The sequence below is a fragment of the Streptococcus sp. 22.1 genome (assembly GCF_016648645.1).
In the GTDB taxonomy this organism is placed as follows: domain Bacteria; phylum Bacillota; class Bacilli; order Lactobacillales; family Streptococcaceae; genus Streptococcus.
Genome location: NZ_JACLQK010000007.1, coordinates 1 through 57671, shown reverse-complemented (window position 1 = coordinate 57671; position 57671 = coordinate 1). Strand labels below are relative to the sequence as shown.

50 protein-coding genes, 3 tRNA genes, 1 other RNA gene, 2 pseudogenes and 1 riboswitch (1 of these 57 running past the window's edge) are annotated in these 57671 nt (G+C 41.1%); of the genes and pseudogenes, 11 read left to right on the top strand and 45 right to left on the bottom strand.

From position 1 onward, the window contains the following. The 5 genes from H7U04_RS05095 to argF form a co-directional block, all read right to left on the bottom strand. Nucleotides 1-156: the beginning of a ferrous iron transport protein A gene (locus tag H7U04_RS05095; RefSeq protein ID WP_073688455.1), read on the bottom strand. Its footprint begins 321 nt before the window's first position; only the first 156 of its 477 coding nucleotides appear in the window; the start codon lies at nt 154-156; the stop codon falls past the left edge of the window. 171 nt (nt 157-327) lie between these two features. After that, a complete protein-coding gene (locus tag H7U04_RS05090) occupies nt 328-1062 on the bottom strand; it encodes an amino acid ABC transporter ATP-binding protein (protein ID WP_073688456.1) in 735 nt (244 codons plus the stop codon). After that, nucleotides 1062-1742, bottom strand: coding sequence for an amino acid ABC transporter permease (locus H7U04_RS05085; RefSeq protein WP_002890385.1), 681 nt, complete (start codon nt 1740-1742; stop codon nt 1062-1064). Before H7U04_RS05085 ends, H7U04_RS05090 begins: the two co-directional genes overlap by 1 nt. Before the next feature lie 314 nt (nt 1743-2056). Further along, nucleotides 2057-2287, bottom strand: a complete 231-nt coding sequence (locus H7U04_RS05080) for a DUF1797 family protein (RefSeq protein WP_002885970.1) — start codon at nt 2285-2287, stop codon at nt 2057-2059. Between the two features lie 68 nt (nt 2288-2355). After that, nucleotides 2356-3336, bottom strand: a complete 981-nt coding sequence (gene argF / locus H7U04_RS05075; RefSeq protein ID WP_110980878.1) for an ornithine carbamoyltransferase — start codon at nt 3334-3336, stop codon at nt 2356-2358. Nucleotides 3337-3578: 242 nt separating this feature from the next. Here argF and H7U04_RS05070 point away from each other — a divergent pair, with 242 nt between their 5' ends. From H7U04_RS05070 to H7U04_RS05060, 3 genes are all read left to right on the top strand, one after another. Then, on the top strand, nt 3579-5849 hold the full coding sequence (locus H7U04_RS05070; RefSeq protein ID WP_037620401.1) for an ATP-dependent Clp protease ATP-binding subunit: 2271 nt from the start codon (nt 3579-3581) through the stop codon (nt 5847-5849). Between the two features lie 142 nt (nt 5850-5991). Next, a complete protein-coding gene (locus H7U04_RS05065; protein WP_002885978.1) occupies nt 5992-6450 on the top strand; it encodes an NUDIX hydrolase in 459 nt (152 codons plus the stop codon). A gap of 9 nt (nt 6451-6459) precedes the next feature. Next, nucleotides 6460-6762: a DUF1827 family protein gene (locus H7U04_RS05060; RefSeq protein WP_002885967.1), complete on the top strand. Its 303-nt coding sequence runs from the start codon at nt 6460-6462 to the stop codon at nt 6760-6762. Nucleotides 6763-6807: 45 nt separating this feature from the next. Here the strand turns inward: H7U04_RS05060 and H7U04_RS05055 are convergent, their stop codons facing one another. The 14 genes from H7U04_RS05055 to parE all read right to left on the bottom strand — a co-directional run bounded on the left by H7U04_RS05055 (nt 6808) and on the right by parE (nt 20121). Further along, the gene (locus tag H7U04_RS05055; RefSeq protein ID WP_021144497.1) at nt 6808-7770 is read right to left on the bottom strand and encodes a Gfo/Idh/MocA family protein; all 963 of its coding nucleotides are present in this window, start codon (nt 7768-7770) and stop codon (nt 6808-6810) included. A gap of 97 nt (nt 7771-7867) precedes the next feature. Continuing rightward, nucleotides 7868-9103, bottom strand: coding sequence for an aminoacyltransferase (locus H7U04_RS05050; protein WP_201059376.1), 1236 nt, complete (start codon nt 9101-9103; stop codon nt 7868-7870). Continuing rightward, nucleotides 9081-9764: a TVP38/TMEM64 family protein gene (locus H7U04_RS05045; protein WP_073686444.1), complete on the bottom strand. Its 684-nt coding sequence runs from the start codon at nt 9762-9764 to the stop codon at nt 9081-9083. Before H7U04_RS05045 ends, H7U04_RS05050 begins: the two co-directional genes overlap by 23 nt. An 82-nt stretch (nt 9765-9846) precedes the next feature. After that, nucleotides 9847-10467, bottom strand: coding sequence for a DUF3862 domain-containing protein (locus H7U04_RS05040; RefSeq protein ID WP_048675996.1), 621 nt, complete (start codon nt 10465-10467; stop codon nt 9847-9849). Between the two features lie 45 nt (nt 10468-10512). After that, nucleotides 10513-10862: a transfer-messenger RNA gene (gene ssrA / locus H7U04_RS05035) on the bottom strand. A 252-nt stretch (nt 10863-11114) separates the two neighbouring features. Then, nucleotides 11115-11186, bottom strand: a tRNA-Arg gene (locus H7U04_RS05030). Nucleotides 11187-11254: 68 nt separating this feature from the next. Beyond that, nucleotides 11255-12457 carry a 30S ribosomal protein S1 gene (gene rpsA / locus H7U04_RS05025; protein WP_003094841.1) on the bottom strand — a complete coding sequence of 401 codons (1203 nt, stop codon included), beginning with the start codon at nt 12455-12457 and terminating at the stop codon, nt 11255-11257. Nucleotides 12458-12577: 120 nt separating this feature from the next. Next, nucleotides 12578-12649 (bottom strand) — tRNA-Gln (locus H7U04_RS05020). A gap of 68 nt (nt 12650-12717) precedes the next feature. Further along, nucleotides 12718-12798: transfer RNA gene (locus tag H7U04_RS05015), tRNA-Tyr, on the bottom strand. A gap of 60 nt (nt 12799-12858) precedes the next feature. Then, nucleotides 12859-13089, bottom strand: a complete 231-nt coding sequence (locus H7U04_RS05010; protein WP_060775851.1) for a DUF2969 domain-containing protein — start codon at nt 13087-13089, stop codon at nt 12859-12861. Nucleotides 13090-13206: 117 nt separating this feature from the next. Then, entirely contained in the window at nt 13207-14235 is a 1029-nt protein-coding gene (locus H7U04_RS05005) for a branched-chain amino acid aminotransferase (RefSeq protein ID WP_256263069.1), read from the bottom strand. Between the two features lie 159 nt (nt 14236-14394). Next, entirely contained in the window at nt 14395-16851 is a 2457-nt protein-coding gene (gene parC, locus H7U04_RS05000; RefSeq protein ID WP_110980883.1) for a DNA topoisomerase IV subunit A, read from the bottom strand. Between the two features lie 617 nt (nt 16852-17468). Next, complete coding sequence (locus H7U04_RS04995) at nt 17469-18017, bottom strand: hypothetical protein (RefSeq protein WP_110980885.1); 549 nt, start codon at nt 18015-18017, stop codon at nt 17469-17471. Nucleotides 18018-18171: 154 nt separating this feature from the next. Continuing rightward, nucleotides 18172-20121, bottom strand: coding sequence for a DNA topoisomerase IV subunit B (gene parE, locus H7U04_RS04990; RefSeq protein WP_110980886.1), 1950 nt, complete (start codon nt 20119-20121; stop codon nt 18172-18174). A gap of 137 nt (nt 20122-20258) precedes the next feature. On the opposite strand from parE, the gene plsY reads away from it, so the two are divergent. Beyond that, complete coding sequence (gene plsY / locus H7U04_RS04985; protein ID WP_073689886.1) at nt 20259-20900, top strand: glycerol-3-phosphate 1-O-acyltransferase PlsY; 642 nt, start codon at nt 20259-20261, stop codon at nt 20898-20900. 116 nt (nt 20901-21016) lie between these two features. Here the strand turns inward: plsY and H7U04_RS04980 are convergent, their stop codons facing one another. The 9 genes and pseudogenes from H7U04_RS04980 to H7U04_RS04940 all read right to left on the bottom strand — a co-directional run bounded on the left by H7U04_RS04980 (nt 21017) and on the right by H7U04_RS04940 (nt 27793). Continuing rightward, on the bottom strand, nt 21017-21385 hold the full coding sequence (locus tag H7U04_RS04980) for a helix-hairpin-helix domain-containing protein (protein WP_201042695.1): 369 nt from the start codon (nt 21383-21385) through the stop codon (nt 21017-21019). A 74-nt stretch (nt 21386-21459) separates the two neighbouring features. After that, the gene (locus tag H7U04_RS04975) at nt 21460-21714 is read right to left on the bottom strand and encodes a DUF1912 family protein (protein ID WP_002886199.1); all 255 of its coding nucleotides are present in this window, start codon (nt 21712-21714) and stop codon (nt 21460-21462) included. Between the two features lie 112 nt (nt 21715-21826). Further along, nucleotides 21827-22777 (bottom strand): homocysteine S-methyltransferase, encoded by a 951-nt coding sequence (mmuM, locus tag H7U04_RS04970; protein WP_201059374.1) that lies wholly within the window; start codon nt 22775-22777, stop codon nt 21827-21829. An 11-nt stretch (nt 22778-22788) separates the two neighbouring features. After that, nucleotides 22789-24165, bottom strand: a pseudogene (locus H7U04_RS04965) (amino acid permease). A 127-nt stretch (nt 24166-24292) separates the two neighbouring features. Beyond that, on the bottom strand, nt 24293-24892 hold the full coding sequence (gene yihA, locus H7U04_RS04960; RefSeq protein WP_002885996.1) for a ribosome biogenesis GTP-binding protein YihA/YsxC: 600 nt from the start codon (nt 24890-24892) through the stop codon (nt 24293-24295). Nucleotides 24893-24901: 9 nt separating this feature from the next. Further along, nucleotides 24902-26128: an ATP-dependent Clp protease ATP-binding subunit ClpX gene (gene clpX / locus H7U04_RS04955; protein ID WP_002890340.1), complete on the bottom strand. Its 1227-nt coding sequence runs from the start codon at nt 26126-26128 to the stop codon at nt 24902-24904. A 17-nt stretch (nt 26129-26145) separates the two neighbouring features. Continuing rightward, nucleotides 26146-26316 carry a hypothetical protein gene (locus H7U04_RS04950; RefSeq protein ID WP_002886174.1) on the bottom strand — a complete coding sequence of 57 codons (171 nt, stop codon included), beginning with the start codon at nt 26314-26316 and terminating at the stop codon, nt 26146-26148. 4 nt (nt 26317-26320) lie between these two features. Next, nucleotides 26321-26824 carry a dihydrofolate reductase gene (locus tag H7U04_RS04945; RefSeq protein ID WP_073950795.1) on the bottom strand — a complete coding sequence of 168 codons (504 nt, stop codon included), beginning with the start codon at nt 26822-26824 and terminating at the stop codon, nt 26321-26323. A 108-nt stretch (nt 26825-26932) separates the two neighbouring features. Next, entirely contained in the window at nt 26933-27793 is an 861-nt protein-coding gene (locus H7U04_RS04940) for a thymidylate synthase (protein WP_073950793.1), read from the bottom strand. A gap of 463 nt (nt 27794-28256) precedes the next feature. Here H7U04_RS04940 and H7U04_RS04935 point away from each other — a divergent pair, with 463 nt between their 5' ends. The 5 genes from H7U04_RS04935 (at nt 28257) to H7U04_RS04915 (ending at nt 32238) form a co-directional block, all read left to right on the top strand. After that, the gene (locus H7U04_RS04935) at nt 28257-29423 is read left to right on the top strand and encodes a hydroxymethylglutaryl-CoA synthase (protein ID WP_110980888.1); all 1167 of its coding nucleotides are present in this window, start codon (nt 28257-28259) and stop codon (nt 29421-29423) included. A 1-nt stretch (nt 29424) separates the two neighbouring features. After that, on the top strand, nt 29425-30696 hold the full coding sequence (locus H7U04_RS04930; protein WP_110980889.1) for a hydroxymethylglutaryl-CoA reductase, degradative: 1272 nt from the start codon (nt 29425-29427) through the stop codon (nt 30694-30696). 172 nt (nt 30697-30868) lie between these two features. Continuing rightward, entirely contained in the window at nt 30869-31318 is a 450-nt protein-coding gene (locus tag H7U04_RS04925; protein ID WP_002885964.1) for a DUF1836 domain-containing protein, read from the top strand. Continuing rightward, the gene (trhA, locus tag H7U04_RS04920) at nt 31311-31988 is read left to right on the top strand and encodes a PAQR family membrane homeostasis protein TrhA (protein WP_037597545.1); all 678 of its coding nucleotides are present in this window, start codon (nt 31311-31313) and stop codon (nt 31986-31988) included. Before H7U04_RS04925 ends, trhA begins: the two co-directional genes overlap by 8 nt. A gap of 58 nt (nt 31989-32046) precedes the next feature. Continuing rightward, nucleotides 32047-32238, top strand: coding sequence for a PspC domain-containing protein (locus H7U04_RS04915; RefSeq protein WP_064523165.1), 192 nt, complete (start codon nt 32047-32049; stop codon nt 32236-32238). Nucleotides 32239-32310: 72 nt separating this feature from the next. Here H7U04_RS04915 and H7U04_RS04910 read toward each other — a convergent pair whose 3' ends face one another. The 6 genes from H7U04_RS04910 to H7U04_RS04885 all read right to left on the bottom strand — a co-directional run bounded on the left by H7U04_RS04910 (nt 32311) and on the right by H7U04_RS04885 (nt 39551). After that, nucleotides 32311-33369, bottom strand: a complete 1059-nt coding sequence (locus H7U04_RS04910) for a DUF3114 domain-containing protein (protein ID WP_110980890.1) — start codon at nt 33367-33369, stop codon at nt 32311-32313. A 29-nt stretch (nt 33370-33398) separates the two neighbouring features. Then, nucleotides 33399-34337, bottom strand: coding sequence for an alpha/beta fold hydrolase (locus H7U04_RS04905; RefSeq protein WP_110980891.1), 939 nt, complete (start codon nt 34335-34337; stop codon nt 33399-33401). A 47-nt stretch (nt 34338-34384) separates the two neighbouring features. Then, on the bottom strand, nt 34385-36331 hold the full coding sequence (gene thrS / locus H7U04_RS04900) for a threonine--tRNA ligase (protein WP_002890325.1): 1947 nt from the start codon (nt 36329-36331) through the stop codon (nt 34385-34387). A 44-nt stretch (nt 36332-36375) separates the two neighbouring features. Beyond that, entirely contained in the window at nt 36376-36771 is a 396-nt protein-coding gene (locus H7U04_RS04895; RefSeq protein ID WP_013990953.1) for a hypothetical protein, read from the bottom strand. Between the two features lie 458 nt (nt 36772-37229). Beyond that, a complete protein-coding gene (locus H7U04_RS04890) occupies nt 37230-38552 on the bottom strand; it encodes a glycosyltransferase family 4 protein (protein ID WP_013990954.1) in 1323 nt (440 codons plus the stop codon). Beyond that, nucleotides 38553-39551, bottom strand: a complete 999-nt coding sequence (locus tag H7U04_RS04885) for a glycosyltransferase family 4 protein (RefSeq protein ID WP_021144521.1) — start codon at nt 39549-39551, stop codon at nt 38553-38555. It abuts the gene before it with no gap. Nucleotides 39552-39809: 258 nt separating this feature from the next. On the opposite strand from H7U04_RS04885, the pseudogene H7U04_RS04880 reads away from it, so the two are divergent. Beyond that, nucleotides 39810-41059: pseudogene (locus tag H7U04_RS04880) on the top strand (ISL3 family transposase). Between the two features lie 41 nt (nt 41060-41100). Here the strand turns inward: H7U04_RS04880 and H7U04_RS04875 are convergent. The 10 genes from H7U04_RS04875 to mvk form a co-directional block, all read right to left on the bottom strand. Further along, complete coding sequence (locus tag H7U04_RS04875) at nt 41101-44127, bottom strand: Spy0128 family protein (RefSeq protein ID WP_110981142.1); 3027 nt, start codon at nt 44125-44127, stop codon at nt 41101-41103. A gap of 392 nt (nt 44128-44519) precedes the next feature. Continuing rightward, the gene (locus H7U04_RS04870) at nt 44520-45212 is read right to left on the bottom strand and encodes a 5'-methylthioadenosine/adenosylhomocysteine nucleosidase (protein ID WP_002886153.1); all 693 of its coding nucleotides are present in this window, start codon (nt 45210-45212) and stop codon (nt 44520-44522) included. Between the two features lie 66 nt (nt 45213-45278). Next, nucleotides 45279-45539, bottom strand: coding sequence for a cell wall synthase accessory phosphoprotein MacP (gene macP, locus H7U04_RS04865; RefSeq protein ID WP_070654957.1), 261 nt, complete (start codon nt 45537-45539; stop codon nt 45279-45281). Nucleotides 45540-45542: 3 nt separating this feature from the next. Further along, the gene (locus tag H7U04_RS04860; RefSeq protein WP_110981143.1) at nt 45543-46091 is read right to left on the bottom strand and encodes an NUDIX domain-containing protein; all 549 of its coding nucleotides are present in this window, start codon (nt 46089-46091) and stop codon (nt 45543-45545) included. A gap of 75 nt (nt 46092-46166) precedes the next feature. After that, nucleotides 46167-47549: a bifunctional UDP-N-acetylglucosamine diphosphorylase/glucosamine-1-phosphate N-acetyltransferase GlmU gene (glmU, locus tag H7U04_RS04855; RefSeq protein WP_084914859.1), complete on the bottom strand. Its 1383-nt coding sequence runs from the start codon at nt 47547-47549 to the stop codon at nt 46167-46169. Nucleotides 47550-47833: 284 nt separating this feature from the next. Further along, entirely contained in the window at nt 47834-50494 is a 2661-nt protein-coding gene (gene mgtA / locus H7U04_RS04850; RefSeq protein WP_201059372.1) for a magnesium-translocating P-type ATPase, read from the bottom strand. A 224-nt stretch (nt 50495-50718) separates the two neighbouring features. After that, nucleotides 50719-50874, bottom strand: a riboswitch (M-box (ykoK) riboswitch). Between the two features lie 463 nt (nt 50875-51337). Then, entirely contained in the window at nt 51338-52342 is a 1005-nt protein-coding gene (gene fni, locus H7U04_RS04845; protein ID WP_201059370.1) for a type 2 isopentenyl-diphosphate Delta-isomerase, read from the bottom strand. Nucleotides 52343-52390: 48 nt separating this feature from the next. Then, on the bottom strand, nt 52391-53386 hold the full coding sequence (locus H7U04_RS04840) for a phosphomevalonate kinase (RefSeq protein WP_201059367.1): 996 nt from the start codon (nt 53384-53386) through the stop codon (nt 52391-52393). After that, the gene (gene mvaD / locus H7U04_RS04835; protein ID WP_201059365.1) at nt 53379-54323 is read right to left on the bottom strand and encodes a diphosphomevalonate decarboxylase; all 945 of its coding nucleotides are present in this window, start codon (nt 54321-54323) and stop codon (nt 53379-53381) included. The genes H7U04_RS04840 and mvaD overlap by 8 nt, the downstream gene beginning before the upstream one ends. After that, complete coding sequence (gene mvk / locus H7U04_RS04830) at nt 54305-55183, bottom strand: mevalonate kinase (RefSeq protein ID WP_155198083.1); 879 nt, start codon at nt 55181-55183, stop codon at nt 54305-54307. Before mvk ends, mvaD begins: the two co-directional genes overlap by 19 nt. A 262-nt stretch (nt 55184-55445) precedes the next feature. Between mvk and H7U04_RS04825 the strand changes: the two genes are divergently transcribed. Further along, nucleotides 55446-56009, top strand: a complete 564-nt coding sequence (locus tag H7U04_RS04825) for a nucleotidyltransferase family protein (RefSeq protein WP_155198082.1) — start codon at nt 55446-55448, stop codon at nt 56007-56009. A 182-nt stretch (nt 56010-56191) separates the two neighbouring features. On the opposite strand, the gene H7U04_RS04820 is transcribed toward H7U04_RS04825, so the two are convergent. Further along, nucleotides 56192-57508 (bottom strand): FAD-containing oxidoreductase, encoded by a 1317-nt coding sequence (locus H7U04_RS04820; RefSeq protein WP_060972453.1) that lies wholly within the window; start codon nt 57506-57508, stop codon nt 56192-56194. Nucleotides 57509-57671 lie beyond the last annotated feature (163 nt).

Below are 57671 nucleotides of genomic sequence, written 5' to 3'. Positions count from 1 at the left end.
AACAATAATAATAGCACTGTTCTTGGTCTTAGTTACCACCTCAATCATTTCACCGGCAGCCAACCCTAGGTTAGATAAGTGCAAAAGACTATCCTTAGGGAGGTTAATGCCAAGAATCCGGTAAGGCGTTTTTAAGGCCGCATCATATATGAGCATTTTTCTTGACCTACTTTATTATTTTTGATACGGCATCATTATAGCATATTTATCCATCTTTTCCGCAAAATTATCCTAAACAAGAATGATTCTAGAAAAGCAGTACACAAAAAGAAAAGGCCGGAAAAGTTCCAGCCTTCACAAACAATGTATACATACTTAATGAATATCTTACAAAACCTTACTCAAGAAATCCTTGGTACGTTCTTCCTTAGTATTGTCGAAAATCTCTTGTGGGGTGCCTTCTTCGACAATAACACCGCCATCCATAAAGATAACACGATCAGCCACCTCATACGCAAAGCCCATTTCGTGGGTAACGATTGCCATTGTCATCCCTGATTTAGCAAGGTCCTGCATAACGGCAAGAACTTCACCAACCATTTCTGGGTCAAGGGCTGATGTTGGTTCGTCAAACAAGAGAACATCTGGATCCATAGCCAAACCACGTGCGATTGCAATACGTTGTTGCTGACCACCAGATAGACTTGTTGGGTAGGCATCTGCCTTATCTTTCAAGCCAACCTTTTCTAAAAGTTCCATAGCTTTCGCGTCTGCATCAGCTTTTGAAACACCCTTGGTTTTAATCGGTGACAAGGTGATATTTCCCTTAACTGTCATGTTAGGGAAGAGGTTAAATTGTTGGAAAACCATTCCCATTTTTTCACGCATTTTGAAAATGTCGTTATTCTTATCTGTAATATCCACACCTTCAAAAGAAATAACGCCTTTTGTAGGTTTCTCAAGCAAGTTCATTGAGCGTAGGAAGGTTGATTTTCCTGATCCTGAAGGACCAATGATAACCACTACTTCACCCTTTTTAATATCTAGATCAATCCCTTTGAGAACTTCATTCTTACCAAAATACTTGTGAAGATTTTTAATCTCAATAATTGTTTCTGCCATTATTTACGTCCCTCCCCAAGTCGTTGTTCCATTTGTTTCAAGAGTGCCGTCATAGCTGTTGTCACAATCAAATAATAGAAGGCTGCGAACAAGAGCGGCGTCAAAGTCAAGTAGGTCGTTGTTGCAACAGTTTGTGCACCATTCCACAATTCCATAACCCCGATGGTTTGCAAGAGCGAACTATCCTTGATAATAGTGACAAACTCGTTACCTAAGGCAGGCAAGATATTTTTAATAGCTTGAGGCAAGACCACATAACGCATGGTATTCCATGGACGGATACCGAGTGAGTAGGCTGCTTCAATCTGGCCTTTAGGAATAGACTCGATACCTGCACGTACGCTCTCAGAAATATAAGCACCACTGTTCAAAGAAAGGACGATAATACCCGGAACAATACGTGACAAATCAAGGTTTAAAATCCCAAACTGCACAGTTGGAAGGTTCATGTGGATGAGGTTAAAAGCAATCATAATCTGCACAACCATAGGAGTCCCACGGAAAACCCAAACATAAAGGCTTACTAGCCACTCCAAAGGTTTGATTCCAGAACGCTTGGCCAAGGATACCAAAACCCCAAGAATGGTTCCGAAGAAGACCACGCAGACCGAAATCATAATTGTTACTAAGACACCATAGTTAAAGTAAGACCAAAACTGTGGTAGAAATGAAAAATTCATCTAGATACTCCTTACTAATATTCTTCAATATTATATCAGAAGACTGTATAAAAATAAAGTATTTTCTTATAAATGCGATATTTCAGTATAAAAACTAAGTTATAGACATCGCTATCAAATCTCTCAAGCAAGACACCTCAAGTCCTCCTAAGATGACATCTTCCCAAAAGGTTTGTCAATGATTTGAAATACTGCCTATTTTGGTAACCCATACAAGCATTAGCCTATGCTTTCATCCTGATAAAAATGCCTGAAACTCGATAGTTTCAGGCATTCTGAATTTTTGGAACCTTGTAAAGTCCCCAAATGATTTATTAGTAAAGCAAATCGTAGATTTCCATTGCAATCAAGTCGATGCTATCAAATGAATAAGATTCACGTGCTTCAACGTCACGCAATGTGAAAACTGGACCATTTTCAGGATCGTTGCTAAATGATACTTCGGCAACAACCACTCCTTCACGTTCAAAATTACGTTTCAAATTACCACCATCAGCCGCCATCATTTCAAGACGGTTAATGATTCTCACCAAATGTGATTCCATGTTATTTCTCCTATTAATTGTGTATTTCCTACTTATTTTATCACACTTATGGGAAAAATGGGGGAATTTTAAATATTTTTCAAGGAATTGTACATAATGGCCTTAATAGAATGCATACGATTCTCAGCTTCTTGGAAGATGATGTCACTGTATTTTTGGAAGACTTGATCTGTAATTTCTAACTCTGCCAAACCATATTTATCATAGATTTCTTTCCCAATTTGGGTATTGAGATCATGAAAGGCTGGGAGACAATGCATAACGATAACATCTGGATTTTCTGTCTTGGCTAGTAGGTCTGCATTAATTTGATAAGGCAAGAGTAAATCAATACGAGATTTAAAATCTACCTCTTCACCCATAGATACCCAGACATCCGTATAAAGCATATCCACTCCCTTGACCTCTGAAATATCATCTGTAATGGTTAAGTCGGCACCATTATTATGTTTCTGAGCTAAGGCTACAATCTCATCTTCGGGTTGCAGCACCTCTGGGGCAATAATCTTGACATTAACGCCTAAAATAGCCGAAGTGACCAAAAGTGAGTTGGCCATATTATTTCTACCATCTCCAATATAGGCGATGGTCAAGTCTTCCAAACTACCGAAGTGTTCCTTCAAAGTCATGAAATCCGCAATCATTTGAGTTGGATGCCAGGTATCCGTCAAACCATTCCAGACCGGAACTCCTGAGTACTTGGCCAAATCTTCAACATCTTCTTGTTTAAAACCACGGTACTCGATTCCATCAAACATAGAACCAAGCACCTTGGCTGTATCAACTACAGATTCCTTTTTACCTAACTGAATGTCTCCAGCACCAAGGTAGGTCACATTCATACCTAGGTCCTGACCAGCCACTGTAAAAGCTGAGCGAGTTCTTGTGGATGTTTTTTCAAAAATCAAGGCAATATTTAAGCCATCTAAATATTTATGCGGAATTCTCTCCTTCTTTAACTGTTTAAATTTTATAGATAAATCGATCAACTCCTCAAGTTCCTGCTTGGTAAAGTCGATTTCTTTCAAAAATGATTTAGCTTGTGTCATAGGTATCTCTCTTTCGTTCTGAATAATATAAAAACATTATATAATATTTATACATTTTAGACAAGCGTTTTTGAATTAAAATTCAACGTTAGCACTCTTGTTAAGAGAGTGCCAAACCTAGATGCTTTTTACTTGCAATCTACCTTCCGCATGCTATAATGGAGTCATAGATTTGACCTTTTTTGACCAAGATTGTTTTCAATAAAGGTCTTTCCCAATTCAGATAGAAAAGAGGTACTGATATGCTCTGTCAAAACTGTAACCTTAATGAAGCTAGTATTCATTTGTATACCAATGTAAACGGTAATCAGCAACAAGTTGACCTCTGTCAAAATTGTTATAAAATCATGAAATCTGACCCAGAGAACCCCCTCAATCAATTCAATCAAACAGGAGGTTCCAACTTCTTCGATGATTTCTTCAGCGACCTAAATAACTTCCGTTCTTCTAACGGCGATCTTCCCAATACACCTCCAACACAAGAAGGTGGTAACCGAGGAAACGGTGGCAATACACAAGGGCCAGGCCGTCCAGGAGGACCACGCCAACAAGCTCCTCAACAGCCACAAGGTCTTCTTGAAGAGTTCGGCATTAACATCACTGACATCGCTCGTCGTGGAGACATTGATCCTGTTATTGGTCGTGACGAGGAAATCATTCGTGTCATCGAAATTCTTAACCGCCGTACCAAGAACAACCCCGTCCTCATCGGTGAACCCGGTGTCGGTAAGACTGCTGTTGTTGAAGGCCTAGCTCAAAAAATCGTTGACGGTAGCGTGCCACAAAAACTCCAAGGCAAACAAGTCATCCGTCTTGATGTGGTCAGCCTGGTTCAAGGGACTGGTATTCGTGGCCAATTTGAAGAACGCATGCAAAAACTCATGGAAGAAATTCGTCAACGTCAGGATGTTATCCTATTTATTGATGAAATCCATGAAATCGTAGGAGCTGGTAATGCTGGTGATGGCAATATGGATGCTGGAAACATCCTAAAACCTGCTCTTGCTCGTGGAGAACTTCAACTGGTCGGAGCAACAACACTCAACGAATACCGCATCATCGAAAAAGATGCCGCCCTAGAGCGTCGTATGCAACCAGTTAAGGTTGACGAACCAACGGTTGAGGAAACTATCACTATTTTGCGTGGTATTCAACCTAAATATCAGGACTACCACCACGTCAAATATACAGACGAAGCTATTACTGCAGCTGCAGAATTGTCCAACCGCTACATTCAAGACCGTTTCTTGCCAGACAAGGCCATCGACCTTCTCGATGAAGCAGGTTCTAAGATGAACTTGACCCTCAACTTTGTTGATCCTAAAGATATCGACAAACGTTTGATTGAGGCTGAAAACCTCAAGGCTCAAGCTACTCGTGACGAAGACTTTGAAAAAGCTGCCTATTTCCGTGATCAAATTGCCAAATACAAGGAAATGCAAAAACAAACCATCAAAGACCAAGATATGCCTGTCATCACAGAAAAACATATCGAAGCCATTGTGGAACAAAAAACCAATATTCCTGTCGGTGATTTGAAAGAAAAAGAACAATCACAACTTCTTAGTCTTGCTGATGATCTTAAATCACATGTTATCGGACAAGATGCCGCAGTTGATAAGATTGCCAAAGCCATCCGTCGTAATCGTGTTGGATTGGGTGCACCAAATCGCCCAATTGGTAGCTTCCTCTTCGTAGGTCCTACAGGAGTCGGTAAAACTGAACTCTCTAAACAATTAGCTATTGAACTCTTTGGTTCAGCTGACAGTATGATTCGTTTCGACATGTCAGAATACATGGAAAAACACGCCGTTGCCAAATTAGTCGGTGCCCCTCCAGGATATGTCGGTTACGACGAAGCTGGTCAGTTAACTGAAAAAGTCCGCCGTAATCCTTATTCACTCATTCTTCTAGATGAGGTTGAAAAAGCTCACCCAGACGTTCTTCACATGTTCCTCCAAGTTCTTGACGACGGTCGCTTGACTGATGGTCAAGGGCGAACTGTAAGTTTCAAGGATACCATCATCATCATGACTTCAAATGCTGGTACAGGTAAAGTAGAAGCTAGCGTTGGCTTTGGAGCTGCCCGTGAAAATCGTACCAATTCTGTGCTTAACCAGCTTGGAGATTTCTTCAGCCCTGAATTCATGAACCGTTTTGACGGTATTATCGAATTCTCTGCCCTTAGCAAGGAAAATCTCCTCACTATCGTGGACCTCATGCTTGATAATGTCAACCAACGCTTGGCTAATAACGGTATCCACCTCAGTGTAACTGAGAAAGTTAAGGAAAAATTGGTTGACCTTGGTTACGATCCTAAGATGGGTGCTCGACCACTACGTCGTACCATCCAAGATCATATTGAAGACGCTATTACTGACTTCTACCTTGAAAATCCAAACGAAAAAGATCTCAAGGCAGTCATGACTTCAAAAGGCCACATCACCATTAAGTCTGCTAAAAAAGCCGAAAAAACTGCTCAGAAAGCTGAGACAGCAAAAGAAACTGATTAAATAAAGAAACCAAGTCGCAATGGCTTGGTTTCTTTATCTTTTCATTTCCTATTTTCAAATTTATCCCTAATTCTGCCTAAATCAATAGGAAAATGAGCAAAATTTTAGTATAATATAGGCAAATAAACGTAAGGAGCAACTCATGAATCCAACATTTGGTGACAAGGTTGAGGGAGCTCATTATCAAACACGTTACGGTGTTTATGCTGTGATTCCTAACCAAGAAAAGACAAAGATTATTTTAGTCCAGGCTCCTAACGGAGCTTGGTTTCTCCCAGGTGGAGAGATCGAAGCAGGCGAGGATCACTATAGCGCATTAGAACGCGAGTTAATTGAAGAACTTGGGTTTACAGCCACTTTAGGCCAGTACTATGGCCAGGCTGATGAATACTTCTATTCAAGCCACCGTGACACTTACTATTACAATCCAGCCTATATTTATGAAGTTGTAGATTTTTCAAAAATTGGCAAACCTCTCGAAGATTTCAATAACCTGGCCTGGTTTCCAATTGACGAAGCCATTGCTAAACTTAAACGTGGCAGTCATAAATGGGGAATCGAACAATGGAAAGAAACTAACACAACAACTGGCAAATCCTAGGAGGAAACTATGAAACTCATTAATACGACCCGTACACACCAAGAACTTGTTCAAAACCAACTTGACAACACGGATGCCTTTCTCGTAGAGACCTACTCTGCTGGGAATACTGATGTTGTCTTTACACAAGCACCTAAGCATTATGAACTCTTGATTTCAAATAAACACCGTGCTGTTAAAGACAATGAATTAGAAGTTATCCGTGAATTCTTCCTCAAACGAAAAATCGACAAGGATATCGTTTTGATGGACAAACTCAGAACAGTACACACTGACAAATTGATTGAGATCTCATTCCCAACAACTGTATAAGACAAAACAAGCAATGGCTAATACCACTGCTTGTTTTTTTGTATGTTACAAAGCTTTCGAAGCTTGATCCAGAACTTCCATAACCTGACGACTATGTTCCAACTGCTTGGCAACACTGTCAAAATCCTTGGTCGCCACCATCTTTTCAAAAGCCACAAATTCATCATGCATACGATGTTGTAGACTATTGAGATTGACGACTCTCTCTTTCTGACCATTGAGGGTGACGCCAATCTCAGGGAGAGTGTTGGTTGCACCAAAAATGGTAATAGCTCCCTTATCTCCTTGAATAGTTGAACGAATCTCGGCACTACAGTCTTTAGCTCCAATGGCAACAGCCTTAAAGTGACCATAGTCCAAAACTAGAATTCCTGACGTATCCACTCCTCGCTCCACATTAGGTAGATATTCCACACGATTAGGCTTACCAAAGAGACCAACCAGGAGATGGATATTATAGATATTAAGATCTCTAAGTGCTCCCCCACCCATTTCAGGGTTGAAGGCAGGAGCAATCTCTCCTCGCTTAAAGGCATCGTAACGTGAAGAATATTGAGAATAATTGATATTCACAATCTTAATATCTCCAATATCAGACAAGGCTTCCTTAATCGCTGTAAAATTAGCCAAATATTGATTGGTAATAGCCTCCATCAAGAGAAGCTCTTTTTCTTGCGCAAGCTTAGCCAGCTCTTCAAACTCTTCCAAATGTAAGGTGAAAGGTTTCTCACAAATAACATGCTTGCCGGCCAAAAGTGCTTTCTTAGCATAATCATAGTGGGTATGGTTGGGCGTTCCCACATAAATCGTATCAACTTCTGGATTGGACAAAATCTCCTCATAATCACTAGTCGCCTGAGCCAAACCATATTGCTTAGCTAAAGCTTTAGCTTTGTCAAGTGATCGTGGTGTCGACATGATAGCTTTAAGCTCAATTCCTTCAATAGTAGTTAACACAGGAAGAACCTCTGTCACAATCATTCCTGTACCCAATAGTGCAAGTTTCATCAACTTACCTCCTTAATTTCTAATCTCTCTTTACAATGGTCCAAGCCCATATAGAGACTTATAATGAAAGAGGACTCAAATCGAAGTCCTCTAAAATTTAAGAACGTCCAAGCAGTTTCTTAACTCCTTGAATCGCTTTGTATTTAAGCGGTTGTGGATAATAGCGGAAGGTTCCCATCTTGCGAACAATGTAACCATTAAAGTTTTGTTTAAATCGCAAAACTCCATCTGAACCATCAAAAATCCCCATAATCCCAAGGAAATTATAGAAAGTAATACCACGTTTGATAGCTTGTGTCATCACATACTCTTGCAAGAGCGCTGGCGCATAAAACTTATTAAACTCAGGATAAGATCCACTAAAGAGATAAACAGCTTCTTGAGGGGTATAGACGAAAAGACTTCCAGCCAGAACAATGTCTTCCTGACCATACTTATCGATAAAGGCAGTTGCCTCTCCCTTACGAACATCAAAAGTCTCAAACTGACTTGATAGTTCTCTCAATTGGTTTTGCTTTTTCTCAGACTTTGGATTAGCCTCTAAATCAGCCTGGAGTTTAACAATTCTAGCCCCCAATTTAGCTTGATCACTTTCCAAATGGTCATAGTAATCTTGAAAATTCAGGGTAGCAACCATAAAATCAGCATTGTCACCAAAAGCATCATAAAAGTCTTGATAATAATCCAACGATTTATCACTATACTCACGACGATCAGAGGTCGCTGAAGTGATTTCTTTAAAAATGGATAACTCATCACGTTTCAGTTTTTTTAATTTAATCCCGAACGTTTTGGCTTTTTTAACCAGAGGTTTTCCCTTTTTACTAAAAGATTTGATGAGATTTTTTTCTTCAATCCCTGATAAATCCTTCACATAGTGCCAGTCAGGTTCACCACCAGGATAGCCTGTCTGTAAACCATCAAAGCTATAGCCTAAATCAGTCAATTGACTAATCAATTGCTTCTGCTCATCACTAGTTGGTTCACCATTACTATCAAAAGTTTGATAAGTATCATAAGGTTTGATTAATAGTTCAAGAGAACCATTTTCCTTAGCATAATCCTTCAAACCTTGGTAAAAGTCGCTTAGATGAGCTGTATTTAAGTGAATCGGTCCACAATTCACCTCCATACGAAGCCCACCAGTCATAGGCATGCTGTAGACAATTGCTGAGACTTCTAGCTGGTCTCCTTCTTTCCAAGCGACATAGCTAATGCTAAATCCACGTTTTTCAAGAAGCTTAGCCATTTCCTCAGTTTGCATAAAAGAACGCTCAGACACTTGTTGAGCATGTGTGTTAAATTCTTCTTTAGTTACTTGAATGAAGCTCATTTTTTTCCTTCCTAAAATGGATAAAGTAAATGACGAGTGAGATAAAAAGCAAGATGGCAAGTACTGCCACTAATGGCATTCGGATTGGACGGATATTAAGCAACAAATCTCCACTAACTGCATAAACAATCGATACTGGCGTCACTCCAATAAGTATCGCCAAAATCCTCGTCCTTGTGGGTAAATTCATTTGAACACAAGCATAATTGACCAGAGCTGATGGTATAAATGGAATAGAGAAGGCCAGTGAAATCCCAATAAAGCGATGCTTAAAGTTCTCAATATAGTTTAGAAGTTTCTCCATGCGTTTGGACTTCTCTGGCTTTTCAAGTCTTCTCAGAATTTCAAAACTAGTCAAATTCCCAAAAGTATTACCAATAATATTCATCGGAATCGCAAGCAAAGGGCCATAGAGTAGCCCAACAAAAATACAAAAAATAGAACTTGAAACTCCAGGAATAGCCGATGACAGAATCATGAGACTAAGAAGGATCAGTGCATTTTGGAAATTAGCCTGCTTAAAAACTTCTCTTAAAAAGGCTTGATCATGCTTAGCGTTGGTCCATTCCTTGATTAAGGGGATGAAGTTATTTAAAAGAGGCCATAAGAATACCAGTATTAAACCGGCTATCCCTATAAAAAATAGTCTTTTTTTGGTCATTACATCTCCATAATTTTAATCGCTCCTTTTATTATAACAAAAAAAAGCCTTCATTGATTTAGAAAGGCATCTTTTACTGCGATTACTTATTAATCAAATTTGCTTGTGACTTGTTTTCCAAGGCACCATTTTTAAAGTTAAGGGTAAGGCTACCTGTTTCACCCTTCTTAGCAACAAGGTTCGAAGACCAAAGCGCTTGTGTCATTGTTGCATCTGAAGAGACTGCAATCGAATAAACATCAGGTGTACCAAGCGTTTTGACAGCATCGTCATAGCTAGTTCCATTTTTGAGATTTTCGTACATCTTCAGTGTGATTTTAGGATCACGGACGTAAGAAAAGTTTGAAATTGACTTAACCACAGTGCTATTGTTAAAGAGTTTCGCTGTAACAACAACATTGTCATACTGCCAATTATAAACATCAAGCTTAGCATCTCCTGCTTGCTCTTGACCAGTTGATGAGGGTTCACCAAACCAGCCCTTCAAGCTATCAAGATTTGAGCCTCCTGAGAATTCTTGAGAAGCATTTGCCATGGTGATTTTATCAAAGTTCTGGCGAACATTCCCATGCTTAACAGTTAAAATCTTTGAAGCCTCATTATCCAGAGATCCCTTCGACTCAGTTTTAGACGAAGATTTTCCACAAGCAGCTAGAGTAAAAAGTGAGAGACCTAAAACGGTCAAAGACAAAAGTTTTTTCATAATAAATTCCTATATACACAAATAAAAGGCTGACGCCTCAAGTATTTATGGAGCCGGTGGGAATCGAACCCACGTCCAAACACCTGCCAACATATTCGTCTACAACCATAGGTTATGTCTTTCATTTAACAGATAGACGACACATAACTCAAGCCTTCTATCTGCGAGCCTATAAATCTCTTTTCAACCAGCTAGGCAATGGTCAAACGTAGCTTATAAATCAATAAAACCTCTAAACAAACATAAGCAATCTGCTAGAAGTCACGCGAGCAGGTGTTTAGGCTGCTACAGCGTAAGAATTAGTATTTTTTGCAGTTATATTTAACTGAGCGTTTACGTCGCCACACGAGTCGCAGAATATGCCTCATAATGCCTGTCGAATCCGTAACGACCCCAATATGAGATACTGAGTATTATATCAAATTCTTTAATAAATTGCAAAAGATTAGCCAAACTGTCTCCCCCCAATAAATCCACTATAGAGACGCTAATACAGTAGTCAACTTTGATTTTAGGATAAGCTAGTAACCATCCATCTGTATGTTTGCCTTTTTCCTTTCAACACTAAAAGATTTTACATAATAATTTCACTAAAACTTAGCAAGAAAAAAACGTTGAGCGAACAAATCATTCAACGTTTTTCTTTTTGCACCCTAAGGGAATCGAACCCCTATCTCAAGAACCGGAATCTTACGTGATATCCATTACACTAAGGGTGCTAACAGTATACTATTATAGCATACTCTAAAATAGAAAAAAAGACATGTTTCCATGCCTCTTTTTTATCTTACAATTCGATATCTCCGAAAAGATCCGCCATTGAGAATCCAGATTGAGTTTCTGGAAGTTCGTAGTCACGTTTTTCTTGACGTTTTGGACGACGTGGACGTGATTGACGTTTTTCGTTGTTTTCGCCTTCAGCGTTAGCTGGACGTTCTTCAAGAGCTTTGATAGAAAGTGATACACGTTCTGCATCAGCGTTTACTTCAAGAACTTTAACAGTAACGTCTTGACCTACTGAAAGAACATCTTTTGGATTTTCAACACGTTTGTGTGAAATTTGAGAGATGTGAACAAGTCCATCGATACCTGGCAATACTTCAACGAAAGCACCGAAGTCAGTCAAGCGTTTAACTTTACCTTCGATAACATCACCAGCAGCAAGTTTTTGTTCAACGCCATCCCATGGTCCAGGTGTTGTTGCTTTAAGTGAAAGTGATACACGTCCTGCTTCTTCGTCGATAGCAAGAACTTTTACTTCAACTTCATCACCTACAGATACAACTGATTTAGGTGAAACGTTACGTTCGTGAGACAATTCAGTCACGTGAACAAGTCCGTCAACACCACCAAGGTCGATGAAAGCACCGAAGCTTGTCAAACGAGCAACTTTACCAGTTACGATTGAACCAACTTCAAGTTTAGAGAAGACTTCTTTACGAGCTTCTGCAGCTTCAGCTTCAACAACTTCACGACGTGAAAGGATGAAACGGTTTTCAGCTGGATCAACTTCTTTAATTTTAGCGTCAAATTCTTGACCTACAAATTGTTCAGTGTTACGAACAAAACGAGTATCGATCATTGAAGCTGGAATAAATCCACGAAGACCTTCAAATTCAACTGAAAGTCCGCCTTTAACAGCGCGTGTTCCTTTAACAGTAACAACTTCTTCTTCACGACCAACAAGTTTATCCCAAGCTTTGCGAGCTTCCAAGCGTTTTTTAGATACAAGGTAAGTTACAGTATCAGTATCTTTACCAACAACTTGACGAAGAACAAGCACTTCAAGTGTTTCACCAACTTTAACAAGGTCTGCAACGTTTGCGTCACGGTCGTTTGTCAATTCACGACGTGTCAAAACACCTTCGATACCAGTTCCTTCGATAACAACATTTGCTTGATCATTATCTACTGAGATAACTTCAGCTGTTACAACGTCACCTGTGTTAACTTCGCTAACACTGTTTAGCAATTCTTCAAATTCGTTCATTCTAAAAAGATCCTCCAACAAGAGCCAGCCAATTCTGACCCTTGATAACAATATATTTTTAAAGGTACCCGCAAAGACAATGGTTAACATAGACGGTGCCAATGCACCCGATACCTTTTACTGGGGTAGCTGGATTCGAACCAACGCATGAGGGAGTCAAAGTCCCTTGCCTTACCGCTTGGCTATACCCCAATAGCAAAATGCTATAAAAAAACATCTAAGTACTTGACATCGACTATCCCGATTCAGTTTCTTAGACATGGAGAGAGAGGGATTCGAACCCCCGAACCCGAAGGAGCGGATTTACAGTCCGCCGCGTTTAGCCTCTTCGCTATCTCTCCTTAAGAACAAGAAATAGTATATCACAGTTTCTTGACCAAAGCAAGCCTTTACTTTGGATTTTAATGATTAAGATTGTACGATTCAATAATGGCAGCTACTGCATCATCCATTTTTTTGTGGAAACCTGCAACATTTTCCTTATCAACAACGGCAAACTTACTATCAATTTCCACAATTTGTCCAATCACTTTCTTGCCAACAAGAAGTTCAAAACCTTCGATGGTTGCCTTGTTGACGACTACTTTGGCATCATTAATTTGGATTTCAATTTTTTTATCTTTTTTACTCATAGATTTATACCCGATACTTGGCTCGAGCCATCCTTTCTTAATGTATCTCCTTAATTCTACCGAAAAAGAAAAAAGCTTGCAAGAGCAAGCCTTAAAATAATCAATTACTATTAAGAATTAGTCAACTTTGACAATCCAGCCTTCTGGTGCTTCAACATCACCAAATTGGATACCTGTCAACTCATCATAAAGTTTACGTGTTACAGGACCTACTTCTGTTTCTGAGTAAAAGACATGGAAGTCATCACCATGTTGTACCCCACCAATTGGTGAGATAACAGCAGCTGTACCGCAGGCACCTGCTTCAACAAATTTATCCAATTCAGAAATCTTAACATCACCTTGGATAGCTTTCATACCGAAGCGATTTTCAGCCAAGTGAAGCAATGAGAACTTGGTGATAGATGGCAAGATAGATGGGCTGAGTGGTGTAATAAATTCGTTATCAGCTGTGATACCAAAGAAGTTTGCAGAACCCACTTCTTCAATCTTAGTGTGAGTTGCTGGATCAAGGTAGATAACATCAGAGAAGTTACGGTCATGTGCAATCTTACCTGGCAACATACTTGCTGCGTAGTTACCACCAACCTTAGCAGCACCTGTACCATGTGGCGCAGCACGGTCATAATCATCTTGAATAAGGAAGTTTGTTGGAGCCAAACCACCCTTGAAGTAGTTACCTACTGGCATAGCAAAAATAGTAAAGATATACTCATCTGCTGGATGCACACCAATAATATCACCAACCCCAATCAAAAGTGGACGGAGATAAAGTGTAGCACCTGTACCATATGGTGGAACGTATTCTTCATTGGCACGCACAACTTGTTTACATGCATCTACAAATTTGTCGACAGAAACTTGTGGCATCAAAAGACGATCAGCAGTACGTTGCAAACGTTTGGCATTTTCATCTGGACGGAACAATTGAATAGAGCCATCTTTAGTACGGTAAGCCTTGAGTCCTTCGAAAGCTTCTTGACCATAGTGAAGGGCTGGAGATGCTTCTGAAATATGCAAAGTTGCATCCTCAGTCAATTGCCCCTCGTCCCATTTACCGTCTTTGAAATATGAGATATAACGGAATGGAAGTTTACGGTAATTAAATCCTAGATTTTCCCAGTCTAAATCAACTGTCATGTGTATGTCCTCTTTTCTGTTACTATGTGCTTCCTAGTATAGTCCTTTTCATTGAAAATTTCAAGGTTGTGTTGCAAAATTCTGACAATTCTTTTTAAAACAGTTCTTTAGTCTCTTAAAGAAAAAAACTCTGCTCTCTAGTAAGAGAACAAAGCTTTCTTATCATTATTTTTCAATAATTTTAGCAGAAAAGACTTCTTTGTCTGCCAACCCTTCAATAAAACTTCCATTGCTAGTACGATCTGAAAGATTTAGAAGGGACAAATCAACCTCTGCAGTTTCACCTGTCGTGGCTGTCACAAGCAAGGTCTGAGGAGCCTCCTCTACTGGTGTTGCTAGAAGATCTATCTCACCACCAGAATTTTCTGTAAAGACTGGACCAGCCGTAAAGACGCGATGTGGTTTCGTCTTAAGCTCACGAAGAACTTGGAGACCTCGACCAGCTCGCTTAGCCTGCGGGATATCAGCTGTAGCCACACGTTTGAGACTGGCTCTTTGTGTTAAAAGGTAGAAACTTTGAGTATTTGCCACAAAAACAGCCTGAACGCTATCATCATCCTTAAGATTGATTGCCTTAACACCTGCTGCCTTGGCCCCAACTACTGGCACTTCGTCCGCGTTAAAGCAAAGGGCATAACCTCTTTGAGTGATAATCATGATATCATCCAATTGAATTGGAGTGACTGTGACAATAAAATCACTATCATCCTTGAGTTTAGCGTATTTAACCGACTTAGACTTGTAGGTACGCCATGGCGTAAATTCCTTGCGTTCGAAACGTTTAATCTGACCCAGCTTGGTAGCTGCTAGGTAAGTACCAGCTTCAAAATCATCCAGGATTTCGGCGTAAAGCACTTCTTCATCCTTAGATAAATTAGTGATGGTTTGTGATAAATGCTCTCCCAAATCCTTCCAACGAATATCTGGCAACTCATGGATTGGACGATAAATCACATTGGCCTGGTTAGTGAACATCAAGAGATGCTGTGTCGTCTTAGCCTGCTGAACCAGAATCAAATCATCATCATCACGTTTTCCGACTTCATCAATCGTTGAAGCATTGAAAGAACGTGGGCTAGTACGTTTGACATAGCCACCACGAGTGATGCTGACATAGGTTTCTTCCTCAACAATCAAACTTGCAGTATCAATTTCAATGGTCTTGGTTTCTGCTTGCAACTCTGAACGACGGTCATTACCAAATTTCTTCTTGATATCACGAAGTTCACGTTTCATGACATTAAACATGGTACGCTCGTCTCCAATGATGGCAGCCAAGGTCGCAATCTGCTCACGTAAATCGGCTTCCTCATTTTGGAGAGTAACGATATCCGTATTGGTCAAACGATAAAGTTGCAAGGTCACGATAGCTTCGGCCTGTTCTTCTGAAAAATCATAGCTGACTTTAAGATTTTCCTTGGCATCTGCCTTATTTTCAGAAGCTCGGATAAGGGCAATAACCTCATCCAAAATAGAGATGACACGGATCAACCCTTCAACAATATGAAGACGTTTTTCAGCTTTTTCCTTATCAAATTTTGAACGGGCAACGATAATATCGCGACGGTGGGCAATGTAGCTAGACAAAATCTTTTGCAAGCCCACTTGACGTGGGGTGAAATTGTCGATAGCTACCATGTTGAAATTGTAGTTGACCTGAAGATCCGTATATTTCAAAAGGTAGTTAAGAATAGTTTGGCTGTCAGCATCCTTCTTAAGTTCAATAGCAATACGCAACCCTGTACGGTCAGACTCATCACGAACTTCTGCAATACCTGGAACCTTGTTATTAACACGAACATCATCGATTTTTTTAACAAGAACTGCCTTATTGACATCGTAAGGAATTTCAGTAACGATGATTTGTTCCTTACCACCTTTGAGTTGTTCAATTTCAGTACGTGAACGCACAACGACGCGGCCCTTACCAGTTTCGTAGGCCTTACGAATCTCATCCTTGCCCTGAATGATAGCCCCTGTTGGGAAATCTGGACCAGGCAAGAATTCCATCAATTTATCCAGTTTAGCAGATGGGTGATCAATCATGTAGACAACGGCATCGATGACTTCTGACAGATTGTGCGGTGGAATGTCTGTGGCATAACCAGCAGAAATCCCTGTAGCACCATTAACCAAGAGGTTTGGAAAGGCTGCAGGTAAAACGGTTGGTTCCTTCTCTGTATCATCAAAGTTCCAAGCCCAAGGAACGGTGTTTTTATCAATATCTTGAAGAAGGTAGCCAGCAATCTCTGACAAACGTGCCTCTGTATAACGCATAGCCGCTGGTGGATCACCATCCATAGAACCGTTGTTACCGTGCATTTCAACTAAGATTTCACGATTCTTCCAGTCCTGAGACATACGCACCATAGCATCATAAATAGAACTATCGCCATGTGGGTGAAAATTACCCATAATGTTACCCACCGACTTGGCAGATTTACGATAGCCCTTGTCATGGGTATTGCCATCCTTATTCATGGAATAAAGAATACGACGTTGAACGGGTTTCAAACCGTCACGAATATCAGGAAGCGCACGCTCCTGAATAATGTACTTGGAGTAGCGTCCAAAACGCTCCCCCATGATGTCCTCAAGGGACATGTTTTGAATATTAGACATAAGATTTCTCTTTATTTTTAGTTTAAGTAATGATTTGAAATAATGTGAAAGACAAATAGTAACTTTCCCACCTCACTGCCACGCCTCACAATGTCCTGCCTTGATTTTTCAACTGTAGAAGAATGGTTTTCACCTTCCTAATTTCTATTTCACCAACCACAAATTGAACGATTGTACTTATCGCAATTAAAATGAAGAATACACAAGATAGTGTCAATGAAGTAGAAAGTTCACCAAAGAATAAGATAAAGTTTATGAGTGTTAAACAAGTCATTATAGAGGCGTTGATTACGAGAACAGTAGCTAATGGGATACGAAATAATCTATAATGATAGATACTTTTTAAAAGTGATGTGATACTACAAGCAACACTTAAGGGAGTAAAAACATACACATTATAGAAGACAAATAACAAACCCGAGTAGGTTCTATCTGAGAATGGATTATCTATCAAAGATAGAAGGAAGGTTACCACTACTAGTATAGGCAGAAGTAAAAAACGTGTTTTTATTGGTCGCTTTTTATAAACACTTAAATAAGCTATTGCCACTCCACAAACAGGGAGGACTACTTGAGGATAGTAAAGTATGAAACTTAATACCTTAGATAACATAGGTCTACCTCACATTGTCTTTTCCTGACTCAGCCATATAGTCTTTATTTTTTTCGTTTTCCTTTCTTCCTATTATAGTTTGAGCAATACCACTTGCCGCTAGGAGGATAAAAATAAAGTACATGGATGAATTTGGGAGAAATTCCAAAGCCCCTTGTAAAAAAAGCAGGTTGAGGAAAGCCAGTAATGTGGCGAAGAAACTATTAATCGCTAATAAGATTGAATAATTGGTTTGAAAGCGTGTTAAATGTAGAAGACTTTTTATAAAAGCTATTAGTGAGAATGGTACATAAAACACTGAAAAGACCATCAGATAGTAAAAAACAAATAATAAGCCTGAGAATGGACTACCAAAATAAGAATAGAGAGGATTATCCACCACGAAGATTATGAGGGAAACTATAGATAGGAGAAAAAGGATCAAAAAGCGTGTTTTTATAGGTCGTATGCCATAAAAAATTAAGTATATGGTAGAAACAATAACCATAAGAATAATAGCCGGAACAGCTACATCTGCATGGTAAGCTAGGTAATCGATAACATTAAAATCCATTTATCTACCTCCATTGATTTCTAGTCAATGACTCTGCAAATAGTTAATAAACTATGTAAAAAATAATTAACTTAATTTTTATAAACCCTAGTATCTATTGATAGTAAGCGCTCTCCCTAACTCTATCTTATTACATTCCCTTCTGGCCTGCAACTTAAAATGCGCCGCTTTCTTCCAAGGTAAATTTAACGTTATCTTCAATCCATTGACGGCGTGGTGCCGCCTTATCTCCCATAAGAACTGAGACACGACGTTCGGCACGCGCTAGGTCGTCAATAGTTACTCGGATAAGCGTTCTGGTCTCTGGATCCATAGTTGTCTCCCAAAGCTGGTCAGCATTCATCTCACCAAGCCCCTTGTAACGCTGGAGAATAGCTCCACGACCAAATTTTTGACGAAGTTCTTCAAGTTCCCCATCCGTCCAAGCATATTCGACAACTTCCTTCTTACCTTTCCCTTTGGACATCTTGTAAAGAGGAGGCAGAGCGATATAAACGTGTCCTGCTTCCACTAGTGGACGCATATAACGATAGAAGAAAGTAAGAAGCAAGGTCTGGATGTGAGCTCCATCGGTATCGGCATCGGTCATGATGATAATCTTGTCGTAGTTAATATCGTCAAGGTTAAAGTCAGCTCCAACTCCAGCACCGATAGTATAAATCATGGTATTGATTTCTTCGTTTTTGAGAATGTCTGCCATTTTGGCTTTCTCAGTGTTGAGGACCTTCCCTCGAAGAGGAAGAATGGCCTGGAATTTACGATCACGGCCTTGTTTGGCTGAACCGCCGGCAGAATCCCCTTCGACCAGATAAAGCTCATTTTTCTTAGCATTTTTAGACTGGGCTGGCGTCAATTTTCCTGACAAGAGCCCCTTGTCTTTTTTATTTTTCTTGCCATTTCGACTGGCATCACGAGCTTTTCTGGCAGCTTCACGGGCATCACGGGCCTTGATAGCCTTACGCACCAAGTTAGAAGCCAAATCTCCATTTTCCATAAGGAAGTAGGTCAAATGCTCTGAAACGATGCTATCCACAATGGGACGAGCTAAAGGAGATCCAAGTTTGTCCTTGGTTTGGCCCTCAAACTGAAGGTGTTCCTCAGGAACTAAGAGCGAGATAACTGCTGATAAGCCTTCTCGATAATCTGACCCCTCAAGGTTCTTATCCTTCTCTTTGAGAAGACCTGTTTTACGTGCATAGTCATTAAGAGCCTTGGTAATGGCAGATTTGAAGCCCGTTTCGTGGGTACCTCCGTCCTTAGTACGGACATTATTGACAAAGGAAAGGATATTGTCAGAGTAACCGTCATTATACTGAAGGGCTAATTCCAAGTGGAAATCCTGCTGGTCCCCATCAATATAGATGACTGGTGTCAGTGTTTCCTTGTCCTCATTCAAGTAAGATACAAAGTCTTGAACCCCATTTTCATAGTGGAATTCTTCACGAACTTCTTCTTCGCCACGCAAGTCTGTCAATGTCATAGTGACATTCTTAAGAAGGAAGGCTGATTCTTTGAGACGTTCTGAAATGGTGTTAAATTTGAAGTCAGTCGTTGAAAAGATACTAGCATCAGGCATAAAGGTAACTTTTGTACCTGTCTTAGATTTAGGTGCCTTGCCGATTTTTTCAAGTCCTGTTACAGGGTGACCCCCATTTTCAAAACGCTGACGATAAACACTACCGTCACGGGTAATTTCAACCTCAAGCCAGCTAGATAGCGCATTAACAACTGAAGACCCCACACCGTGAAGACCACCAGAAGTCTTATAACCACCCTGTCCAAATTTACCACCCGCGTGGAGAACAGTGAAAATAACTTCAACTGTTGGTTTACCCGTGGCATGCATACCTGTCGGCATCCCACGTCCAGAGTCAGAAACAGAAACGGAACCATCCTTATTTAGAGTGACAGCGATGACATCACCAAAACCAGAAAGAGCTTCATCGACCGCATTGTCGACAATCTCCCAAACTAGGTGGTGAAGTCCTGTTCCATCCGTTGAGCCAATGTACATTCCTGGGCGCTTGCGAACCGCATCCAACCCTTCTAGTACCTGAATGGCATCATCATTATAATTATTTACATTTATTTCTTTTTTAGCCAAGAGTGACCTCCAAAATTTTCATCCTTATTATTTTATAAGTTTTCAGAAGAATTTGCAAAAGAAATCAAGAAAGTCCAAAAGATATCTTAAGGCTGACTGACTTTGTCAATTACTAGGCTGTATGCTATAATTATCTCATGAAAATCTTATTGTTAATCCTAATCGCCTACTTGTTAGGTTCCATTCAGACCGGCCTCTGGATTGGGAAACTATTCTTCCATACCAATCTTCGTGAGCACGGCTCTGGAAATACTGGAACAACCAATACCTTTCGTGTTCTAGGTAAGACTGCTGGTACCATCACCTTCTTGGTTGATATGTTCAAGGGGACCTTGGCTGTTCTTCTACCTATCTGGCTTTGTGTTACAGAGGTTTCACCTCTAATCATTGGTTTCTTTGCTATTATCGGACATGTTTTTCCAATCTTTGCTGGATTTAAAGGCGGGAAGGCTGTAGCGACAAGTGCAGGGGTGCTTCTTGGCTTTGCCCCACTCTACTGTGTATTCCTACTCTTGGTCTTTGCCCTAACACTCTATCTAACCAGCATGATTTCATTTTCAAGTGTCACTGCAGCAATTGTTGGACTTATTACCTTAGCTGTGTTTCCGGCCATCCATTTCTTACTAGATGGCTATGACCTTATTTTCACTGGGGTTCTTACCATCATGGCTTTGCTTATCATCTTCCGCCACACTGAAAATATGGGGCGCATCCGCAGGCATCAAGAAAACTTGGTACCTTTTGGACTTAATTTAACCAAACAAAATCCAAAGAAATAAACAATCCAGACCTACTAACCACTAGATTTACTAGTGGTTTTCTTGTTTTTCTAATCAAGCAATGCTTTCTAAAACAATAAAAAATCCGAAGGCTACACCTCGGATCTTTTTTAGGCTTAAGCTTTGAAGCTAACACCATTTTCTTTCAATTTTTTAACTGTCGCAGGTCCGACACCCTTGAGGGCAAGAACTTCTTCTTCAGTCACAGTAGCAAAAGCCTCTACTGAAGTCAAACCTTCATTATAAAGAGTTTCTACAAGGTTTGAACGAAGGCCTTCAACCTCTGAAAGTTCTGCAAAGGCTTCAAGACTAAGATCTGTAGCTACCACTTCTTCCTTAGCAACTGTCTTAGTTTCAGCAACAGGTTGTGGTGCTACTGGTGGCACTGGTGGAACAGGTGGAACAGGGGCTTTAACATTATTGAAAAGTCCTTGTTTTTTCAAACGGTGTTTAAAAGCTTTCTTTTTATTTTTTACTTTAGCCATGTTTAGTTTTCTCCTATTTTGATAGACGATACCTTTCTATAAAGTAGTATCGCCATTTTCTTTTTCATCCTTTATTAATAGTGACGTTCCCCGAACAAGCCATCTGGCATATCATGGAAACCTTTGCCAGCACGATAGTTGGCAAACTTACCAATTAGGAAATTGTAAGCATCCAATTTAGCTTCATAGCGGTAACTTGCATCACGTGCACGTTCATCGCCGTCTTCTTCCCAGATTTTCTTGCTAGCGGCCAAGGCCGTTTCGTTTACTTTAACTTGGGTAACAACCCAGGCTTCGAAGTCTTTTAGAAATTCTTGTTCGTAGGTCATATTTTCCTCTTCATTTTAAAAACCAGCTTAACGCTGGCTTCATTTTCTACTAATAATGTGTAGAGCTCATAGCCTTACAGTCTCCTATTATAACAAATAATTAGAAATTTGACTAGGTTCTAAACTCTTTATATAAGGCTTTAATGTCATTTGGACGTGTGCGGCAGCAGCCACCTAAAATCTTAACTCCAAACTGAGCATGCCAATCTTTACTATGTTCAACTAAGGGTAGAGCATCCTTATCCTTAGGTTTCCAAGTCTGCGTACTGCCATCATAAACCTCACCTGAGTTTGGGTAAGTAATGAGGGCTTTTCCAGCATCTTTAAGAATAGCAAGAGCCTGATCATAAAGAAGAGGCGAACTACAGTTGATTCCTAGGGCCAAGATTTGGTCTGACTGGGAAACAAGCTTGGCAATCTCATCTAAAGAAGTCCCATCACTGATAGTGGCTGATTCTTGGACTGTAAAACTGAGATAAGCTTCTGATTCTGGAAATTCTTCAGCCAGGAGTTCAATCAAGGCTTGTGCTTCTAAACGATTTGGAATAGTTTCCAAAGCTAACAAGTCCACACCTTGATTTAGGAGAATTTGAATCCTAGGCCGATGAAACTCCTTAAGCTCCTCGATAGTAATTTGACCATAATCACCGCTATACTCAGAACCATTAGCCAAATAAGCTGCGTAAGGACCAACATCCCCAGAAATCAATGGATAAGGACGCTTTGCTTTCTCAGTCTCATCTAATGCTGCCCATACCTTATCACGTGCAGCCTTTGCTAACTGAACCGTCAGGGCGATAATCTGCTCCGCTGCTTTCTCAGTAAGTCCTGCCTCTACCAAGCCAGGTAAGGTCGCTTGATAAGATGATGTGGTAATCAAGTCAGCCCCAGCGGCTACATAGGTTTCGTGGATTTTTTGAATAACTTCTGGCTTTTCAATAAGGTACTTAGCTGACCAGAGCTTACCTGAAATATCATACCCCAAGGCTTCCATCTCTGTTCCTAGAGCTCCATGAAGAATGAGGGGAGATTTATTTTCCAAATAATCTTTAAATGTTGCCATACAAGGCCTCCTTACCATTTTTTAAAGCGAAGGTAGTGATAGAGGTAACAGAAAATCATGAAAGGAATACCGAAGTAAAGTCCCGCACGTTGTGAACTATCCCAAGCAATCCCATACACAGAAATGGCCAAGAGAACAATTGTGATATAAGGGAGGATTGGATTAAACGGTGTCTTATAGTCTAACTCGTCCTCAGAATGCTCTAGCTTCCACTGTTTACGGAAGTTGATTTGTGCCAAAGGAATGGAGAGCCAGACAACAACAACTGCAAAACCAGCGATTGATACCAAAGCTAGATAAACCGTATCTGCAGCATAGATACTTGAAAAGAGTGATAAAACTGCTCCTGCCATGGAAATCAAAAGGGCTGTCATTGGAACTCCATGTTTATTGATTTTCACTAGCTTTTTATTGAGCATTCCCTCATTGGCCAAAGACCAAAGCATACGGCTTGAAGCGTAGAGTCCCGAATTCCCAGCAGAAAGAATAGCTGTCAGGATAACAAAGTTCATGATGTCTGCCGCAAATGGAATCCCCATCTTGTCAAAAACATCAACGAAAGGCGCTGAAGATACCCCTGCTTCTTTCATGGGAAGAAGCGAAGCCAATACCACAATGGTCAAGACAAAGAAAATCACCAAGCGTCCAATGGTCGTTTTAATAGCACGTGGAACAGCCTCTTTAGGATTATCTGTCTCACCAGCTGCGATACCGATTAACTCTGTTCCCGAAAAGGCGTAGTTAACCGCCAACATGACTGACACAATGGCAAGACCACCATTTGGAAAGAGACCATTAGCCGTCAAATGCTTGAACATAATAGCTTCACGATGACCATCAAAGCTGACCAAACCAAACATAGCCCCCAGACCTAGGATGATAAAAACCAAGATAGCAATAACCTTTATAGAAGAAAAGAAAGATTCCGCTTCCGCAAAAGACCTTACGCTCAGAGCATTAATTCCAAAAATCACCAAGGCAAAGAATGCCGCAAACATCCAAGCCGGAACTGATGGAAACCAACGTTGCATCAGCATGGCCGCACCCAGAAATTCTGTTCCCAAGGCTACCGTCTAACAAATCCAATAAAGCCAAGCTACCGTAAAGCCGGTTCCCGGACTGATAAATTTAGTGGCATAGGTGTGAAAGGATCCCGTTACTGGCATAGCAACAGCTAGCTCACCTAATGAAAGCATGACTAAGTAAACAACGATAGCCCCCACAAGATAAGATAGTATCGCACCAAGAGGGCCTGCTTGTGCAATCGTATAGCCTGAGCTAAGAAAGAGACCGGTACCAATGACACCACCTAGCGAGAGCATAAAGAGGTGGCGTGAGGTCATCTTCCGTTGAAACTGACCTTCATTTTCATAATTATGGTTTTCCATAGATTCCTCCAATAGATGTAATAAAACAAGCTTATCACAATATCATCCCCTTGGATAATAGGTGGAAACTATCAAAGAGATAGACAAAAACTATCGCAAAAAAAACTCGGATTTCTCCGAGCTCTTTTTATAATTCTGCTAAAATCGTATCCCATGCTTCATCATAACCGTCACGTGTGACAGATGAAAAGACGATGAAATGGTCATTTTTATCGAAATTGAGTTTTTTCTTAATAATTGATTCGTGCTTGTTCCATTTTCCGCGAGGAATCTTGTCAGCCTTAGTCGCTACAACGATGACCGGAATTTCATAATACTTGAGAAATTCATACATTTGGATATCGTCTTGAGTTGGTTCATGTCGGAGGTCAACCAAGCTAACAACGACACGAAGATTATCTCGAGTCACGAGGTACTCCTCAATCATTTTGCCCCATTTGGCACGTTCTTTTTTAGACACACGGGCATAACCGTAACCTGGCACATCCACAAAACGAAGCTTATCGTCAATATTATAGAAATTAAGCAACTGAGTTTTCCCTGGTTTCCCAGAAGTACGTGCTAGGTTTTTACGACCAAGAAGTGTATTGATAAAGCTTGATTTACCAACATTCGAGCGTCCTGCTAGGGCAACCTCAGGGAGGTCATCTTGGGGATAGTGGCTCTTATTCGCCGCACTGAGCAAAATCTCAGCATTGTGCGTATTTAGGACTTGTTCTTCAGCCATAGAACCTCCTTATGCTGTTTCTAAAACTGGAGCAGCTGTGCCGTCAACGGCTTCTTTTGTAATACGAACCTTAGTAACATCTTCCTGACTCGGAATCTCAAACATGACATCCATCATGACTTCCTCAATGATAGAGCGAAGGCCACGCGCACCGGTCTTACGTTCAATTGCCTTACTTGCAATAGCTTCAAGAGCATCCTGGTCAAACTCCAGTTCAACCCCATCATAAGACAAGAGGGTTTGGTACTGTTTAACCAAGGCATTTCTAGGCTCTGTCAAGATACGAACCAAGTCGTCAACCGTTAACTGTTCAAGGGCCGCAAGGACTGGCAAACGTCCGATAAACTCAGGGATAAGACCGAATTTTTGAATATCTTCAGCCACAATTTCTTGCATGTATGATGAGTCATCATCAATTGCCTTATTATTTTGACCAAAACCAATGATTTTCTCACCAAGACGTTGCTTAACGATATCTTCGATACCATCAAAAGCACCACCAACGATAAAGAGAATATTCTTAGTATCAATTTGAATCATCTCTTGGTTAGGGTGTTTACGACCACCTTGAGGGGGAACGCTAGCTACTGTTCCTTCGATAATCTTCAAGAGAGCTTGTTGAACCCCCTCACCAGAAACGTCACGAGTGATTGATACATTTTCACCCTTTTTAGCAATCTTATCAATCTCGTCAACATAAATGATACCACGTTCCGCACGTTCGATATTGAAGTCTGCCGCTTGGATCAGTTTGAGGAGGATATTTTCCACGTCCTCACCCACATAACCTGCCTCTGTCAATGATGTTGCATCCGCAATCGCAAATGGAACATTCAAGCTACGAGCCAAGGTCTGAGCCAAGAAAGTCTTCCCTGAACCAGTTGGTCCAATCATGAGAATATTTGATTTTTGCAAATCCACATCATTGTCTTCACGACTTTCTGTGAAATTGATACGTTTATAGTGATTGTAAACAGCTACCGCCAAGGCACGTTTGGCACGGTCCTGCCCCACGACATAGTTGTTCAAAATATCTAAAAGTTCTTTTGGCTTCGGAGTTTCAGCCAAGTCAGCCAAAACTTCTTCTGCCATTTCCTCACGAATGATTTCTTGTGACAAGGCCACACATTCGTTACAGATAAAGACGCCATTCCCAGCGATAATTTTCTTTACTTCTTCTTGGTTTTTGCCACAAAATGAACAATAAACCATTTCTTCATTACGATTTCCAGCCATTTATTCCTCACTCTTTTCTAAAATAGGGTGCCATAGAAGGCGTGAATAGTATTGACAAGGTTAGTAAAAGCATTTAAAAAGAGAAAAACTGCTAACCCATAACGTTTCTTGCGAAAGGCAGGAATGGCAGAGAGTACACAAAGCACCCCCAATAATGCAGTAAATAACCCAAAAACACTACGTTGCATGAACCTAGTCTCCTTCTTTTTCATAGCGACTTATGCTAAAGTCGTAGGCATTTTTATCATCCTTGACCGCGCGGTCACGTGATACCTCTTTAAATGCCGTCATATCTAGTTGTGGAAAATACGTGTCTCCCTCTAAATCAGCCTCAATAGTTGTCTTGATGAGTGCATCATAATGTCCATCAAAAGCCTTGTAGACACCAGCACCACCAGCAATATAGAGGTCCTTATCTTGCTGTTCGAACCAAGCCAGAGCTTCCTCAACACTCGTAACGGTCGTCACACCCTCACAGTCGAAGTCCTTGTCTCTTGTCAAAATCAAGGTTTCACGTCCTGGTAGGCAACGACGGTTCATGCCATCAAAGGTCACACGTCCCATGAGAATTGCTGAGCCCATGGTCGTTTTCTTGAAATGTGCCAGTTCAGCAGGCAAGTGCCAAGGCATGGTGTGATTCTTCCCAATAACATGGTTATGAGCTTCCGCCCAAATAGCAATGAGTTGTTTAGACACAGTATTTCCTTTTCTTTTTAAGTTTACAATCCATTCTAACAAAAAAAGAGAAAAAGAGCTTGGAAAAAACTTTGCCAGCTCTTTATGGGCTTAAATCATAAGCATTTATTAAATTGCTAAGTCAAATTTGAGTTGAGGTTTAACAGGATCATAGTCAACCAATTCGAAATCTTCTGGTTTAATATCGAAGAAATTAGTTCCATCAGGAACATTGAGGACTAAACGTGGTTGGCAATCAGAGGGTTGACGTTTGAGGAGTTCCTCGGCTTGCTCAAATTGATTGTCATAAATATGGAGGTTGTTGATGAAATAAAAGAATTTACCAACTTTCCAACCAAAGTGCTTGGCAATCATCATCTGAAGAGCCACATACTGCATGGCATTAATATGATGAGCCACCAACATATCGTTAGAACGTTGCGTCAAAGTGGCGTCCAAATAAATGTCCTCGCCCACACGGCGAACGTCAAACATAGTTTGGAAGGCACAAGGCTGAAGTCCTGCTGTCGCCTCGAAGGCCTCGTAATCCCAAAGGGAAATGACATTGCGACGGTTCCACGGATTAGCCTCCAACTGTGCCAGCAAACGGTTAATGATATCGTGCTTCTTAACGACCGCCCCATAACGCTGACCAATCGAACGCTTGTCCCCATTATTGGCAGGTACACCTTCAACTTCCCAGTCATTCCAATAATGCACATTATACTTGTCTTCAAGGACATCTAGGCTATTTGACTGGTCTTGGTAAATCCAAAGCACTTCTTTGATAGCAGATTTGATAGCAATAGGACGAAGAGTGGTAATAGGAAACTCTCCCTTGCTCAAATCATATTCTGCAAAAGACCCTGTGATGTATTTGGAATTGGCTGTAGTGCCATCCTTGTATTTAGGACGTGCTTGCTCCGACCAAACACCCTCTTCCATGATTTTAGTGATATTTTCTTTAAATATAGTGTCTGCTTTTGTCATGATTTTCCTCTTTATTCCATTTAAAAACAAAGTATCTTTTGAGACTTTCCTTAAGTGATTACGGAAGTCTGCGAAGTTCCAAGACAAATTTTTGAGTCTATGGTCTCAAAAATTCCGAGTGTCTGTAAACAAAACACTTTATTTACAGACACTTATCTCACAGCGGAAAGTCTCACTTAACGCTCGCAATGATTTCAATATATAACAACAATTTTACTTTTCTAACATAGCTAAAAAACTAGTAGAGTGCCATTTCAATTTTACCCTATTCTGCTTGAAATGAGAAACAAAAGGGTCATGTTCCCCAAAGGAAAGTCTTGTGAAATCCTCTAGTTCCTATCAAAAAATGAGATATAACTAACTATCAAAGTTTTTTCAAGGAGAAAGTGCTCTTTTATGGTAAAATCACTATAGATTAGTATTCTCTGGATACTCTACAATGAAGAAAAAAAGGAAACATCATATGTCTATTGGAATTGATAAGATTGGTTTTGCGACCAGTCAATATGTTCTAAACATGGCTGATCTCGCTCTTGCCCGTGGGGCGGAGCCTGAAAAATTCAGCAAGGGGCTGATGCTTGATGCAACCAGTATTACGCCGATTACAGAAGATATTGTGACGCTTGCCTCTGATGCGGCGACTGATATTTTAAATGACGATGACAAAAAAGCTATCGATATGGTCATCGTGGCTACTGAGTCTTCCATTGACCAGTCAAAGGCTGCTGCTGTCTATGTTCACAGTCTTTTGGGGATTCAACCTTTTGCCCGTTCTTTTGAAATGAAGGAAGCCTGTTATGCTGCAACTGCTGGACTTAACTATGCTAAATTGCACGTAGCAGCCCACCCAGAGAGCAAGGTTCTAGTTATCGCTAGTGACATCGCTCGCTATGGTGTCGGATCTTCAGGTGAATCTACTCAGGGAGCTGGTGCTATAGCTATGCTAGTCAGTCAGAATCCACGTATTTTAGAGCTTACAGATGACAACGTGGCACAAACTCGTGATGTCATGGACTTCTGGCGTCCAAACTATAGTTCAACGCCTTATGTTCAAGGCATCTATTCAACCAAGCAGTACCTTGACAGTTTGAAGACAACTTGGGCAGCTTACCAAGAGCGTCATCAGGCTGACTTTGCTGATTTTGCAGCTTTTTGTCTCCACCTTCCTTATCCTAAGTTAGCTCTTAAGGGACTTAATAAAATCATTCCAAAAGATTTGAATCCCGAGAATAAAGAGCGTTTAATAAACAACTTTGATGCTTCAATTACCTATAGTCGCCAAATTGGAAATATCTATACAGGGTCACTCTACCTTGGGCTCCTTTCTTTGCTTGAACAGTCGCAAGACCTTAAAGCAGGAGACAAGATTGGCTTCTTCTCTTATGGTTCTGGAGCTGTCTCTGAAATTTTCTCAGGACGTCTGGTTGAGGGCTACAAAGACCTGCTTCGTTCAGACCGTCTAGATACCTTTGCCAAACGTCACCCCTTGAGCGTTGCTGATTATGAAAAACTTTTCTATGAAGAGGCGCAGTTGGATGACACTGGCTCTACTCAATTCACTGATTACCAAACCGGAGCTTTCCGTTTAACTGAAATCTCTGAACACCAACGTATCTATAAAGGAAATTAATATGACTAAACTCTCTTGGACTGGTTTTTCCAAGAAGACACCGCAAGAACGTAAAGAGCATTTGAAAAAGAATGCTCTTTTGTCTCAGGAAAATCAAGATCTTCTGGATAAGGACCAACAACTCACCCTTGAAACAGCCAACCAAATGGCTGAAAATGTTATTGGTCGATTTACACTTCCCTTTGCCGTTTGCCCAGATGTATTGGTAGACGGTGTAACCTACCAGGTTCCCATGGTTACTGAGGAACCTTCTGTCGTCGCCGCTGCTTCCTATGCTAGCAAGCTCATTAAGCGCTCTGGCGGTTTCACAACTACGATTCATAATCGTCAAATGATTGGCCAAGTTGCCCTTTTTGACGTTCCTGATAAAGCCGCTGCTTCAAGTAAAATTCAAGCAGCTAATCAGGACCTCATAGAGATTGCCAAAGAGGCTCATCCTTCTATTGTTAAGCGTGGGGGTGGCCCTCGCAAGCTCTGGACTGAGGCTAAGGGAGACTTCCTCATTGTCTATCTAGCCGTTGATACCCAAGAAGCCATGGGAGCCAATATGGTCAACACCATGATGGAAGCACTGGTGCCAGAACTGGAAAATCTCTCAGAAGGTCAAAGTCTCATGGCCATTCTCTCAAATCTTGCCACCGAGAGTCTAGTGACAGCAACTTGTCGTCTTAGCACACGCTTCCTCAGTCGTAACAAGGAAGACGCTCATGATTTAGCTAAGAAAATGGAGATGGCTAGCCAGTTGGCCCAGGTGGACCCTTACCGAGCAGCTACCCATAACAAGGGAATTTTCAATGGTATCGATGCCCTAGTTATTGCGACTGGCAATGATTGGCGAGCAGTTGAGGCTGGTAGCCATGCCTATGCTAGCAAGGATGGTAGCTACCGTGGCCTGTCCACATGGACTTATGACCAGGAGGCTAAAGAATTGGTGGGAGAATTAACCCTCCCCATGCCAATTGCAACCCGTGGCGGTTCAATCGGACTTAACCCTAGTGTTTCTATCGCCCATGACTTACTTAACCATCCAGATGCTAAAAACCTAGCTAGTATCATCGTTTCTCTTGGTTTGGCACAAAATCTGGCTGCTCTCAAAGCTCTGACTTCAACAGGTATCCAAGCAGGACATATGAAACTTCAGGCCAAATCTCTAGCCCTACTAGCCGGTGCTAGCCCTGAAGAGATGCCTCACGTTTTGGCTGAACTTCTCAAGGCCAAACATATGAATCAAGAAACTGCACAAGCAATTTTGGAGAAACTTAGAACCCCATAAAAAGAGATATTGAAGCAGTTTTAAAAAATAACTCTGCCATATCACATAAGAAATAAAGATGTTGAACATATTATCTCAACATCTTTTTCATTTCCCGTAAGTTCTGACTTGACTTAAATTTCTATAATGTTATAATCTGGTTATGAAAACTAGATAAAGAGGTTTTTATAATTTGACAACACAACAATACCCTCTCTGGGAAGAATTACCAGAGATTGAACTCTATTTGGATCAGGTTTTGCTCTATGTCAATCAGGTCACCCAAAGTACTTTGGGGCCAAACGACAAGGGGCTAACCGCCTCTATGGTCAATAATTATGTCAAACATGGCCATGTCGCAAAACCCATCAAGAAAAAATATAATGCTGCTCAGGTAGCTAGACTTATTGTCATCACTAGTCTGAAGACCGTCTTTGAGATTTCTGAGATTGCTAAAACCTTGGAAATCCTGCGTACAGATGCTGAAAGTCAAAAGAGTTACTACAATGACTTTGTAGCCTGTATGAATGGTCAGTTTCCCCAAGAGGCTCCGCAAGTCATACTCTCAGCCTGTCAGACGCTTCAATGCTACCGAGCTACCCATCAACTTTTGAACGACCTTGAAGGAGGAAACAATGTCTAATACTGCTACTTTTAATACTTCTCCCAACCTCAAACTCAGTAAAAAACTTAGCTTTGGTGAGGAAGTGGCTAACAGCGTGACTCACGCCGTCGGAGCTATGGCCATGCTAGTCTTATTGCCAATTACTGCTGTTCATGCCAACAACGGCTACGGCATGACTGCTGCCGTAGGGATGTCCGTTTTTGTCATCAGTCTCTTCCTCATGTTTTTGAGTTCAGCCATCTATCATGCTATGGATTATAACTCACCCCACAAGATGGTTCTAAGAATTATTGACCACAGCATGATTTATATCGCCATTGCTGGAAGCTACACCCCTGTTGCCCTCTCACTGGTTGGCGGATGGCTAGGCTACAGCATCATCGTCCTCCAATGGGGAACAACAATTTTTGGTATTCTTTACAAAATCTTTGCTAAAAAAATCAACGAAAAATTCTCCCTCTTCCTCTATCTGATGATGGGATGGTTGGTTATCTTCATTATTCCAGCTATCGTCACTAAGACAGGACCTGCCTTTTGGGGACTCATGCTTGCTGGAGGATTGTCATACACGGTTGGTGCAGCTTTCTATGCTAAGAAAAAACCATACTTCCACATGATTTGGCACCTCTTCATCATGTTGGCTTCGGCTCTTCAATATATGGGGATTGTCTACTTTATGCTTCCTTAAAGCCAATACTAGACATCAAGGTGTTATGGTATAATAAGGAAGTACGGAGGTAAATCATATGAAAAAAGAACTCAGAAGAGATCCAAACAACAAAATTATTGCCGGTGTTTGTTCTGGTATCGCTAAATATCTTGACACTGACCCTGTCATTATTCGCCTTATTTGGGCTGCAGCGATCTTCTTATTTGGAACAGGTTTTCTTTTCTACATCATTTGCTGGATTATTATCCCAGAAGAAAGCAAGTGGTAAGTTATCATTGAATATACAAAAAGTGATACAGATCTAAATTCTTACCATTTAGATTTGTATCACTTTCTTTTTTTATTTTCTCAAGCGGAAAATCAAATAGCTGACATTAACAAGGAGTAAAACACTCCAAAGAATGAGAAAGGGAATATTTCCTCGGACAGCATTGTGCCAAATACCTAGGGCGTATAAGGCCATAAATACTAGTGATCCTAGAACTGCTGTTCCTTTATTGTTTTGTGGTTGTTTAGACATATGAACCTCCTTTATTTGCTTTTTCTGAACTGGTTTAAAGCCATAAACCATGGCGAGAAAAAGTCTGGCTTGACGTTTGACATCATTAGCCAAAGATCTGTGTGACTGAGCATAGATACCATTTGGATTGTAAAAAGACCTGTCAAAATGCTCAGGCTCTTTTCGGCCCCACTTCTTTCTCAATTTGTTGGGTGATCGAAAACCCTTGGTCATCCGATTACGAAAGGCAGGATCATGTGGTTGAACCGGCTCCACATCCAGTTGCCAGTGGCGCTTGAAATTGCCATAGTTGAAACTAGCACCATTAACCACTCCACTCTCAGTCACCTGCTCCGCATCGACCTCATTGAGAAAATTTCCCTGACTATCCAAAATAAACTCAATCCGATTATAGAGAAGAATTTTTAAATTAACACTAGGAATTCCATCTGGATAAATCCCCTTGCCATCACAGAAAGAAATCTTTTGGTGCAGACGCCCCTGATCAAACATGGTGAAAGGTTTCCATCTGAGATAGACAGCTAAAGCTTCTTTGTCTGTCATCCCTGTTTTTTTATAATGTGTCCTCACATACTGGGCCTGTTGACTAGAAATCAGGTAACGTAACTGATGGATTTGTCGCTCAATAGAGAATTTTTTAGATAAGCTGTCCTCAGGAAAAGCCAAATCTACTAACCTGGCAACATCCTTCCAGAAAGCATCATGAGGCGCCAAGTCAGGGTCAAAATAGGATAATAAACGCTGAGTTTCCTTTATCTCCCCAGATAGATCCTCTGGCATCTCTATATAAGCAAGCAATAACTTCAGCACCTGCAGTGGCTGGTATTCCTTTTGCCATTCCTTCCATAAGCTAGAAAAGGCTTTTGAGCCTATGAGCATCTCATCTCTCCTCAATAACATAAGTTAGTTTAATCAGTGGTCCCTTTTATGAAGTCCTCTATCTTAGCAACTACCTCTTTGGTCTGATAGTGATAAAGATAATGTGGGGCATCATAAAAAGTCAGTGCGATATTTTTCTGGTCCTTTGCAAATCTGGCCGCATAATTTCGCCACTCCTCCTTGCTAAAACTCGTGCCTTCTCCATTAGAAACCAAAAGTAAGGTGGGGATTTGTGAATCTATCTTATCATCAACCTTTTTAGCATTTTCCTTAACAGATAGGCTCTCATTTAACATAGCTTGTGACAGTATTTGACGATAAGCTATTCGTTGATAGAGGCGTCGATCACTACTACTTAGATTTTCATTAGGCACATATAAGCGACTCGGTATATACCTTAAAAGACCTAATTGACTTCCCAAACGAGCCATACGTAAAATCTGGGAATGCATTCTCAATTGTGAATAACTCTCTGGTAGAGCCCAATCTAAGCCGATGACTGCCTGTATTTCACTTGGATATTTTTCTTGCCACAAAAGCGTTTCTAAGGAGGCCATCGAATGAGAAAGAATAATATAAGGACCTGATACTTGTGCCTTGGCTAGGGCTTGACGTGTCTCAGAAAGAACCTCAGACACATCTCTGGACTTAGATGTGTCCTCACTATAACCATAGCCAGCTCTCTCTACAACGACTATCTTATACTGCTTAGAAAGCCCATCATACAAGTCTTTAAAATCTAGAATGGGAGAGGCCGTTCCAGCACCAGATAGAAAAACTAAGGTTTGTGGACCATTTCCCTTCACAAAGACGCTCATGTCATGGCCATTCACAGACACCATTTGCCCCATAGGGTTGAGAGAAGCCTTTTCTCTTTGCAAGGCTAATCTATGATAGATAAAGCTAGCCAGTAACAAGACTAGAACTGCTCCCATCAGAAATAAAAGTCTTTTCATAAAAACATGCATGGTTTATCCTACTAAAAAGTCAGTTAGCTTAGCTAACCGACCCTTTTTTATTCGGCATCTGGGCGTGATTTGCGAGCGATATCAGCAAGGATATTTTCTACAAATTCTGACACAGCTTCTGTATGTGTTTGTTTTTGTCCATAACGACGAACGTTAACAGTTCCGTCTTCCATTTCCTTATCACCAACAATCAATTGATAAGGGATTTTTTGTGTTTGAGACGCACGAATCTTGTATTGCATTTTCTCGTTACGTTCATCCACTTCAACACGGATACCACGGTCACGAAGTTGTTTAGCAACTTCCCAAGCATAATCTGTGTGGGCTTCATTTGAAACTGGGATAACAGTTACTTGTTGAGGTGCCAACCAAGTTGGGAAGGCTCCTTTGTAGTTTTCAATAAGAATAGCTGTAAAGCGTTCCATTGTTGAGATAACCCCACGGTGAATCATAACTGGACGGTGTTCTTCTCCATCAGCTCCGATGTATTTAAGGTCAAAACGTTCTGGAAGCAAGAAGTCCAATTGGATAGTAGAAAGGGTTTCTTCATTACCAAGGGCAGTCTTCACTTGGATATCAAGTTTTGGACCGTAGAAGGCAGCTTCACCTTCTGCTTCAAAGTAGTCAAGTTCCATGTCATCCATAGCTGATTTCAACATGCTTTGAGCATTTTCCCACATTTCATCATTGTCAAAGTATTTGTGAGTATCTTTAGGGTCGCGGTATGACAAACGGAAACGATAGTCAGTCAAGTTGAAATCTTCGTAAACGTCGATAATCAATTGAAGCGTACGTTGGAACTCATCTTTGATTTGTTCAGGTGTTACGAAAGTATGACCGTCATTAAGTGACATTTCACGCACACGTTGAAGTCCTGTAAGGGCACCTGATTTTTCATAACGGTGCATCATACCAATTTCAGCGATACGGATAGGCAATTCGCGGTAAGAATGCACATGGTGTTTGTAAACTTCGATGTGGTGAGGACAGTTCATTGGACGAAGAACAAAGGCTTCACCATCTCCCATATCCATTGTTGGGAACATATCTTCACGGTAGTGATCCCAGTGACCTGAAGTCTTGTATAGCTCAACTGAGGCAATTGGTGGAGTGTAGACGTGTTGGTAGCCTGCTGCTACTTCCTTGTCCACGATGTAGCGTTCCAAGACACGACGGATTGTCGCACCGTTTGGCAACCAGAATGGAAGACCTTGACCAACCTCTTGAGAAATCATGAACAAATCAAGTTCTTTACCAAGTTTACGGTGGTCGCGTTCTTTAGCTTCTTCAAGGCGTTTAAGGTAAGCCTTGAGATCTTTTTTATCGAACCAAGCTGTACCGTAGATACGTTGCATCATAGCATTGTCGCTATTTCCACGCCAGTAAGCACCTGCAACATTCAAAAGGTGGAAGACTTGGATACGACCAGTTGATGGCACGTGTGGGCCACGGCAAAGGTCAACATACTCACCTTGACGGTAAATAGTCAAACCACCTTCGTCTTCTGAGTGTTCTTCAATCAATTCCAATTTATATGGGTCATTTTTGAAGATTTCACGCGCTTCGTCTTTAGTCACTTCTTCACGGATTGATGGGAAGTTTTCCTTAACGATTTTCTTCATTTCTTCTTCGATACGAGGAAGGTCTTCGTTAGAAATTTGACCAGCTTCATTGTCTGTATCGTAGTAGAAACCATCTTCGATCGCTGGACCAACACCCAAATGAATATCTGGGAAAAGGCGACGAGCTGCTTGGGCAAACAAGTGAGCCGCTGAGTGACGCAAGATTGGAAGGGCATCTTCGTGATCAGGTGTCACGATTTCGATGCTTCCATCTTCAGTGATCGCACGAGTTGTGTCAATCAATTTACCGTTAAATTTACCAGCAAGTGCTTTCTTAGCCAAAGAGTTGCTGATAGATTGTGCAATTTCAAAAGTTGTAACGCCAGATTCGAATTCACGAACAGCGCCATCTGGGAAAGTAATGTTAATCATAATTAAGATGTCAGAGCTCTAAAGGATGAGCCCCTTCTTCCTTTCTATTTAATGTTTTTGTTGTAATAGTTTGTTTCTAGGATGCTTTGCAATTCCGTCTTATGCCAACCCGCTCCAATCAATATCTTGTTGACATTAAAGTCTAGCTCCCTGCCATCATTTAGAAAAATGCGAAGTTTATAACCAATAAACAAGCGTTTTTTAAACTGATAAGACTTAATCGTCTCTTCAGGAAATTTGGCGATAATATCTCCTAATTTTCCTAAAAGAGTAAGAGAAATAATCAAAACCTCTGTTTCTGTAAAAACAATTAGGAAATACTCAAAAGTTGACCTACCGATTCTCCTAGTAGCATAGATAGCGTGCATGGTCTCAGCAAGACTAGCATCCACACCGTGGTCAATCAGGTAGGCCTTGATAGCTTCATATTTGAACCCCATAAAATTCTCCCTCAACTAAAAAGATAGTGTCACCCCGTTCTAAACAATCCTTTTAGTAATCAAAGAGAAAATATTCAGTCACAAAGTAAAGCTTTTCTATCTAAACTAGACATTCTAAAAATTGTAAAGCATACCAAACAATACAAAAAGCGACATCCTAAAAAGGACGTCGCAACGTGGTTCCACCTTAGTTCATGTACGACAAAAAACGAGTCTGTCCTACACCTCTGATTGGCTCTAACGTGGCCACCGTTTTATGTTTGCATAAAAAGTTAATCGAGTAGTCCCAATCATGTCCTCTGCGTGATTTCCAGCACCACACGCTCTCTGAAAGATTTCCCATGACTGATATGTCTCTATGCGTTATTATAGCATGAAACTGTAATTTTTCAAGCTAATTATCTCTTTTATTAATCAATTCTAAGATTTTATCTGACTAGGAAAATCTGGTAGCTTTCCTAATCCAAAAGTTTCGTGATATTTCTGATTTTCTTGACCTGTTTGGCTGATCCTTTAAGGATACGAACAGAGCCATTAACAGGCAAGGTAATAGCCTTAGTCGGCAAATAAGTTACCATACGCGTCAAGCGTTTCATGGTACTGTCTTCACCATTCAAGTCATTGTGGAAATCCTTAGAAATCGTAAGGTCCAAGTAATACTCATAGACACGTTTTCCGAAGTTTTCCGCAGAAATTTCATAAAGCTTGTCAGCCCACTTAGTTTCGTCTTTTTCTGGTGTTGCAATGGCAGCTTCCAAAATGGCCCCGGCTAAATCATTATCATGATAATAGAGCGTTCCAAACATCTGGTCTGTAATCACATTATCCAAATAAGGATTTCCGTGGGCAATGATAGGGGTACCGCTAGCCAAGGCTTCCAGATAGGTCAAGCCCTGAGTCTCACTGGTTGATGCCGAAATGAAGAAATCAGCAGACTTATAATAAAGTGCTGTCTCACTAGGCGCAATCATACCAGTGAAAACCACCTTGTCCTGAATACCAAGTTTTTTGGCTTGAGACTTAAGATCTGGTAGGTAAGGACCGTCACCAGCCACAACCAAACGCACCTTGTCGTCTTCCTCCAAAACAGAAGGGAGAGCAGCCAGTACAGCCTGGATGTTTTTCTCATAGGACACACGAGAAAGGCTCAACAACATAGTCTCATCAGAGGCGATACCAAGCTTAGTTCTCAAGTCCGTCACATCATCTTCAGTAATCTCTGGACGTTGGAACTTTTCAAGTTCAATGCCAGTTGGAATGACACGTTTTTCAGCTGCAACCTTGTACTTGAGCAAAAGGTCATAAACAATCTCACTCGGACAGATGACTCCATCTAAATCGCTCATAAAGCCACGAACAATGTACTTAACCATACTTGGACGGATAACCATACCTTTGGCAATATAGCGGACATAGTCTTCATACTGAGTATGGTAGGTATGCACAACAGGAATCCTAAGTTCGCGTGCAATGGCAATCCCTAGCAGACCTAATGAAAACTCTGTCTGCGTATGAATAATATCAAGCTTATATTGTTTAGCAATCTCTAGTGCCTTGGAAAAGCCACGATAAGCTACACGGCGATCCTTAAAAGCAAAGAAAGGCACACTCGGAATACGGACAATCTGCCAGTCTTCATAGCGGTCAACATCTCTATCAGTGGTGGTAAAGATAAAGACTGTATGTCCCATTTTTTCCAACTGCGTCTTCAGCGTGCGAATACTGGTCGCAACACCTGATACCTGTGGAAAATAGGTATCTGTAAACAATCCGATACGCATTTAAATCTCCAATACTTCTTTGTAGGCTTCAACAAGCTTTTGGGCGACATCATCAATCGAGCGACTTTCTGCAACCTTATAGCCTTCTTCACGTTTGTCCACTTTACCATCGATAATATCTTGCAAGGCTACTACAAATTCGTCCACGTTGTGCCCAAATGAGGCCGACTTGTCATCAACCCAACCTTCATAAACAGGAATATCACGCAAAACTACATGCTGGTGACTAGCAAAGGCTTCTAGCACCACAATCCCTTCAGTTTCCTCGTAAGATGGGAAAAAGAAGGCATTAGCACCACTCATAGCCCCCTGGAAGACGGCTCCCTTGAAATAACCTGGGAAGCTGACATTATCAGGATGCTTACCATTGACAATGTCTCGAATCTTCTTAGGAATCAACCATTTGCTGATGCTACCTAGCCAAATGAAACGAACATGAGGCATCTTTTCGGCAACCTTGACGAAATCTTCAATTCCCTTGCGTTGGAAATAAAGCCCCGCACAAATAACCACTGGCTGTCCTTCCTTGATACCAAAGTAGTCTCGGAAAACTTCTTCCTTACGTGGATCCTTACCGTATTTTTTCAAATCAATCCCATTTGAAACAGCAATGATTGGTGTGGTCACTCCGTAAGACTGAATCAATTTTTTGGAATACTCAGATGGCGTAATCACGTAATCAGCCTTTTGGTACATGTGGGCCAAATATTTTCCAAAAAGTGGGGCCAAAAGGTTAGAACCGATGAATGAATTCTCAAAGTCCTCACGTGTCGAATGACCATGCATGATGACCTTCTTGCCACGGCGTTTTGCAGCATGCAACAACATCAAACTGCGTGGCCCATAAGTATTAATATGAACGACATCGTAATCACCCAAGATGTCTGTTGTATAGGGAATCCCCGCCAAGTCCAAGGCATGCATCTGATGGTGGAGAGCCCGTCCGATTCCTGATTTTTCAAGAACCGATTTTCCTTCAAGATAAAGTAGAACTTTCATACTCTTCATTATAGCTTAATTTAGTAGAAATTTCATCTTGCAGTTGGCTTTATCTTGATTTCTCATTTAATGAGATGGGTGGCCAAATACTAAAAAAGATCGAGAATACTCGATCTTTTAGGTCATCATCTTAAACGGGCTCTATAATTTCTGTAGTGGGTAAAACCACTGTAGAGATTATAGAGCTTTTTAAGTGTACACAAAAAGTCCCATAAGAACTATAATGAAAAGCGACCAAACCATCATTAGGAAGAACTTATGAGACTTATTAAGAATACCACAGAATTAATCGGAATTAAAGACCAAAATATCAAGATTTCACTTGTTTTTGAAACTGACACTCATATAGAGATTCAAGCAAAACTTGATTACCCTGCACCATCATGTCCTCACTGCCAAGGAAAGATGATCAAATATGACTTTCAAAAGCCTTCTAAAATCCCTCTTCTCGAGCAAACGGGAACTCCAACACTACTACGTCTGAAGAAACGTCGCTTTCAGTGTAAAAGTTGTAGACGAGTCACGGTAGCTGAGACATCAATCGTTGAGAAAAACTGCCAAATCTCCAATCTAGTCCGACAAAAGGTTGCACAACTCCTAACTGAGAAGGTCTCACTAACTGATATTGCCAGAAGACTTCGTGTGTCGACGTCCACTGTCTATCGTAAGCTTGACCAGTTCACTTTCAAAGAACATTATGACAAACTTCCAGCTGTTATGTCCTGGGATGAGTTTGGGTTCAAGAAAGGGGAATTGGCTTTTGTGGCGCAGAATTATGAGACCAACGAACTCATAACCATCCTTGATAATCGTCGCCAAACCTCTATACGAAACTACTTTTTAAAGTATCCATTAAAAGCTCGCCAACAGGTGCAGTTTATCACGATGGATATGTCTGGAGCTTATATTCCACTTGCCAAAAGACTTTTTCCAAACGCTAAAATCGTTCTTGATCGTTTCCACATTATCCAGCACCTTGGTAGAGCCTTTTTAAAGACTAGAATTGCAATCATGAACCAGTTCGATAAGAAGTCTCTACCCTATCGAGCCTTGAAAAATCACTGGCGTCTCTTTCAAAAAGACAGCCGTAAACTATCTCTCAACTCTTTTTATTCAAAGACATTCCGGCAAACCTTAAGTCCACATGAAGTCGTTGAGAAGACACTAGACTTTTCAGAAGAGCTTACCGACTACTATACACTTTATCAGCTCTTACTTTTTCATTTTCAGGAGAAGAGAGTAGATGAGTTCTTTGACCTGATAGAGGAAAATAGGAGCAAGGTCAATCATTATTTTCAAACTGTCTTTAGGACTTTTCTTAGACACAAGCAATACATCAAAAACGCACTAGAAACAGACTATTCAAACGCAAAACTTGAAGCGACTAACAAGTTGATCAAAGACATCAAACGCTTAGGGTTCGGTTTTAGAAACTTCATCAACTTTAAGAAACGTGTCTTCATCACACTGAGCATACATAAAAAGAGGACCTATCCGGTCCTCTCTAGATGTTAGCTTTTCGTCACCCACTACAGTTGACAAAGAGCCCTTAAACGTCTTTACGGCGACGATGGCTATATGCTACACCCATGACTGCTGCCACTTCTGCTGCCACACCAAGGGCAAGCAAGGCAGTATCGTTAGCTTGACCAGTCTCTGGAAGTTGAGGTCCTGATTTCTCAGAGGATTGAACTGGCTTAGCTGGTTTTGGAGTCACCGGTGGAGTAGGCGGAGTTGGTGGTGTTGGCGGAACCACTGGTGGTTTAGGTGGGACACTTGGTGGTGTCGGTGGTGTTGGCGGTGTAGGAGGTTTTGGAGGAATGTAACTATTGTTAAATTCTGTATCCAAAGGAAGAAGGACAGCTGCTACAAGCAGATTTTCCTTTTCACCTACAGTCTTAGTAACGGTCACCTGGAACTTAGCCACCATGTTATCATAAACCACGTCAGCTTCATTGCCCTTGACTTCTTCAACAGTGTAGTAGTAAACACCTGGTTTGTCGTAGACAATATTTTCAAAACTAATGTTTCCTTGTGCATTATTGGTCACTGTTTGGATAACATTACCCTTGTCGTCCTTGAGGACGAAACTGAACTCACCATCTTTGAGGTTGCGACCTGTAAGAACCTTGGTCAATTCGAATTTGGCCTTAGCTGGTTGCACGTCTTTCACATAGTTATTGAAAACAGTATCTTTTGGATTAGCGACTGTTGATACCAAAGCATCACCATCTCGTGTCACTGTAATCCAGACAGTCGCTTTCATACCATCATAGATGATATCTTCGTTAGTTCCCTTAACTTCTTCAACAGTATAAGTGTAAGTTCCTGCCTTATCAAAGTGAAGTTCACTAAAGGCAACACGACCATCAGCTGTATTACCAACTGTTTCGACAATATGACCGGCACTATCTTTGAGAACAAATTGGAACTCATTAGCAGTCAAAGTTTGGTTGACACCTGCCTTAGTCAATTCCTTACTGAACTGAATAGCGGCTTTAGCTGGAGTCACAAACTTATTGTTAAAGATAGTGTCTTTAGGATTAACCACGGTTGAAACAAGGGCGTCGCCATCACGTGTTACCGTGATAGAAACAGCAGCTTTCATGCTGTCATAAACAATTGAATCATCCTTACCTGTAAGCTCTTCAACAGTGTAGTTGTAAGTACCTACCTTGTTAAAGGTTAACTCACTAAAGGCAACCTGACCATCAGCTGTATTGCCAACAGTTTCAAGGACTTTTCCAAAACGGTCTTTGAGAACAAATTGGAATTGATCTGCTTTTAGATCTTGTTTAACGCCTGCCTTGGTCAATTCCTTACCAAATGCAATTTTGGCCTTGGCTGGTGTTACCAATTTATTGTTAAAGATAATGTCTTCTGGATAGGCAACCTTGGCAACTAATTTGACTTGATTGTCCACAGTTTCACGAACAACCTGAATGGTGATATTGGCCTCTAGTTTGTCATAGACCACATCTTCGTCATTACCTGGAACCTCTGTCACACGATAATGATAGATACCTGGCTTACTGAGTGAGAGATCTGAAAAGACGATTTTACCCTTGCCATCATTAGTGGTTTCCCCTAAGTCAACAGGATTGGCACTATCAGTCACATCAACTAATTTAAATGTAAATTCTTTATCCTTAAGGTCTCTACCCGTCAAGTCCTTCTCAAGCTCAAGATTGAAATGAGCGAGGTTATCTCCGATGGCATCTCCTCGGCCACCAACCAAGCGAATAGTTGACTTGTAAGAATCGGAAACAACATCAGCATGAAGTTTAATACGGTTGACAGGGTTAGCTGATTCTTCAACAGGTTGTGTCAAACGGGTTTGATACCAAACATAAACCATGCGGTCCAACTGATTGAGTTTAAGCTCAAAATGGCTATCATCATAAGAGAAACTCTTAATCAAATCCATAGCTGAACCCTTGTCAATCCAAGGATCTGCCGAATCAATGTAGCGAAGTTGCAAAGAACCGTCCACAAATCTTTGATTGTCAGACCAAGTATCAACCAGTTTCAAGTTGTTAAGGAGACGTCGTGAGTAATTAAGACGCATCTGCCAATTTAGGATAGTTGGATCATGCTTGTCTTGACTACCCCACTTAGAAATAACCTCTTGACCTGGAGGAGGTGACTGCACTTTACCCACTGAAACATGAATGATACGTCCCTCAAAATCAAGAGTAAGATGTTCCCCTTCATCTACTTCTTCAGAATAAAGGGTATCCAACTCCAAACTCATGAGCTTATTGTTAGGATGTGTTTGGAAATAGTTATTAAAGGTCGTAGTGACACGATTCTTCTCAGGATCAATTTGAGCCAGACCTACAATTTGATTGTCTGGATTATAGACATTGATATCGTAGCTAGTACGGAATCGCAACTGCTCAGGCAAATTAAAAATGACCTGATCCCCTTCATTGATGGTCATATCATCAGGGAAAGGAATATTGTGGTAGACAACCTTGCTAGTAGCGTACTTACTATTTCCGTTCGGAAATTCCATTTCCACATCAGGATTTTGAACAGTGATTTCAGTTCCTGTCTTTGTCACCTTGACATCCGCTGGAATCGGGCGACTTAGGTTGGTAACCTTAAGTCCGAAATTATCTGACGAAGCGGAACTCGTATTGTTTGCTGCAGCGAGGTCGCTAGCGCTAGCTTCTCGTGTTTCATTGACTGTAACTGGCTTCTCACTGAGCCCCTCACTAGTCTTATCTTGTGATGTACTCTTTTGTTCAGAGCTTGCAACCGTTTGCTCTTGAAGCGTAACTTCACTAGAAACAGCAGTCACTGAGATAGCACTGGTACTTTCTGCTTGAACGGTAGGTTCAGCTGTCACTTCCTGGCTTGATGAGCTAGTGTTTGCCCTTTGACCCCCATCATCAGACACATTAGCTTCTTCAAGTACACTCGTAGCTGGCTGCCCTGTAGGTTCTTCAGCCTGCTCTGCTTTAGCGGTACTAACGCCAAAAACTGCAGACGAAAGTAAGACCGACGCAACGCCCACCGTAAACTTACGGATGGAGAAACGCTGCCTCGAATCACCGAATCGGTTATTCATGATTCTATCCTCCCATTTTTACAAATCTTAACATTTTTGTAACCCTTTTCATTCTGAATTATACACTATTTTCAGAACTTTGCAAGATAATTATTTACCCCTTTGGAGGTTTTGTAAAGCTTTCTAAGATATCAATAGATAGTGAAATTTTCAAACCCTTATATTATAAGCTTTCTATCGGAGTCTCTCTTTTAATATTGTTTTTCTTTCTCATTTTATTGACATAATTTTAATTAAATTTCCGTCTGAAAAATGCTAAAATTCAGATTTTTTCTTTAAAAAATGAGAAGGTTTTCTTATCTAAAAGCAGAAAAAAACTGCCATTCTTAAATGAATAGCAGTCGTCTTTAAATTAATTAAGAAAATGAGCATAAGCACTCATTTAATGTATTTTAGGCAAGTTCTTTGAGAAACTCAACCAAGATAGCAGCTGATTGTTTTCCCGCCTGAATAATGAATTCATCAAAGGTAATGTTAGCATCATGAGCAGCTGTATCACTCATGGCACGTACAACGATGAAAGGCTTTTTGACACTGTGTGCGGCTTGAGCAATAGCTGCTCCCTCCATCTCTACAGCCAAGACTTCTGGAAAATGCCCCTTAATAGCATCAATCTTGTCTTGACCCGCAATGAAGCTATCACCCGTAGCGATAAGCCCAATCTTAGAATCAATGGAAGCCTGAGCCAAGACCTTTTCGAAAGTCTCTACGAAGGTAGAGTCACTTTCAAAGTAAAGTGGCTGCATAGACATTTGCCCATAATCATAGCCAAAGGCTGTCAAATCAACATCGTGATAGGCTAATTTTGACGCCACAACCACATCTCCAATTTTAAGTCCAGGTGCTACTGCTCCAGCAGAACCAGTGTTAATGAGGGCATCAACGCCAAAATGGTCTGCCAAGACAGCCACAGACATGGCTGACATAACCTTACCAACACCTGATTGCACCAAAACAACATCATGTTTTCCTAAGCGTCCTGTGTAGTAGGTATTGCCAAGAACAGTTTCTTCAACCTTATTTTCCAATTGCTCCACTAGAAGCACTAACTCCTGCTCCATGGCAGCGATAATTCCGATTTTCATATAGTTCCTTTTCAGCTTGTAATCTTTCCTGAATAAGTAGCTAGGGCTATCTGACTCATAGACTTTTTAGAAATAAAAGACAGCAATGAAGAGAATAATCAAGAGGACCACAACCCAAAAGAGGATGCGATTAAGCTTGTGTTGAAATTGATTGCGTTTAGCATTCTCAATTCGACGGCTCTTGTAGGCAGAAGGCTGGTAATCAGCCTCATAATCCTCATCGTAGAACTCTTGATCATAGTCCTCATAATAAGGATGTTCCTCTAAATCGATTTCCCCACGCTTGGCCTGCTCAATGATATCTTCGGTCAAAAGTGGTTTTCCCATAGCTTATTTTCCTCCGAAATGAAGTGCATAGTATTGGAGTGCGATGATAGTTTTGGCATCCTGGATAGCCCCTGACGCTACAAGTTCCATACACTCTTCATAAGTCAATTCATAGAGTTCAAGGAACTCATCATCATCAAGTGGACGTGGATTTTCCACAGGTTTAAGATTGGTCGCCACATAGAGCTTGATTTTTTCATTACAGAAACCAATGGCTGTGTAAAACTCATGAATCAATTCGAGATCACCCTTATACTGAGTCTCCTCTTCAAGTTCACGCGCTGCTGCAGCCATTTCATCGCCAGCTTCACCGACTTCCAGTTTACCCGCAGGAATCTCGTAGGAAACCGCCTCAATAGCCTTACGGTATTGCTTGACGATAATGATTTTCCCTTCTGGGGTAACCGCTAAAACAGCTACTGCTCCCTTGTGGAAGATGAGTTCACGACCAGCTGTCTTTCCGTCTGGCAAGAGGACTTCGTCTACTGCAACTTCAAAAATATGTCCCTTAAATTTTGACTCACGTTTAAGTGTTTTTTCTTCAAACTCCATGAATTGACTCCTTTTACTTCTGACCTCATTCTAAGCTGGTTTTATAAGAACAACCAAGCTCAGATAGCCTTAAGCCTACTTTTGTTGGCTTGGGTGGTGAGGTTTCTTAATGGCATAGCCTTCTTTATTGACCTGACGGCCACGTCCAATGGCTACGCTGTCAGCTGGAACATCATCTGTGATGGTTGAACCAGCCGCTGTAAGAGCGTTAGCCCCAATTTCAAGCGGTGCAATCAAGGTTGAATTGCTTCCGATAAAGACGTTGTTAGCAATTTGTGTCTTGAACTTGTGTTGGCCATCATAGTTAACGGTAATGGTTCCAGCACCAAAGTTAACGTCAGAACCAACTTCCGCATTACCAATGTAGGTCAAGTGACCAGCTTTGGTATTTTCACCGATAGTAGAACCCTTAACCTCAACAAAGTTACCGATATGAACATCTTTTTTGAGGGTTGAATCTGGACGAACATGGGCAAATGGACCAACGGTAACGCCCTCTTCAACCACTGAGTGCTCAATCATAGAGTTAGTGATAACCGTTTTGGCACCGATAGTTGAATCAACAATATAAGTACCATTAGTAAGCACTGACTCTGCACCAATCTTAGTTTGTCCTTTAAGTGTCACATTAGCTTCAATGACAACATCTGGCTCAATTTCCACATCCACGTCGATATAAGTAGCGTTTGGATTTTGGAAAGTAACACCGTTGACCATGTGAGCCTTGTTGATACGACGACGCATAACATCTTCTGCTGTAGCTAGGGCAACACGGTCATTAACCCCAAGGCTTTCTTCGAAGTCACGAAGAGTAAAGGCACCTACTTTTTCACCATTCTCACGGAAAATAGAAATAACATCAGTCAAATAGTATTCCCCTTGAGCGTTGTTAGTGTTGATGTTTTTAAGTGCTTCAAAAAGACGTTTATTGTCAAAAACGTAAGTCCCTGTATTGATTTCTTTGACTTGTTGTTCAAACTCGTTGGCATCTTTTTGCTCAACAATCTTAGTCACTTCGCCATTTTCGTTACGGATGATGCGACCATAACCAAATGGATTGTCCGCAGTTGCAGTCAAGATAGTGGCAACATTTTTGTGATTAACGTGGAAATCAATAAGGTTTTTAAGGCTTTCACCAGTAATCAAAGGCGTGTCACCAGCAATAACAAGCGTTTGACCTTCAAGTCCAGCCAACTCATCTTCAGCCATCATTACTGCGTGACCAGTCCCCAACTGCTCAGTTTGCATAGTGAAGGCAGATTGACCATCCAAAACCTCACGAACAAGTTCAGCCTTGTGACCAATAACAGTAACGTTCTTAGCTGGATCAATGGCTGAAACTGCACGGAAGACATGCTCAAGCATAGTGATGCCTGAAACCTTGTGCAATACTTTTGGAAGATCTGATTTCATGCGAGTTCCTTTACCCGCAGCAAGGATAATAGCGTAATTACTCATTTTCTTTTTCCTTCTTAAGATTTATTTGTGATGGTTTCCTTCGAGGCGGTCTTAGCCTTGAGCCCCAAATCTCAGGACCTCAACCTCCCACTGGGATAGCCTACGAAAGAAAGGGGCCTTGAAAACATAGTCTCTCATTTCTTAGAAAAGATGTCCTCATAACAGACGTTTTTTAGGGCCTCTGATTATCTATAATCGCCCTATTATACCATAAATGAAAAGGTTTTGGCAGAATGAAAGGTAATGAAAAAAGAGCTTATGCTCTTTTTCTAAGAATAGTTATCCTATAACCATTCTTTGTATTTCTTAATATAGATATGCTTCACAAAGGTAACACTAAGCATATACAAAGTAATGATGATAAACAAGAGAATGAAATAGAGACCGTTTAGATGGCTGAGTTTTAAGAGACTAGCCAATGGACTGTATGGAAGAGAAGTCACAAAGAAAGCAGCAAATAAGGTTGTCACAACAACTGATAGTGCTGGGTGACTTTGAATAAATGGTAGTTTTGGTGAACGTAACATGTGGATAACCATGGTTTGAGACCACATAGATTCGATAAACCAACCTGTTTGGAAAATAATGATAAAGGCTGCTGCTTCTGGTGAACCATGAACATAGCCATGCCCCAAAATCATTGGCACAATGATGAAATAGAGCAAGATATATGTCAAAATATCAAATACGGACGAAATAGGTCCTATCCAAGCCATGAAACGCATGATTGATTTGGCTTCCCAGATATGTGGCTCTTTAAGAAATTCCTTGTCCACATTGTCAAATGGAAGGGCGATACAAGAGATATCATAGACAAGATTTAGGACAATCAAATGCACAGGTGCCATTGGTAGGAATGGTAAGAAAATGCTGGCAAAGAGGAGAGAAAAGATATTCCCGAAATTTGAAGAAACGGTCATCTTGATATATTTGGTCATATTAGCATAGACCTTCCGTCCTTCAACCAAACCTTTTTCCAAGACCATTAAATCCTTATCAAGCAAGATAACATCTGCAGTTTCTTTGGCGATATCAACAGCTGTATCCACAGAAATCCCCACATCTGACACCTTCATGGATGGGGCATCGTTGATACCATCACCCATATAGCCTACCTTATGCCCATTTTCCTTAAGGCTTAGGATAATTCGTGCCTTTTGGTCTGGGGATAACTTAGCAAAGACTGTTGTCGTTTCCACAGCCTTAGCCAAATCTTGATTTGACATGGTATCAAGATCACTTCCAAGTAGAATGTGCGTCACATCTAGACCAACTTTTTCACAGACAGCCTGTGTCACCTTATCATTGTCTCCAGTCAAAATTTTTGTGGTCACACCATATTCCGCCAAAGCCTTGATAGCAGGTGCTGCTGATGGTTTTGGTGGGTCAAGGAAGGCAAGATATCCTGTCAAAATCATATCACTTTCATCTTCGACACTAAAGACGTCATTTTCATTAAGCTGTGATTTGTAGCTAACACCGAGAACACGCAAACCTTGTTCATTCAACTGTGCAACTTCCGCAAGGACTTCCTCACGAACATCGTCAGTCAATGGGATAATGTCTCCCTTGTATTCCACATAGTTAGAAACAGAGAGCATTTCTTCAAGGGCACCTTTTGTCACCATGCTAACAAATCCATCAGTGTCTTGAACAATGACACTCATGCGACGACGTTCAAAATCAAAAGGTAGCTCATCAATCTTGTGGAAGGTCTGGTCAAGGTCACGAACGATGTCATGTTTCTTAGCTTCTCTTTCAGTTCGGCTAATAATGGCACGGTCCATAAGATTTTTTAAGCCAGTTTGGAAATAAGAATTAAGATAGGCTCTCCGAAGTACTGATAGGTCAAGGTCACCATGGATATCAAGAGGGTACTCAAGAACGATTTCATCCTGAGTCAGGGTTCCTGTCTTATCCGTACAAAGGATGTCGATAGCCCCTAGGTCTTGAATAGCATTAAGTTTTTTGATGACCACCTTTTCCTTGGCCATAATGATAGAACCCTTGGCAAGACTGGCTGTGATAATCATCGGCAACATTTCTGGGGTCAAACCGACTCCCACACTAAGGGCAAAGACGCCGGCTTCAAGCCAGTCCCCATCTGTTAAACCGTTAATCACAAAAACAACAGGAACCATAACCAACATGAGTCGAATCAAGAGCCAAGAAATGGAATTCATCTCACGTTCAAATGAAGTTGGTTCGTCATAAGTATTGATGGTCTGCTCAATTGCTCCCATCATGGTTTCATCACCAACAACTAAAACCAAGGCTGTTGCACGACCAGAGATAACATTAGTTCCCATGAAAGCAAGGCTCTCACTTTCAAGCAGGCTCTCTAGATTTTGACCATCTGCTTTAGCCAGACAAGCTTTTTCCACAGCATCGCTTTCACCTGTCAAGCCAGACTGTTGAACAAAGAAATCACGAGAATCTAGTAAGACCACATCAGCCGGAATCATATCTCCCGCACTTAGTTTGACCACATCTCCAACCACAATTTTATCAATTGGGATTTCTTGCTCACTGCCATCTCGAAGTACTGTTGCTGTATTGACAATCATGCGAGACAAATTACTGGCAGCCTTGTCGCTACGAAGTTCTTGAATAAAACGGATACCACCAGATATCAAAACTAGAGTGACAATGATGATAGAAGTCGTTGGGTCTTCTTCACCCGGTTTAGCAAGCCAGACATTGGTGATAAAGGAAACCAGAGCAATGACTAAGAGAATAACAGTAAAGGGATTGATGATAGATTCATAAATCTTTTTAATGATAGAATCCTCTTGTCCTTTGGTTATGACATTTTCCCCATAAAGGTCACGGTTTTCTTCTACTTGGTCTTCCTTCAAGCCATCCAAATGAGTCTTGTAGCGAGTAAGGGTTGTTTCAAGTGGCTCTTGAAGAGCAGCAATAAGTCTTTCTTTATTTGTTGACATTGGAATCTCCTTATTTAATCAGGAGCCAATCACTTATGGAGTCCCTAAGACACTAATCAGCGATTGACTGGTTAGGTGCGGTTCGGGGTGATCGTCGATTAGTCTCATAGGTTTCTCCTTTCATTTTTTTACATAGTGGGTGGACCTCAGACAAAAGAAAAGAGTCCTACCCATATACAGGTAAGACTCTATAAACTCGAGGTTGATTTTTTAATAGATTCTGTCAAAAAATGGACCGTTCAAGCTTTAGCTCCGCAAGGCGATGAAATGAGCTTAGTCTTGACCTTGGCAATCAGGACTGTTGACCAACGAGTAGTGTCTCCACTGCTTTGCGGTAGTCATCCGTATCCTTGTGGTAGCCTCACCTACCGTATTTCACTGAAAATAATACTCCTAAGGCGGTAACTTGTCAAGGGGAAAAGTTACTTTTTGCTTGAGTGGGTAATAAAAAAAGAGCTTCCGCTCTTTTTTGTAAGATATTCTTTTGTAAAATGGATTTTTTTAGACTTTCCTTAAGTGAGTGCGGACGTCAGCGAACTTCTTCGAAGCTCCATGACTAATTTTTGAGCCCCTTCACTTTTTAATTTCTAGGCTCAGGCTAAAACAGTTCCCCAAACTGTTTTACTCTCAAAAATTCCGAGTTCTAGAAATACTTGTATTTCTAGAACTTTTCTCACAGCGGAAAGTCTCGTTAAGTGCTCGCTTTGCTCGCTAGAAACAAGTCAAATCAAGAATGTCATTATTTATCCTTGACCGGTGTTAAAATGATGTCTCCATAATATCATCGCCTAGAGAAATTGTTTTACCATCTTTAAAAATTAAAAAAGAGCACTTGGCTCTTTCCTACTTTCTTTGCTTGATATAAATCCCTTGTAGCTTACCATGTAAGATGTAATCCACAGACTTGAGCTCATCAACAGTTCGACAATCAAGGGCACACATGATAAGACGAAGGTCATCCTTCCAGCCATTAACGATAGACACAACCTTATCCACAGGGTAACGTTCCACCAATTCAAGGACAGTTCGTGAGAGGCCTACACCTTTTGCTCCTAGAACCAGACATTTGACCATATCAAGTGGGTTCCGCACGCCACCAGAGGCTAGGATTTCCACATTATCACGAAGGTCTTGGGCTTGCAAGAGGGTCTGAACGGTGCTTTGTCCCCAGTCATTGAGGTAATCTCGGTTGCCACCTCGACTATTTTCAATATAGGCGAAGCTAGTCCCACCACGACCTGAGATATCCACAGTCTTAATGCCTTGAGACATGGCATAACGAATGGTTTCCACATCCATACCAAAGCCGACCTCCTTGAGTACAAGAGGAACCTCTATTTTCTGTGCATAAGCCGCCACATTTTCCTTCCAAGTGTGGAAAATACGCTCTCCCTCAGGCATGAGAAGCTCCTGCATAAGGTTAACATGGAGCTGTAAAAAGACTGGATTCATCGCTTCCACCGTCTTAATCCCTAGGTCCACAGACTTATCCACACCGATATTAGTCGCTAGGTCTAAGTCTGGAAACTCTTGGCGATAGTCAAAGGATTCTGGTTCTTCTCCCTTTAGAGCAGCACTGTAGGAACCCGTCACCATGAGAATACCTGTGCGGCTGGCCACCTCAGCTAGTTTTCGATTGACAGCCCCACCCTTGGCAGAACCACCTGTCATGGCATTGATATAAAAAGGAAAGTCCCTATCTCGTCCAGCAAAATGTGTGGACAAGTCAATCTGATCTAAATCATAAGTCGGTAGAGACTTGTGGATAAGTTCCATATCGTCAAAACTATTGTAGGGCGACTGGTACTTAAGGGCATAACGGATGTGATCGTCTTTACGATTTGTCATAGGTTATTTCTTTACTTTCTTGCGTGATAATGTCTACTTAGCTGACCCCTAAACCTCATACAAAAGCTCTATACCTTCCTGCTGCCAGCGATCAACTAGGCTATCTCGGCTAGCTTCGTCAAAGGCAAAGGCGATACCACAGTCGCCACCACCTGCTCCAGAAGACTTAGCGATAGCATCGAGTCCTTGCTCTGCTTCTTTGAGTTTTTTCAGCTTGGCCACATAAATATCTGGACTAAGTGATTCCAACTGGTCACTGACAGTTTGAAGGCTGCTCTTAAGTAAATTCTTATTTCCTGTTTCCAGTGCCTTGAGGGCATCTTGGACAGCAACTTCTGTTTCACTTAAATACTTGCTTGATATGCGAGATTTGGCCATTTTAACCATGTCTTTTGAAATAGCAGCTTGCTTGGTCCACCCCACCAAAAAGTGAGCTTTGAGAACTGGCACTACAGGACTGATACGATAGCCCCAGTCTTTTTCCAAAAGCTCTGTTAGAGTTATTTGGTCTATAAGCTCTGCTATTTTTTCACGGTCAAAGGAACGATAGGAAATCAAATCCTCGTATACGATACAAGCTAAATCTCCCATAGAACCATTATCTCCCTGCTTGAGGAGAGTGTAGCTAGCTAATTTAAAGAGAATGTCTTTGGATAAGTCTTTCTGAAGGGCTGCTGCCAAGGCCTTGAGGGTCAATACCACAACAGAACCCGAAGAACCGATACCAAATTTAACCCCATCTCGTTCCAACTTTCCAGTGATGGAAAGGTCCAGAGCGGGTAACTTCTCACCACAAAAGGCCTCAAAAGTATTCAAAGCCTCTTGAATGAGGGCGTAATTTGCGTCTGGCTCACGACCAACACTATAGTCAAACATGTCTGAGGACAACTGGGTAGTTTGTACTTCCTTGACCTCTGCTGACATGAAAATGGGAATAAATTGGATTAGGGCTGTCTGCCCAGGTGTTAAGACTGAGTATTCTCCAGCAATGTAGAGTTTCCCACCTGTTTTTACTGTGACCTGATTGACCGACTGCTTAGGCATCTGGCAACTCCTTGGTACGTGAAACAATGACCTGATAGTCCTTACGGAAGTGGTCTGCTAGGCGGTCTAGGTCTTCTTCCAGACAGAGCACCTTAACATTTGGTCCTGCATCCATAGTAAAGTAACACTGCTCACCAGAGGCACGGAGGGCCTTAACCTTGTCCATAGCCTGATAAGAGGCTTCCGTTAGATATGAAAATGGAGGGTTAGCCGTACTTGTGGTTTGGTGCATACGAAGGGCATTGGCTTCTGTAAGCTCACCGACCGCTTCGAAATCATTTGCTTTGAGATAGGTCAACATATCCTTGTAATCCTGCTCAGACTGTTTAACCCACTCAGGAAAGGAGGTCGATGTTTCGGTACACAATTTCATACCATCACGACTTGATACGGGTTTCTTTTGATCTGTCAAAACCAGCATAATCATAGCCAATTTGAGATCTGTTTCCACTTGGTAAACATCACCACTATCCTTGTCCCAAGCTGCCAATGGTCCAAAGAAGGACCGTGATGATGAGCCTGAAGCAAACTTGGCAATTTGAGCTAATTCAGACTGCGTTTTTCCGACTTGGAAGAGCTCGTTAGCTGCTTTAACTAGGGCAGAAAGCCCTGAGGAACTTGAGGATAGACCCGCCGCTGTTGGCATGTTGTTCCAAGTTTCAATCTTGACATGTTGGTTTGGATTAGTACGGAAGAGATCTAAAACCTTGCTGGCCTTGGTTGTTTCTTTTTCCCCTTGGAGCTCATCATCGATATACATGACATCACCAGTCGCATCATCAGGCAGAAAAGATAACTTGGTTTCCGTATACATATTTTCCAAAGTCAGTGAGATACTACTGGTTGAAGGAATCATACGCTCCGCATCCGCCTTACCCCAGTATTTGACAATAGCAATATTTGCGTACGATTTGACGCTTACAGGCTTTCTATCCACGTGTTTACGGCTCCTTTTTCTTGAAGTTTTTTAGCAATCGTTCGGGCTTGGTCTTTAGTACTTGTTAGGGCAATAATGCAACCACCCAATCCTCCACCTGACATCTTGGCTCCCAGTGCACCATGCTCCAGAGCAGTTGCTACTAGAAGATCCGACAAATCACAAGACACCCCTAAAGATTTAAGGTGATTATGGGCTTGAGACATGAGCTGACCAAGAAGCTTTTGATCCTTGGCTTTGAGGGCACGTTCTGCCTTCTGACTTAATTCGCCCAGTTGGTTGAGATCTGACAAGGCATCTAAACCAATAGCCTCAACCTTTTCCACGGCCTCACGGGTATTTCCATGGATACCCGTATCAGCAATGACCAGATAGGCACCTAAATTGACCTCGATTTCCTTGAAACCGATATTACGCGTAAAGCTAATAGCTTTGTCACTCAAGCAGGTCTTTGCATCTAAACCACTAGGTTTACTATGGGCAATGGTCTCCGCCTGATGGACTAGCATTTCCAAGGTCTCCTGGCTAAGCTCCTGATCAAAATAATCAAAGACCGCTCGAATTGCCGCAATGGCTACAGCCGCAGACGAACCCATGCCACGCTTTTCAGGGACACTAGACTTAATAGCATAGCTGATAGGCTGATTCTTGATTTCCAGATAATTAAGCGCTGAAAAAATCGCTGTCGTCAAGGGATCTTGAGCCTTGAGCGTCAAAGGAGTTTCAGCCGCCTGAATCTGACAGACAACCTCAATATCCTTAAGAGGGAGGGCAAGGGCAGGATGACCATAAACGACCGAGTGCTCCCCCATCAAAATAATCTTACTGTGAGCTTTGCCCACTCCTACTTTCTTAGTCATAAATTACACACACTCACAGACGAATTTGCAGGCGAGTGTCTTTCTAGATTTTTCATACAGATTCTAGTGGTGACTCAAGGTCAATCATGGATTCAAAGGAGACAAAGAGTACCAATCTAAAGAATTTTCTTATAGCACTTCTATCTTATCATCAAAGCGCAAAAAAAGCGACATCTAACCTAGAGTGTCGCTTTACATTAGAGATACAATCTTATTTTGATATTTCTATCTTAAACTAGTACAATACCAATGAGGTTTTAAAATGATTAATGTCGAAAAACTAATTAAACAGAGCTCCGAACTAATGGCACTATTAAAGATTATCCACTCTTTCCAACTAAATGACTGTTGGCTTTGTGCTGGAACTATACGCAATTATATTTGGGACTACTTAAGTACCGGAAATACATCTTCAAATATCAATTTCTCAGATATCGATGTCATTTTCTTTGATAAAAATATATCATATGAACAAACTGTTGAAATAGAAAATCAAATAAAGAGAAGGTATCCTAAATACAATTGGGAAATAAAAAATCAGTATTATATGAATATACATAGCCCTAATACTGAAAAGTATGACAGCTCTACCGATGCTGTTTTAAAATTTCCCGAAAAATGTACTGCCATAGCCGCTAGACTAAATGACAATCAGGAACTAGAGGTTTTTATTCCCTTTGGAATAGACGATTTAGTTAACTTCAGAGTCTCTCCCACACCACATTACTTTTCAGATAAAGAACGACAAACGGTCTATAACGAGAGAGTAAAAAAGAAAAATTGGAATACAATATGGCCAAACATTTCTATAGAATTTATCGAATAGATTAAACTATGATTTGAGATTTACTTTTTACAAGACTTTCCGCTGTGAGAAAAGTTTCTGAAACTTAATAGTTTCAAAAATTAGTCATAGAGCTTCTAAGAAGGTCGCTGACGACCCACCTAAGGAAAGTCTTAAAAAATTTTTCTTCTACATAAAAAAAGAGCCTCTCGGCTCTTTTCATGTTAAATCGCAAACAAATCATTTAGGTTCTCAGCCATAGTTGGGTGAGTAAAGATTTGTTTAGCCAAATCTGTATATGGAATGTGATGATTCATAGCTAGGGTAATTAGATTGATAATTTCATGAGATTCTTGACCAAAGAGGGTCACTCCCAAAATTTCCTTAGTTTCAGGATTTACCACAGCTTTGAAGGCACCACGCAAATCGCCATTAACATGACCACGAGGCATGCCAGCAACTGGAAGTTCCTTGACAGCAACTGGTCCACCTGCTGCTCTGGCTTGATCTTCAGTAAGACCAACTTGTGCCAAAGGTGGGTTGAGGAACATGGCAGTTGGAACTGCTCCACGTGTTTCAAGGTTATAGCTACCATCCCCTGTCAAGTAATTAAAGACAATACGGAAATCATCTAGTGAAATGTAAGTGAATTGGAGACCACCATTAACATCACCCACCGCAAAGACACCAGGAACACTTGTTTCTAAATGCTTATTAACCTGAATACCGCCACGTTCTGTCAAGGCAATATCTGTATTTTCCAAGTGAAGGGGTTCGATATTAGGCTTGCGTCCTGTCGCATAGAGGAGAGCATCAAAACGAAACTCACCTTTGTCAGTAACAACGACAACTTCATCACCGTCATTCTTAACTTCAGAAGTTTTAACACCTTGCTCAAAGACAATGCCGTCCTCTTCCATGTATTCCTTGGCCAACTTAGCAATAGATGGCTCCACACGTGGCAAGAAGCTAGTCGCAGCATCCAAGACAGTCACTTGGCTTCCCAAACGGTTAAAAAGGCCAGCAAATTCAAGACCGATATTACCACCACCTAGGACACCCAGACGTTTTGGCAAGGCTTCAAGGGTTTGAATACCAGTTGAATCGTAGACATGCTCAGTTGTTGTCAAGCCAGGAATAGGCAAGACATTAGATACAGCACCAGTATTGATAACAATAGTCTCAGCTGTAAGCTCTTGGCGGTCATCACCAGCCACTACTTCAATAACCTTATTTGACACAAAATGTGCCTCTGCATCAATGACATCAACGCCATTGTCTGCCAACATTTTATAATTCTTAGCATTAAGACGACCAGTCACTGCACCACGTTCCTTCATGGTGTCGTCAAATGACCAGCCCTTCTCAGCCGCAACAATCATAGTCTTGGTTGGGATACACGCAATATTAATGCAAGTACCACCATACATGGCTTTACTGCGCTCGATGACAGCAACTTTCTTACCAGCTGCATTCATCTTAGCAGCCAGAGTTTTACCGGCTTTACCGAAACCGATAACAATCAAATCATAGTTTAACATTTCTGTATCCTCCTATCTATTGCCATTCTATCATTTAATTTTTCAGACTGCACATATCTGAACTGAAAATAAAAAGAGGCTACAAGTGTTCTGACCCCAAAAAGTTAGACAAATAATTTAAGCAAAGGATTTAGTTCTGTATTGTACAGGACTGAGTCCTTTT

What these genes read in the sequence shown, in the direction of transcription:
- H7U04_RS05090 (WP_073688456.1), bottom strand. Translation starts at nt 1,062, where the DNA reads ATGGCAGAAACAATTATTGAGATTAAAAATCTTCACAAGTATTTTGGT.
- H7U04_RS05085 (WP_002890385.1), bottom strand. Translation starts at nt 1,742, where the DNA reads ATGAATTTTTCATTTCTACCACAGTTTTGGTCTTACTTTAACTATGGT.
- H7U04_RS05080 (WP_002885970.1), bottom strand. Translation starts at nt 2,287, where the DNA reads ATGGAATCACATTTGGTGAGAATCATTAACCGTCTTGAAATGATGGCG.
- argF (WP_110980878.1), bottom strand. Translation starts at nt 3,336, where the DNA reads ATGACACAAGCTAAATCATTTTTGAAAGAAATCGACTTTACCAAGCAG.
- H7U04_RS05070 (WP_037620401.1), top strand. Translation starts at nt 3,579, where the DNA reads ATGCTCTGTCAAAACTGTAACCTTAATGAAGCTAGTATTCATTTGTAT.
- H7U04_RS05065 (WP_002885978.1), top strand. Translation starts at nt 5,992, where the DNA reads ATGAATCCAACATTTGGTGACAAGGTTGAGGGAGCTCATTATCAAACA.
- H7U04_RS05060 (WP_002885967.1), top strand. Translation starts at nt 6,460, where the DNA reads ATGAAACTCATTAATACGACCCGTACACACCAAGAACTTGTTCAAAAC.
- H7U04_RS05055 (WP_021144497.1), bottom strand. Translation starts at nt 7,770, where the DNA reads ATGAAACTTGCACTATTGGGTACAGGAATGATTGTGACAGAGGTTCTT.
- H7U04_RS05050 (WP_201059376.1), bottom strand. Translation starts at nt 9,103, where the DNA reads ATGAGCTTCATTCAAGTAACTAAAGAAGAATTTAACACACATGCTCAA.
- H7U04_RS05045 (WP_073686444.1), bottom strand. Translation starts at nt 9,764, where the DNA reads ATGACCAAAAAAAGACTATTTTTTATAGGGATAGCCGGTTTAATACTG.
- H7U04_RS05040 (WP_048675996.1), bottom strand. Translation starts at nt 10,467, where the DNA reads ATGAAAAAACTTTTGTCTTTGACCGTTTTAGGTCTCTCACTTTTTACT.
- rpsA (WP_003094841.1), bottom strand. Translation starts at nt 12,457, where the DNA reads ATGAACGAATTTGAAGAATTGCTAAACAGTGTTAGCGAAGTTAACACA.
- H7U04_RS05010 (WP_060775851.1), bottom strand. Translation starts at nt 13,089, where the DNA reads ATGAGTAAAAAAGATAAAAAAATTGAAATCCAAATTAATGATGCCAAA.
- parC (WP_110980883.1), bottom strand. Translation starts at nt 16,851, where the DNA reads ATGTCTAATATTCAAAACATGTCCCTTGAGGACATCATGGGGGAGCGT.
- H7U04_RS04995 (WP_110980885.1), bottom strand. Translation starts at nt 18,017, where the DNA reads ATGGATTTTAATGTTATCGATTACCTAGCTTACCATGCAGATGTAGCT.
- plsY (WP_073689886.1), top strand. Translation starts at nt 20,259, where the DNA reads ATGAAAATCTTATTGTTAATCCTAATCGCCTACTTGTTAGGTTCCATT.
- H7U04_RS04980 (WP_201042695.1), bottom strand. Translation starts at nt 21,385, where the DNA reads ATGGCTAAAGTAAAAAATAAAAAGAAAGCTTTTAAACACCGTTTGAAA.
- H7U04_RS04975 (WP_002886199.1), bottom strand. Translation starts at nt 21,714, where the DNA reads ATGACCTACGAACAAGAATTTCTAAAAGACTTCGAAGCCTGGGTTGTT.
- mmuM (WP_201059374.1), bottom strand. Translation starts at nt 22,777, where the DNA reads ATGGCAACATTTAAAGATTATTTGGAAAATAAATCTCCCCTCATTCTT.
- yihA (WP_002885996.1), bottom strand. Translation starts at nt 24,892, where the DNA reads ATGGCTGAAGAACAAGTCCTAAATACGCACAATGCTGAGATTTTGCTC.
- clpX (WP_002890340.1), bottom strand. Translation starts at nt 26,128, where the DNA reads ATGGCTGGAAATCGTAATGAAGAAATGGTTTATTGTTCATTTTGTGGC.
- H7U04_RS04950 (WP_002886174.1), bottom strand. Translation starts at nt 26,316, where the DNA reads ATGCAACGTAGTGTTTTTGGGTTATTTACTGCATTATTGGGGGTGCTT.
- H7U04_RS04940 (WP_073950793.1), bottom strand. Translation starts at nt 27,793, where the DNA reads ATGACAAAAGCAGACACTATATTTAAAGAAAATATCACTAAAATCATG.
- H7U04_RS04935 (WP_110980888.1), top strand. Translation starts at nt 28,257, where the DNA reads ATGTCTATTGGAATTGATAAGATTGGTTTTGCGACCAGTCAATATGTT.
- H7U04_RS04930 (WP_110980889.1), top strand. Translation starts at nt 29,425, where the DNA reads ATGACTAAACTCTCTTGGACTGGTTTTTCCAAGAAGACACCGCAAGAA.
- trhA (WP_037597545.1), top strand. Translation starts at nt 31,311, where the DNA reads ATGTCTAATACTGCTACTTTTAATACTTCTCCCAACCTCAAACTCAGT.
- H7U04_RS04915 (WP_064523165.1), top strand. Translation starts at nt 32,047, where the DNA reads ATGAAAAAAGAACTCAGAAGAGATCCAAACAACAAAATTATTGCCGGT.
- H7U04_RS04910 (WP_110980890.1), bottom strand. Translation starts at nt 33,369, where the DNA reads ATGCTCATAGGCTCAAAAGCCTTTTCTAGCTTATGGAAGGAATGGCAA.
- H7U04_RS04905 (WP_110980891.1), bottom strand. Translation starts at nt 34,337, where the DNA reads ATGCATGTTTTTATGAAAAGACTTTTATTTCTGATGGGAGCAGTTCTA.
- thrS (WP_002890325.1), bottom strand. Translation starts at nt 36,331, where the DNA reads ATGATTAACATTACTTTCCCAGATGGCGCTGTTCGTGAATTCGAATCT.
- H7U04_RS04895 (WP_013990953.1), bottom strand. Translation starts at nt 36,771, where the DNA reads ATGGGGTTCAAATATGAAGCTATCAAGGCCTACCTGATTGACCACGGT.
- H7U04_RS04890 (WP_013990954.1), bottom strand. Translation starts at nt 38,552, where the DNA reads ATGCGTATCGGATTGTTTACAGATACCTATTTTCCACAGGTATCAGGT.
- H7U04_RS04885 (WP_021144521.1), bottom strand. Translation starts at nt 39,551, where the DNA reads ATGAAAGTTCTACTTTATCTTGAAGGAAAATCGGTTCTTGAAAAATCA.
- H7U04_RS04875 (WP_110981142.1), bottom strand. Translation starts at nt 44,127, where the DNA reads ATGAATAACCGATTCGGTGATTCGAGGCAGCGTTTCTCCATCCGTAAG.
- H7U04_RS04870 (WP_002886153.1), bottom strand. Translation starts at nt 45,212, where the DNA reads ATGAAAATCGGAATTATCGCTGCCATGGAGCAGGAGTTAGTGCTTCTA.
- macP (WP_070654957.1), bottom strand. Translation starts at nt 45,539, where the DNA reads ATGGGAAAACCACTTTTGACCGAAGATATCATTGAGCAGGCCAAGCGT.
- H7U04_RS04860 (WP_110981143.1), bottom strand. Translation starts at nt 46,091, where the DNA reads ATGGAGTTTGAAGAAAAAACACTTAAACGTGAGTCAAAATTTAAGGGA.
- glmU (WP_084914859.1), bottom strand. Translation starts at nt 47,549, where the DNA reads ATGAGTAATTACGCTATTATCCTTGCTGCGGGTAAAGGAACTCGCATG.
- mgtA (WP_201059372.1), bottom strand. Translation starts at nt 50,494, where the DNA reads ATGTCAACAAATAAAGAAAGACTTATTGCTGCTCTTCAAGAGCCACTT.
- fni (WP_201059370.1), bottom strand. Translation starts at nt 52,342, where the DNA reads ATGACAAATCGTAAAGACGATCACATCCGTTATGCCCTTAAGTACCAG.
- H7U04_RS04840 (WP_201059367.1), bottom strand. Translation starts at nt 53,386, where the DNA reads ATGCCTAAGCAGTCGGTCAATCAGGTCACAGTAAAAACAGGTGGGAAA.
- mvk (WP_155198083.1), bottom strand. Translation starts at nt 55,183, where the DNA reads ATGACTAAGAAAGTAGGAGTGGGCAAAGCTCACAGTAAGATTATTTTG.
- H7U04_RS04825 (WP_155198082.1), top strand. Translation starts at nt 55,446, where the DNA reads ATGATTAATGTCGAAAAACTAATTAAACAGAGCTCCGAACTAATGGCA.
- H7U04_RS04820 (WP_060972453.1), bottom strand. Translation starts at nt 57,508, where the DNA reads ATGTTAAACTATGATTTGATTGTTATCGGTTTCGGTAAAGCCGGTAAA.